This window comes from uncultured Bacteroides sp., from assembly GCF_910585845.1.
Lineage (GTDB): Bacteria > Bacteroidota > Bacteroidia > Bacteroidales > Bacteroidaceae > Bacteroides.
Genome location: NZ_CAJUHF010000006.1, coordinates 1 through 57,671, shown reverse-complemented (window position 1 = coordinate 57,671; position 57,671 = coordinate 1). Strand labels below are relative to the sequence as shown.

50 protein-coding genes, 1 tRNA gene and 5 pseudogenes (1 of these 56 running past the window's edge) are annotated in these 57,671 nt (G+C 45.1%); 40 read left to right on the top strand and 16 right to left on the bottom strand.

Annotated features, from left to right (window positions below; genetic code table 11):
- Positions 1 to 179, top strand: the 3' end of a protein-coding gene (locus QZ323_RS03235; protein WP_294632722.1) for a glycoside hydrolase family 2 TIM barrel-domain containing protein. It extends 2,242 nt beyond the left edge of the window; 179 of the gene's 2,421 nt are visible here — the last part of the coding sequence; its start codon lies beyond the left edge, outside the window; the stop codon is at positions 177 to 179.
- A gap of 233 nt (positions 180 to 412) precedes the next feature.
- Here the strand turns inward: QZ323_RS03235 and QZ323_RS03230 are convergent, their stop codons facing one another.
- From QZ323_RS03230 to aroQ, 7 genes are all read right to left on the bottom strand, one after another.
- Complete coding sequence (locus tag QZ323_RS03230) at positions 413 to 1,216, bottom strand: LytTR family DNA-binding domain-containing protein (protein WP_294632720.1); 804 nt, start codon at positions 1,214 to 1,216, stop codon at positions 413 to 415.
- A 3-nt stretch (positions 1,217 to 1,219) separates the two neighbouring features.
- Positions 1,220 to 2,008, bottom strand: a complete 789-nt coding sequence (locus QZ323_RS03225; protein ID WP_294632719.1) for a DUF5668 domain-containing protein — start codon at positions 2,006 to 2,008, stop codon at positions 1,220 to 1,222.
- A 238-nt stretch (positions 2,009 to 2,246) separates the two neighbouring features.
- On the bottom strand, positions 2,247 to 3,479 hold the full coding sequence (locus QZ323_RS03220; RefSeq protein ID WP_294632717.1) for an FtsX-like permease family protein: 1,233 nt from the start codon (positions 3,477 to 3,479) through the stop codon (positions 2,247 to 2,249).
- A complete protein-coding gene (rbfA, locus tag QZ323_RS03215; RefSeq protein WP_294632716.1) occupies positions 3,476 to 3,808 on the bottom strand; it encodes a 30S ribosome-binding factor RbfA in 333 nt (110 codons plus the stop codon). The genes QZ323_RS03220 and rbfA overlap by 4 nt, the downstream gene beginning before the upstream one ends.
- A 140-nt stretch (positions 3,809 to 3,948) precedes the next feature.
- Complete coding sequence (locus QZ323_RS03210; protein ID WP_294632715.1) at positions 3,949 to 4,578, bottom strand: class I SAM-dependent methyltransferase; 630 nt, start codon at positions 4,576 to 4,578, stop codon at positions 3,949 to 3,951.
- A 91-nt stretch (positions 4,579 to 4,669) separates the two neighbouring features.
- Positions 4,670 to 6,127 (bottom strand): pyruvate kinase, encoded by a 1,458-nt coding sequence (gene pyk, locus QZ323_RS03205; RefSeq protein ID WP_294632713.1) that lies wholly within the window; start codon positions 6,125 to 6,127, stop codon positions 4,670 to 4,672.
- 20 nt (positions 6,128 to 6,147) lie between these two features.
- Complete coding sequence (aroQ, locus tag QZ323_RS03200; RefSeq protein WP_294632711.1) at positions 6,148 to 6,573, bottom strand: type II 3-dehydroquinate dehydratase; 426 nt, start codon at positions 6,571 to 6,573, stop codon at positions 6,148 to 6,150.
- A gap of 99 nt (positions 6,574 to 6,672) precedes the next feature.
- Here aroQ and xerD point away from each other — a divergent pair, with 99 nt between their 5' ends.
- From xerD to QZ323_RS03175, 5 genes and pseudogenes are all read left to right on the top strand, one after another.
- Positions 6,673 to 7,623, top strand: a complete 951-nt coding sequence (gene xerD / locus QZ323_RS03195) for a site-specific tyrosine recombinase XerD (protein ID WP_294632710.1) — start codon at positions 6,673 to 6,675, stop codon at positions 7,621 to 7,623.
- Positions 7,624 to 7,761: 138 nt separating this feature from the next.
- Positions 7,762 to 9,453 carry a tetratricopeptide repeat protein gene (locus tag QZ323_RS03190; RefSeq protein ID WP_294632708.1) on the top strand — a complete coding sequence of 564 codons (1,692 nt, stop codon included), beginning with the start codon at positions 7,762 to 7,764 and terminating at the stop codon, positions 9,451 to 9,453.
- Positions 9,454 to 9,705: 252 nt separating this feature from the next.
- On the top strand, positions 9,706 to 10,782 hold the full coding sequence (locus QZ323_RS03185; RefSeq protein ID WP_294632706.1) for a TlpA disulfide reductase family protein: 1,077 nt from the start codon (positions 9,706 to 9,708) through the stop codon (positions 10,780 to 10,782).
- 231 nt (positions 10,783 to 11,013) lie between these two features.
- Positions 11,014 to 12,552, top strand: a complete 1,539-nt coding sequence (locus QZ323_RS03180) for a YifB family Mg chelatase-like AAA ATPase (protein WP_294632704.1) — start codon at positions 11,014 to 11,016, stop codon at positions 12,550 to 12,552.
- Positions 12,553 to 13,398: 846 nt separating this feature from the next.
- Positions 13,399 to 15,035: pseudogene (locus QZ323_RS03175) on the top strand (SusC/RagA family TonB-linked outer membrane protein); the annotation flags it as partial.
- A gap of 375 nt (positions 15,036 to 15,410) precedes the next feature.
- Here the strand turns inward: QZ323_RS03175 and QZ323_RS03170 are convergent.
- The 3 genes and pseudogenes from QZ323_RS03170 to QZ323_RS03160 form a co-directional block, all read right to left on the bottom strand.
- Positions 15,411 to 15,887 (bottom strand): annotated as a pseudogene (locus tag QZ323_RS03170) (two-component regulator propeller domain-containing protein); the annotation flags it as partial.
- Between the two features lie 2 nt (positions 15,888 to 15,889).
- Complete coding sequence (locus QZ323_RS03165; protein WP_294632702.1) at positions 15,890 to 17,956, bottom strand: acetate--CoA ligase; 2,067 nt, start codon at positions 17,954 to 17,956, stop codon at positions 15,890 to 15,892.
- Between the two features lie 157 nt (positions 17,957 to 18,113).
- Complete coding sequence (locus QZ323_RS03160; protein WP_294632701.1) at positions 18,114 to 18,815, bottom strand: HAD family hydrolase; 702 nt, start codon at positions 18,813 to 18,815, stop codon at positions 18,114 to 18,116.
- A 420-nt stretch (positions 18,816 to 19,235) separates the two neighbouring features.
- On the opposite strand from QZ323_RS03160, the gene QZ323_RS03155 reads away from it, so the two are divergent.
- The 10 genes from QZ323_RS03155 to QZ323_RS03110 all read left to right on the top strand — a co-directional run bounded on the left by QZ323_RS03155 (position 19,236) and on the right by QZ323_RS03110 (position 29,637).
- Positions 19,236 to 20,831: a tetratricopeptide repeat protein gene (locus tag QZ323_RS03155; protein WP_294632699.1), complete on the top strand. Its 1,596-nt coding sequence runs from the start codon at positions 19,236 to 19,238 to the stop codon at positions 20,829 to 20,831.
- Between the two features lie 131 nt (positions 20,832 to 20,962).
- Positions 20,963 to 21,328: a DUF3244 domain-containing protein gene (locus QZ323_RS03150; RefSeq protein ID WP_294632697.1), complete on the top strand. Its 366-nt coding sequence runs from the start codon at positions 20,963 to 20,965 to the stop codon at positions 21,326 to 21,328.
- A gap of 82 nt (positions 21,329 to 21,410) precedes the next feature.
- Complete coding sequence (locus QZ323_RS03145; protein ID WP_294632695.1) at positions 21,411 to 23,171, top strand: O-antigen ligase family protein; 1,761 nt, start codon at positions 21,411 to 21,413, stop codon at positions 23,169 to 23,171.
- A gap of 99 nt (positions 23,172 to 23,270) precedes the next feature.
- Entirely contained in the window at positions 23,271 to 24,734 is a 1,464-nt protein-coding gene (locus tag QZ323_RS03140) for a hypothetical protein (RefSeq protein WP_294632693.1), read from the top strand.
- A 4-nt stretch (positions 24,735 to 24,738) separates the two neighbouring features.
- Positions 24,739 to 25,194 carry a hypothetical protein gene (locus QZ323_RS03135; protein WP_294632691.1) on the top strand — a complete coding sequence of 152 codons (456 nt, stop codon included), beginning with the start codon at positions 24,739 to 24,741 and terminating at the stop codon, positions 25,192 to 25,194.
- A gap of 112 nt (positions 25,195 to 25,306) precedes the next feature.
- Positions 25,307 to 25,771: a hypothetical protein gene (locus QZ323_RS03130; RefSeq protein ID WP_294632689.1), complete on the top strand. Its 465-nt coding sequence runs from the start codon at positions 25,307 to 25,309 to the stop codon at positions 25,769 to 25,771.
- A gap of 74 nt (positions 25,772 to 25,845) precedes the next feature.
- On the top strand, positions 25,846 to 26,301 hold the full coding sequence (locus QZ323_RS03125; RefSeq protein WP_294632690.1) for a hypothetical protein: 456 nt from the start codon (positions 25,846 to 25,848) through the stop codon (positions 26,299 to 26,301).
- 110 nt (positions 26,302 to 26,411) lie between these two features.
- Entirely contained in the window at positions 26,412 to 26,876 is a 465-nt protein-coding gene (locus QZ323_RS03120; RefSeq protein ID WP_294632689.1) for a hypothetical protein, read from the top strand.
- A gap of 73 nt (positions 26,877 to 26,949) precedes the next feature.
- A complete protein-coding gene (locus QZ323_RS03115) occupies positions 26,950 to 27,459 on the top strand; it encodes a hypothetical protein (RefSeq protein WP_294632688.1) in 510 nt (169 codons plus the stop codon).
- An 81-nt stretch (positions 27,460 to 27,540) separates the two neighbouring features.
- Complete coding sequence (locus QZ323_RS03110; RefSeq protein WP_294632687.1) at positions 27,541 to 29,637, top strand: hypothetical protein; 2,097 nt, start codon at positions 27,541 to 27,543, stop codon at positions 29,635 to 29,637.
- A gap of 162 nt (positions 29,638 to 29,799) precedes the next feature.
- Here the strand turns inward: QZ323_RS03110 and QZ323_RS03105 are convergent, their stop codons facing one another.
- The gene (locus tag QZ323_RS03105; RefSeq protein ID WP_294632686.1) at positions 29,800 to 31,314 is read right to left on the bottom strand and encodes an SLC13 family permease; all 1,515 of its coding nucleotides are present in this window, start codon (positions 31,312 to 31,314) and stop codon (positions 29,800 to 29,802) included.
- Between the two features lie 1,022 nt (positions 31,315 to 32,336).
- Between QZ323_RS03105 and metG the strand changes: the two genes are divergently transcribed.
- The 3 genes from metG to QZ323_RS03090 all read left to right on the top strand — a co-directional run bounded on the left by metG (position 32,337) and on the right by QZ323_RS03090 (position 37,056).
- On the top strand, positions 32,337 to 34,376 hold the full coding sequence (gene metG / locus QZ323_RS03100) for a methionine--tRNA ligase (RefSeq protein WP_294632685.1): 2,040 nt from the start codon (positions 32,337 to 32,339) through the stop codon (positions 34,374 to 34,376).
- Positions 34,377 to 34,537: 161 nt separating this feature from the next.
- On the top strand, positions 34,538 to 36,013 hold the full coding sequence (locus tag QZ323_RS03095; RefSeq protein WP_294632683.1) for a lipopolysaccharide biosynthesis protein: 1,476 nt from the start codon (positions 34,538 to 34,540) through the stop codon (positions 36,011 to 36,013).
- Between the two features lie 32 nt (positions 36,014 to 36,045).
- Positions 36,046 to 37,056, top strand: coding sequence for a glycosyltransferase (locus QZ323_RS03090; protein WP_294632681.1), 1,011 nt, complete (start codon positions 36,046 to 36,048; stop codon positions 37,054 to 37,056).
- 2 nt (positions 37,057 to 37,058) lie between these two features.
- Here QZ323_RS03090 and QZ323_RS03085 read toward each other — a convergent pair whose 3' ends face one another.
- The 4 genes from QZ323_RS03085 to QZ323_RS03070 form a co-directional block, all read right to left on the bottom strand.
- On the bottom strand, positions 37,059 to 37,556 hold the full coding sequence (locus QZ323_RS03085) for an HAD-IIIA family hydrolase (RefSeq protein WP_294632680.1): 498 nt from the start codon (positions 37,554 to 37,556) through the stop codon (positions 37,059 to 37,061).
- A 66-nt stretch (positions 37,557 to 37,622) separates the two neighbouring features.
- Positions 37,623 to 38,666, bottom strand: coding sequence for an N-acetylneuraminate synthase family protein (locus QZ323_RS03080; protein ID WP_294632678.1), 1,044 nt, complete (start codon positions 38,664 to 38,666; stop codon positions 37,623 to 37,625).
- Positions 38,667 to 38,752: 86 nt separating this feature from the next.
- The gene (locus QZ323_RS03075) at positions 38,753 to 39,505 is read right to left on the bottom strand and encodes an NTP transferase domain-containing protein (RefSeq protein WP_294632677.1); all 753 of its coding nucleotides are present in this window, start codon (positions 39,503 to 39,505) and stop codon (positions 38,753 to 38,755) included.
- Positions 39,502 to 40,353 (bottom strand): hypothetical protein, encoded by an 852-nt coding sequence (locus tag QZ323_RS03070; RefSeq protein ID WP_294632675.1) that lies wholly within the window; start codon positions 40,351 to 40,353, stop codon positions 39,502 to 39,504. The genes QZ323_RS03075 and QZ323_RS03070 overlap by 4 nt, the downstream gene beginning before the upstream one ends.
- A 156-nt stretch (positions 40,354 to 40,509) precedes the next feature.
- On the opposite strand from QZ323_RS03070, the gene QZ323_RS03065 reads away from it, so the two are divergent.
- Genes QZ323_RS03065 through QZ323_RS03055 form a run of 3 tightly spaced genes read left to right on the top strand, consistent with a single transcriptional unit; the run spans position 40,510 to position 43,086 of the window.
- On the top strand, positions 40,510 to 41,082 hold the full coding sequence (locus QZ323_RS03065) for an ORF6N domain-containing protein (RefSeq protein ID WP_294632673.1): 573 nt from the start codon (positions 40,510 to 40,512) through the stop codon (positions 41,080 to 41,082).
- Entirely contained in the window at positions 41,082 to 42,347 is a 1,266-nt protein-coding gene (locus tag QZ323_RS03060) for a glycosyltransferase family 4 protein (protein ID WP_294632671.1), read from the top strand. Before QZ323_RS03065 ends, QZ323_RS03060 begins: the two co-directional genes overlap by 1 nt.
- On the top strand, positions 42,340 to 43,086 hold the full coding sequence (locus QZ323_RS03055) for a glycosyltransferase family 2 protein (RefSeq protein WP_294632669.1): 747 nt from the start codon (positions 42,340 to 42,342) through the stop codon (positions 43,084 to 43,086). The genes QZ323_RS03060 and QZ323_RS03055 overlap by 8 nt, the downstream gene beginning before the upstream one ends.
- A gap of 14 nt (positions 43,087 to 43,100) precedes the next feature.
- Here the strand turns inward: QZ323_RS03055 and QZ323_RS03050 are convergent, their stop codons facing one another.
- Positions 43,101 to 43,814 carry an NAD-dependent deacylase gene (locus QZ323_RS03050; RefSeq protein ID WP_294632667.1) on the bottom strand — a complete coding sequence of 238 codons (714 nt, stop codon included), beginning with the start codon at positions 43,812 to 43,814 and terminating at the stop codon, positions 43,101 to 43,103.
- A 437-nt stretch (positions 43,815 to 44,251) separates the two neighbouring features.
- On the opposite strand from QZ323_RS03050, the gene QZ323_RS03045 reads away from it, so the two are divergent.
- From QZ323_RS03045 to QZ323_RS02960, 18 genes and pseudogenes are all read left to right on the top strand, one after another.
- A complete protein-coding gene (locus QZ323_RS03045) occupies positions 44,252 to 44,848 on the top strand; it encodes an FKBP-type peptidyl-prolyl cis-trans isomerase (protein WP_294632666.1) in 597 nt (198 codons plus the stop codon).
- A gap of 20 nt (positions 44,849 to 44,868) precedes the next feature.
- Entirely contained in the window at positions 44,869 to 45,735 is an 867-nt protein-coding gene (locus QZ323_RS03040; protein WP_294632665.1) for an FKBP-type peptidyl-prolyl cis-trans isomerase, read from the top strand.
- Between the two features lie 280 nt (positions 45,736 to 46,015).
- On the top strand, positions 46,016 to 46,480 hold the full coding sequence (locus QZ323_RS03035) for an Lrp/AsnC ligand binding domain-containing protein (protein ID WP_007211685.1): 465 nt from the start codon (positions 46,016 to 46,018) through the stop codon (positions 46,478 to 46,480).
- A 13-nt stretch (positions 46,481 to 46,493) separates the two neighbouring features.
- Positions 46,494 to 46,805: a DUF4491 family protein gene (locus QZ323_RS03030; RefSeq protein ID WP_294632663.1), complete on the top strand. Its 312-nt coding sequence runs from the start codon at positions 46,494 to 46,496 to the stop codon at positions 46,803 to 46,805.
- A 124-nt stretch (positions 46,806 to 46,929) separates the two neighbouring features.
- Positions 46,930 to 47,003: transfer RNA gene (locus QZ323_RS03025), tRNA-Ile, on the top strand.
- Positions 47,004 to 47,613: 610 nt separating this feature from the next.
- The gene (locus QZ323_RS03020; RefSeq protein WP_294632662.1) at positions 47,614 to 49,107 is read left to right on the top strand and encodes a phage integrase SAM-like domain-containing protein; all 1,494 of its coding nucleotides are present in this window, start codon (positions 47,614 to 47,616) and stop codon (positions 49,105 to 49,107) included.
- 12 nt (positions 49,108 to 49,119) lie between these two features.
- Entirely contained in the window at positions 49,120 to 50,364 is a 1,245-nt protein-coding gene (locus QZ323_RS03015) for a DUF6043 family protein (protein ID WP_289753694.1), read from the top strand.
- Between the two features lie 179 nt (positions 50,365 to 50,543).
- On the top strand, positions 50,544 to 50,861 hold the full coding sequence (locus QZ323_RS03010) for a DUF3853 family protein (protein ID WP_294632660.1): 318 nt from the start codon (positions 50,544 to 50,546) through the stop codon (positions 50,859 to 50,861).
- A gap of 4 nt (positions 50,862 to 50,865) precedes the next feature.
- Positions 50,866 to 52,251 carry a virulence-associated E family protein gene (locus QZ323_RS03005; RefSeq protein WP_294632658.1) on the top strand — a complete coding sequence of 462 codons (1,386 nt, stop codon included), beginning with the start codon at positions 50,866 to 50,868 and terminating at the stop codon, positions 52,249 to 52,251.
- Positions 52,252 to 52,384: 133 nt separating this feature from the next.
- Complete coding sequence (locus QZ323_RS03000; protein ID WP_294632656.1) at positions 52,385 to 52,732, top strand: hypothetical protein; 348 nt, start codon at positions 52,385 to 52,387, stop codon at positions 52,730 to 52,732.
- A gap of 50 nt (positions 52,733 to 52,782) precedes the next feature.
- Positions 52,783 to 53,370, top strand: a complete 588-nt coding sequence (locus tag QZ323_RS02995; RefSeq protein ID WP_294632655.1) for a hypothetical protein — start codon at positions 52,783 to 52,785, stop codon at positions 53,368 to 53,370.
- A gap of 158 nt (positions 53,371 to 53,528) precedes the next feature.
- Positions 53,529 to 53,927, top strand: a complete 399-nt coding sequence (locus QZ323_RS02990; RefSeq protein ID WP_289222698.1) for a hypothetical protein — start codon at positions 53,529 to 53,531, stop codon at positions 53,925 to 53,927.
- Positions 53,928 to 53,942: 15 nt separating this feature from the next.
- Positions 53,943 to 54,326: pseudogene (locus tag QZ323_RS02985) on the top strand (relaxase); the annotation flags it as partial.
- Between the two features lie 186 nt (positions 54,327 to 54,512).
- Positions 54,513 to 55,349: pseudogene (locus QZ323_RS02980) on the top strand (relaxase/mobilization nuclease domain-containing protein); the annotation flags it as partial.
- A gap of 24 nt (positions 55,350 to 55,373) precedes the next feature.
- On the top strand, positions 55,374 to 55,916 hold the full coding sequence (locus QZ323_RS02975; protein WP_289753680.1) for a hypothetical protein: 543 nt from the start codon (positions 55,374 to 55,376) through the stop codon (positions 55,914 to 55,916).
- Between the two features lie 224 nt (positions 55,917 to 56,140).
- On the top strand, positions 56,141 to 56,746 hold the full coding sequence (locus QZ323_RS02970; protein ID WP_289753678.1) for a master DNA invertase Mpi family serine-type recombinase: 606 nt from the start codon (positions 56,141 to 56,143) through the stop codon (positions 56,744 to 56,746).
- A gap of 2 nt (positions 56,747 to 56,748) precedes the next feature.
- A pseudogene (locus tag QZ323_RS02965) lies at positions 56,749 to 57,015 on the top strand (hypothetical protein); the annotation flags it as partial.
- Between the two features lie 237 nt (positions 57,016 to 57,252).
- Positions 57,253 to 57,648 (top strand): hypothetical protein, encoded by a 396-nt coding sequence (locus QZ323_RS02960; RefSeq protein ID WP_294632652.1) that lies wholly within the window; start codon positions 57,253 to 57,255, stop codon positions 57,646 to 57,648.
- Positions 57,649 to 57,671 lie beyond the last annotated feature (23 nt).

Genomic DNA, 57,671 nt, shown 5'->3' with positions numbered 1-57,671 from the left:
TGGTGGCAGTAAGCAGCGGTGACCACAACTCCGATGAACTCAATGTGACCAACAAGCGCAAGCTTTATAAAGGTTCTGTGCTCGCCATCTTGCGTGCAGGCGACCAACCTTCTGCCGTCACCGTTACGGCAACCGCCGAAGGACTGAAACCTGCCAAGCTGAAACTGAGTACGAAATAAAGGGTAAACCGCCTCCGGTTTATCTCCGGTTTCCTGCGGTATAAGTTCAGATAAAAACCGTCTCGTGAGACGGATATATTTGTCCCGTGAGGCAAATAAATCCATCCCATGAGACGATTTTTTTTATCTCATGAGATGGATTTTTTCGTCTCACGGGATGATTTCTTTCATTTCACAGGACGATTTCTTTCATCCCGTAGGATGGATAGACCGACTTCACAGGGCCTCCTTATTCATATCCCCAATCTCTCTTTCAACAGCTTGTATCCCGTCAGGCTGACCCGCAGCTTCACCCCGTTCTTCAATAGCACCTGATAAGTCTCTTTGCCGAACAGTTCGACCCGCGAAATCTGTGTCACGTTTACAATCGTGGAGCGATGTATCCGCACGAAGTTGCCGGCGGGCAGATGCGTTTCGAGGTATTTCATGGTCTGCTCCTTGACGTACTCTCCGTCGGGGGTGACTAAGGTGGTATAGTCTCCGCACGCCTGAATATACAGAAGCTCGTCCACTTTGATGATATGTATTCTTGAGCCGTCTTTCACGGTGATCCGGTCGATGACCTCTTCTTGTTGCTCCGGCACTGCCGTTGGAGGCTGCGGCGTGGTGACTGCTTCTTCCCGGTTGGCAGTCTCCTTCATCACCAGCAAGTGGTACCACAGAATGACTGCCGTCCATGCCGGCACACCGAACAGGAGCCGGAAGGGTAGGGTAAAGGCAAAATCAATATAAGGTATACCCACTATCTTCACCATAATGTCGCAAACCATGAAGTTGCCCGCAATCCAGAGCACCACGCCCGATACGGCTGTGATGACATTGGTCTGCAACAGCGATACGTAACCTACCACAAACCATACCAAGTATGCCAATGCGGCAAACCACCCGACCGTCGCGATTCCGTCTACCAGTGCCGGAAGCCAGTCAGCTCCTGCATATCCCCACGCCAGTGCCGCCTGGATAATAGCCAGAGTCAGTGCCAACACAAACGTCGGAAACCAACGGTAAGGATAATCTATTATTGGATGCGCTTTCATACGTCAGTCTTTTATCTCGATGCCGCCAAAGGAGACGTTTCCACGGATGATTAGAGTACTCTTTTGGTCGATATTCGCTCCCTGCCAACGCCTGTCTACGCACTCGCCGGCAAAGGCGTTGCACTGGATGATCACCTTCCAGTCGGAAGGGATGTACAGCTCTATGCCGCCGCAGGTGCAGTCGATGTCGATGTAGGTCTCGCCCGGTGCAAGGTTCGTGTGGCGCAGGTCGATAACGGTTCCGCCGAATGAAGCCCGGATGCGAGCTCCTTTGAATAGTTCGTCCAGCACGACATGGCGTATAGAACCGAAAGCGTTGTCAGAGCGTAAATATCCGTCTTCCGATTGGCATTGCTGCCCGTTGTTTTCCGTATTCGGGTGCATGCGGCTATCTCTTTCTTTCTCTTTCCCTAGGCCGCAGGTTCTCATTTCGATTTCTATCCAGCGTTTTCTGTGGTGTGTTTTGACAAGGCACAAGATGCCTGCTGTGACGAGTATGGCGGGCCAGATAATGCCATGTAGGTTTTCCGGTAACCACGATAACCTGTCGAGCAGGAAGTAGGTGCCTATCAGAATGAGCAGGCTCCCGCCTACGTAACGTCGGTGCATCATCTTACCGATGCCTATCAGGATAAGTAGGCTGTGCCAAGAGACTATGGTGTCGAACGTTTCGTAACTGATCCACTCCATGTTGCGTGCCAGAAGCAATAGGCCGGAAAGGATGAGCAGTGAGGCGATGAAATACTTGCCCGATGGTTTTGCGTGAGACAGGGCGTTTGTTCTCTTTTCCATTGTTCTTATTGTTTAGAGGGTTATTGAATGTTATTCTACTGTGATCGGCGTCTGTTCCGTTGTTATCGGTTGACAGTTCAAAGGTAGGCGTATTATCTGGCGTGGCATAGCCCTTGCAGGTGATTCACGGTAGAAAACCCGATGAATCCCGACTATGAATCGGTGAATCTGGCGGTGTGGGAGGAGCTGTTTAACGCACCAAGCAGGCAGAGGACGGACACCATCGGCAGGCAGGATGTCACTTTTTCAGTAACCTTCGTGTCAGATAGCGCACCGGATACCACACCGAAAGGAAACCGACGGCAATGACCGTGATAAACACCACAACCACGTCCGAGGCATGTACGCTGACCGGATAGGCGTCGACAATGAAACTACCGTTGCCCCCGCCCAGTGAGATAATGCCGAAACGTTGCTGTAGATAGCAAAGCAACAGCCCGCAGGCAATTCCCGCAAACGCCCCGAACAGCGAAATCAAGCGCCCCTCGAACAGGAAGATACGGGCTATCAGGCGGTTGTCGGCACCCAAATTGCGCAATGTTTCCACGTCCTCGCGCTTGTCGAGGATGAGCATGGACAGAGAGCCTATTACATTGAAGCAGGCAATCGTCAGGATGAATGTCAGGAAAAGGTAGGAGATGAATTTCTCTATTTCCATGATGCGGAACACGTCCTCCTGTTGCTCATAACGGTTCTGTACCGTGAAGTCGTCTCCCAATATGCGGGAAATCTTTTTCTGCACGGCAGGCAGGTCGGCATCCGGTTTCAGCTTCAATTCGATGGCGGAGACCTCCGTGCCGTAGTTGAAGAGGTTGCGGGCAAAGTCGAGTGAGGTCAGGATGTAGCGTGCGTCATACTTCTGCTGGTTCACGACAAACACCACGCCAGGAGAGAACAGATAGTCGCGGTTGAAGGAAGAGGAAGGATTTGCCATGTTCACCCGCACATTGCGCTTGGGGGCATAGACCTGTAGCGGGTCGACAAACTGAAGCCCGGTGCCCAACTCGGATATTAGTTCCACCCCCAAGATGCCATAGTCCACGATAGAATCGTGCAGGATAAACTCTCCCGCGCCGTAAAGCAGGCTGTCAATGGAAGTTAGTTGCCGGAAGTTGTCTTCCACTCCCTTGATGACCGCCATAGCCTGGCGGTCTTTATACTGCACCATCGCATTCTCCTCCAGCGTCTCTGTCCAGACGGCAATCTCGGGCAAGGCGCGCACTTCTTGGATAGACGTTGTGCCCGGTTCGAACACCTTGCCTTCGCGTGCCATAATCTTCAGCTCTGGGTCGAAGGCAGTGAAGAAGCCTGCCACCATGTCTTGGAAGCCATTGAATACGGAGAGAGTACACACCAGCGCCAGCGTAGCCAATGCCACTCCGCACACCGAGATGCCGGAGATGATATTGATGGTATTATGCTTCTTCTTCGAGAAGAGATAGCGGCGGGCTATGTAGAAGGGAAGGTTCACTTCAGCAATTCATCTATTTTCTCAAGGTAATCCAGAGAGTCGTCCACGAAGAATTTCAGTTCGGGGATGATGCGCAGTTGGTGGCGTACACGGGTTCCCAGTTCGTAGCGGACGGATTTGATGTTCTCGTTGATGTTCTTGGTTATTTCCTTAGCCTTCTCCGAGGGGAAAACACTGAGGTAGGCGCGCGCCACGCTCAAGTCGGGACTGATGCGCACGGCGCTGACTGAAACCAACACGCCCGGCATGGACTTCGTCTGTAACAAGAAGATTTCGCTCAGTTCCTTCTGGAGCAAACGACATATTTTATTTTGTCTGGTAGTTTCCATATGATGTATTTCTTTAAATCTGAGACAAAATTACTGAAAATCTCCGGAAAAGCCGAACAAAAAGAAATAAAAGTCTACACAGAGCTTGCCGATGGGGCGCAGGCAATGGTAGGGAGGGGGACGATTGAGAGGAACAGCAGTTATTTCTTGCGGATAATCGTCAGTCCGTCGCGCAAGGGAAGAATCACCTTCTCCACTCGTTCATCTTGTGCGATGAGGTCATTGAAAGCCTTGATGCCTATGGTCTGCAAGTCCGTGCGATGCGGTTGCTCTTCGAGCACATGCCCGTCCCACAGCGTATTGTCGGCAATGATGTAGCCTCCATTGGAGAGGCGGGACAGCACCATCTCATAATAGGCTATATACTTGCGCTTGTCGCCGTCGATGAAGGCAAGATCGAAAGTAACGTCGAGTTGCGGAACCATTTCCAATGCATCTCCTATATAGAACTTGATCTTGTCTGCGTATGCGGAGCCTTCTAACCACGGGCGCGTAAAGTCTTCCTGCTCGTCATTGATTTCAAACGTATACAACATTCCGTCTTCGGGCAATCCCTCTGCCATGCATAGGGCGGAATAGCCGCTGTAGGTGCCTATCTCGAGGACGTGGTGGGGACGTATCATCCTGACGAACATTTTCAGCATACGTCCTTGCAGATGACCTGATGCCATGCGCGGATATAGTAACTTGAGATGCGTGTCCCGGTACAGGGCTTTCAGGTATTCGCCCTCATCGTCAATGTGCTGTAGAATATATTCGTCGATTGTCATAGGAAGTGGATGATGGGAAATGGGAAATGGAAAATGGAGAATGGAGAATGAAAATTCATTTTCCATTTTCCCCTTTCCATTCTCCTCTTATTTAAAGGTATCTGTTCTTATTGGGCAACACGCTCTCTTCGGCATACTTCAATGCGTCTCCTACGTTGTTGATTTCGAGGAATGAGGTCTGTGTGCCTGCTTTACCGCTACTTAAGTAGCCCACCATGTCGGTTTCGGACAAACGACCTTCTTTCACAAGTCGTCGCAGGGCGGCAAAATAGTATTCCTGTCCGTTGGCAAGTTCGGGCATGTAGATGGCCTCTACACCGTATGACAGTGCCAAATGGCGCATCGTTTTCTCCTTGTAGCAGATGGCGAGCACGGGAAATTTGCCACGGAAAGCAGCCAGATTGCGTGCCGTGCGCCCGCTGTAACTGTCGGTAATGATGGCACGCATCTTCAGTTTAGAAGTTGCCTTTACGGCTTGTTTGGCAAGGAAGGCGGTCACATCATTACTGTTTTCGTCCAGCGGAATGCGGATGTCGTTGTCGGGCAACTTGTCTCTCTCGGCTTGTGCGGCAATTTTGGTCATTGTAGCCACGGCATCCAGTGGATATTTGCCATATGCCGTTTCGCCGCTCAGCATCAGGGCATCTGTCCGGTAATAGATGGCATTGGCGATGTCCGTCACTTCTGCACGGGTAGGACGTGGGTTTGTAATCATGGTGTGCAGCATCTGCGTAGCCACGATCACCGGCTTCTTGGCAAGGATACACTTGCGAATCAACACGCGCTGGATGCCCGGTATGCGCTCTTGCGCCACTTCGATACCCAGGTCGCCGCGTGCCACCATGACACCGTCCGCCACTTCCAGAATCTCGTCGATGTTGTCCACACCCTCCTGGTTCTCTATTTTGGCGATGATACGGATGTCGCTGTTGTGTGCATCCAATATTTCCTTTATGTCGAGTACATCTTGCTTGTTACGCACGAACGAGTGGGCAATAAAGTCGATATCTTTCTCGATAGCATAGAGGATATTGTTACGGTCCTTCTCCGTCAGCGAAGGCAGATTAATGCGTACGCCGGGGACATTGACACTCTTGCGGCTTCCTAATGTCGCTTCGTTCTGTACCTCGCATACCAAATATTCTGGAGTCTTGTCTACTACTATCATCTCCAGATCGCCATCATCGATAAGTATATGGACACCCACCGATACATCGTGCACGAAATTCGGATAAGAAACAGAAATGCATTCACGAGTAGTGTGAAGGTCTGGGTTACCAACCACCTTCAACCGATCTCCCGTCTTATACGCTATAGGTTCGTCGCTGATGGTCGTACGGACTTCCGGTCCTTTGGTGTCCATCAGGATGGCAATGCGGTTGGACACTGTGCGCACATTGTTGATCAGTCTCTCAAGGCCCTCATATGCGGTGTGTGCTGTGTTCATACGAACCACGTTCATACCGGCTTCGAACAAGCTTTTTATAAAATCAACTTCACAACGCTGGTCAGAGATGGTTGCAACAATCTTCGTTTGCTTTAATAACATAGGCTTTATTAAATTATGAATTATAATGTTTCGTGAATCAACGCTTCGAGTGCCAGACGGTAAGAGTTCAGTCCGAAACCGCAAATCACTCCCTTGCAGGCACAGGCTATCATCGATACATGGCGGAAAGCCTCACGGGCATGCACATTGGAGATGTGTACTTCGATGACCGGAGCAGTGACTGAACGGATAGCGTCCTGTAAAGCAATGGAAGTATGGGTGTAAGCACCTGCATTTAAGATGATACCATCCACCTCGAAGCCGCTCTGTTGAATCCTGTCTATCAGCTCTCCCTCAATGTTTGACTGAAAATAGTCGATCTGTACATTGGCATACTTTTTACGGAGTTCGGCAAGGTAATCCTCAAAAGTAATACTGCCGTAAATGGAAGGTTCACGCTTGCCCAACAAATTAATATTGGGGCCATTAATTATTTGTATCCTCATAACACAATTTTTTATACCTTTGTCCCGGAAGTGACAATTCCGCATTCCAATTTATAGAACGGTACCGTCCTTTTTTGCGGTGCAAAGGTAAAAAAAGAAATGGAATTAGAAGAAAAAACAAGGGATAAGGAAAAAAAAGCCCTGATAATCAGGAAGTACCAGCAATATCTGAAGCTGGAAAAAGCTTTTTCCGGCAATACGATCGAGGCTTACCTGACTGACCTTGATAAGTTGTTGCGCTTTCTCGAAGAGGAACATATTGATATTCTTGAGGTTTGTCTGGACGATCTGAGGCGTTTTGCCGCCGGATTACACGACATCGGTATACATCCCCGCTCACAGTCGCGCATCATTTCCGGAATCAAATCATTCTTTCACTTCCTTACCTTGGCAGACTATCGGGAAGACAATCCCAGCGAATTGCTCGAAAGTCCCAAAATAGGATTCAAGATACCGGAAGTACTTACTGTAGAAGAGATAGATACCATCATCTCTGCTGTGGATTTGGGTAAAAAAGAGGGGCAGCGTAACCGGGCTATTTTGGAAACTCTCTACAGCTGCGGGCTGCGCGTGTCGGAACTATGCAACCTGAAACTGTCGGAACTCTATTTCGACGAAGGTTTTATTAAGGTAGAAGGAAAGGGTAGCAAACAACGCTTGGTTCCCATCTCGCCCCGTGCCATCAAAGAAATCAAATACTGGCTGATAGACCGTAACCAAGGGAAGATAAAAAGAGGATTCGAAGATTACGTCTTCCTAGCTCGCTGGGGGAACAACATTTCTCGCATCATGGTTTTCCACATGATTAAGGAGCTGGCAGAAGCGGCGGGCATCACCAAAAACATCAGTCCCCACACCTTTCGCCACTCTTTTGCCACGCACCTGCTGGAAGGTGGAGCCAACCTGAGGGCAATCCAGTGCATGTTGGGGCATGAATCCATTGCAACTACGGAGATATATACGCATATTGACCGCAATATGCTGCGCAGCGAAATCATTGAGCACCATCCTCGGAATATCAAGTTCCGAAAAGAACGCGAATTTCATTAAATTATAATAAATTTAGCCACTCATTTCATAATTTGACAAGAGATTTAATATCTTTGCAAGGCATTACCTTAGTGTTAATAGGCACTGGGAAGAACCAAATAGACTAATTTCAATTACAAACATTAAATTTTACCTAAGATGACTAAGAAATTGTATTTGCCTTTGTTAATGGCATTAATTGTTGCTCTTTCATCATGTGGCAACAAAATGGGTGAGTTATCCTCTGATTACTTCACCGTAACTCCGCAAGTATTGGAGGCTGTGGGCGGTAAGGTACCGGCTACTATCAACGGTAAGTTCCCTGAAAAGTACTTCAACAAGAAAGCTGTAGTAGAAGTAACTCCGGTGCTGAAATGGAACGGCGGAGAAGCTAAAGGACAACCTGCTACATTCCAGGGTGAAAAAGTAGAAGGTAACGATCAGACCATTTCCTACAAGATGGGTGGAAACTATACGATGAAAACTTCTTTCGACTATGTTCCCGAAATGGCAAAATCAGAACTCTATCTGGAGTTTAAGGCTACTGTAGGCAGCAAGACGATTACTATCCCTGCCGTAAAGGTTGCCGATGGTGTGATCTCTACGTCTGAGTTTATCGAACAGACTTTGAGTAGCGCTACTCCTGCTAATGGTGACGATGCTTTCCAACGCATTATCAAAGAAAAACACGATGCTAACATCATGTTCTTGATTCAACAAGCTAATGTTCGTGCCAGTGAATTGAAGACTGCAAAGGCATTCAATGAAGAGGTGAAGAACGTGGATGAGGCTGTGAATAAGAAGATCAGCAACATCGTTGTTTCTGCATACGCATCTCCCGATGGTGGTGTTAGCTTGAACTCTAAGTTGGCAGAAAACCGTCAGGACAACACTGCTAAGGTGATCAACCAGAATCTGAAGAAGGCAAAAGTAGACGCTGCTATTGATACGAAATACACTGCTCAGGACTGGGAAGGTTTCCAAGAACTGGTTTCCAAGTCAAACATCCAAGATAAGGAACTGATCCTTCGCGTTCTGTCTATGTACTCTGATCCTGAACAAAGAGAACAGGAAATCAAGAACATTTCTTCTGTATACAAGACTCTGGCTGACGAGATTCTGCCGCAACTGCGTCGTTCTCGTCTGACATTGAACTATGAGATCATTGGTAAGTCTGACGAAGAGATCGCTAATCTGGCAAACACTGACGCTAAGCAGTTGGATATCGAAGAATTGCTGTATGCTGCAACATTGACTAACGATTTGGCTAAGAAAGAAGCTATCTATACGAAGGCTACTCAAATCTATCCGAACGATTACCGTGCATACAATAACTTAGGTAAGTTGGCTTATCAGGCTGGTAACCTTGACAAGGCTGAAAGCTTCTTTAAGAAGGCTTCTTCTCTGAACAACGCCGCTGAGGTGAACATGAACTTGGGTCTGATTGCCCTGAACAAGGGTGACAAGGCTGCTGCCGAGTCTTATCTGGGTAAAGCTTCTGGTGCTAAAGAACTGAACGAGGCATTGGGTAACTTGTATGTTGCTCAAGGTCAGTATGACAAAGCTGTCAACGCATTTGGTAGCACAAAGACTAACAGTGCTGCTTTGGCACAGATCTTGGCTAAGGATTACAACAAGGCTAAGAACACACTGGCAAGCGTAGAGAAGCCGGATGCATATACTGAATATCTGACTGCTGTGCTGGGTGCAAGAACTAACAATGCTTCTATGGTAACCAGCAGTTTGAAGAGTGCTGTTGCTAAAGATCCGTCATTGGCAAAGAAAGCTGCTTCTGATTTGGAATTCGCTAAGTATTTTACGAATTCTGATTTCATGAGCATCATTCAATAATATGAAAGTTAAATATAAATTTTAATTTTCTCAAACGAATAACGGTTAGACTTCTTATGGATTTGTTCTTGTATATATGTGCGCATGTACATGTATGTTGAGAAAATAAATCTCCGTAAAGTCTATTGTTATAAACTGGAATTTTTTCCATTTTTTTTTTGGAAAGGGAATGCCTGACGTTGTGAAATGTTGGGCATTTTTTTTTGTTTTATCTGTAAAAACCGTACTTTCGCAAAAAAAGTTTTTGTAACAATGAAGAAAGTCTGTTTGTTATGCTTGTTATTAATCGGTTTGTTCGCTTGCGGAGGAGGGAAAAGCGAGTTTGTTAGTCTCAGTGGAGAGATTAAAGGGCTGGGAAACGATACGCTCTACTTGTATGGAATGGATCGAATGTATGACCGCGTGGATACGCTGGTCGTCAAGGAGGATAAATTCTCTGCTACGCTTGCTGTCGACACGTTGGTGTCTGTCGTCCTGTTGTTCAGTGATGGTACGGAATATCCACTCTTTTTGGACAAGGGAAACCGGATACGGATTGCAGGTTCTGATGCCGCCCTGTCCGCATTGCAGGTGGATGGGAATGCAGCTAATGTGGAACTGACTGCTTTCAATCAGGAACTGAAGACACTGGAAGTGCCTTCTGCCAAGGAGTTGGAAGAGCGGGCGGAAGGTTTTATCAAGAGCCATCCCGCTTCGTTGGCAGGCGTCTATTTGTTGGACAAATACTTTGTCCAAACCCTGAAACCCGATTTGAAACATATCAAGACACTGGCAGAAGGCATGATCGGAGAACTGAAAGACCGTCCGTATATGCGGGAACTGTTAAGTCGGATAGATGAAGAGGAGAAGGCGGAAATTGGGAAAACGGCGCCTTTCTTCCGTCTGCGTAATGCCAAGGGGAAGGAGATCACCCGTTCTTCTCTGAAAGACCAATATTTGTTGGTACACTTTTGGGCTTCGTGGGATAGTATAAGTCGAAGAGAGAATGCGATGTTCCGCCGTATCTACAAGAAAGAACAGAAAAACAAGGATTTTACACTGCTTGGCATATCACTTGATTGGGAGAAAGATCGATGGAAAGAAGCTATCAAGGCCGATACGTTGAAATGGGAACAGGTTTGCGACTTTGCCGGGTGGAATGGAGAAGTTGTCAAACAGTTTGCCATACGAAAACTTCCTGCCAACCTGCTTCTTAGTCCCAACGGAAAGATAGAAGGGAAAGACTTGGATGAAAAAGCTATCGAGCGAAAACTGAAAGATATACGCGAAGAGAATGAAAAGAAAGAAGCTGCAAAGAAGGTCACGGCAAGGAATAGGAACAGGCGATAGGGATTTTCTACTACGTGTTTCTTATGCTTTGTTCATCAAGGAACGTACTTTTGTTTCTCAAAGTTCATTTTTTTGTTTCTCAGGGCTTATTCCCTTATCTTTCAAAGCTTGTTCTTTTGTTTTTGAGGATTTATCTTCTGTTTTTTCAGGGTATATTCTCCCGTTCTTGGTGTTTCATCCTTTATATTTTATGATCATTAATACCTCATTTCTAATACCTATATTAATCAGATGCTAATCAAAGTTTTCGGAGCGGCTGTACAAGGCATTGACGCAACCCTCATCACCATTGAAGTAAACAGTTCTAAAGGTTGCATGTTCTATCTTGTGGGGCTGCCTGATTCTGCTGTCAAGGAGAGTCATCAACGCATTATTTCCGCATTGCAAGTTAACGGTTATCGGATACCGACCAGCAATATTGTTATCAATATGGCACCTGCCGACATACGGAAGGAAGGTTCTGCCTACGATTTGCCCCTTGCCATCGGAATGCTTGCCGCCGGCGAAGTGATCAGTTCCGAAAAATTGAATCGTTATCTGATGATGGGCGAGCTGAGTCTGGACGGTAGTCTGCAACCTATAAAGGGTGCTCTTCCCATAGCCATCAAAGCTCGCGAACTGGGTTTTGAGGGAATCATCGTTCCCCAGCAGAATGCGCGTGAAGCGGCTGTTGTCAATAAAATCAGTGTGTATGGAGTGGAGAACATCAAGGAGGTCATTGAGTTCTTCAATGACAAGCGAGAACTTACTCCTACTATTGTCAACACTCGCGAAGAATTCTATGCCCGTCAAAGCCACTTTGACTTGGATTTTGCTGACGTAAAGGGGCAGGAGAACGTGAAGCGTGCGCTGGAGGTTGCCTCGGCAGGCGGACACAATATTCTTCTTATCGGTGCACCAGGCAGCGGAAAGTCTATGCTTGCCAAACGGCTTCCTTCCATTCTTCCTCCTTTGTCTTTGGGCGAAAGCTTGGAGACGACCAAGATACATTCTGTTGCAGGAAAGTTACAGGCAGATGCGGGACTTATTTCACGACGTCCTTTCCGCGATCCACACCACACGATCTCTACTGTCGCCATGACAGGCGGGGGAAACTATCCGCAACCGGGTGAGATCAGCCTTGCGCATAATGGCATCTTGTTTCTAGATGAGTTGCCGGAATTCAACCGCAACGTGTTAGAGGTACTCCGTCAACCGTTGGAAGACCGTAAGATTACGATTTCCCGTGTGAAGAGCAATGTGGAATATCCTGCCAGTTTCATGTTGGTGGCTTCGATGAATCCATGTCCCTGCGGTTACTATAACCATCCTACTAAAGCCTGTGTATGTACTCCTGGGCAGGTACAGAAATACCTGAACCGCATATCCGGTCCTCTGCTCGACCGCATCGACTTGCAGATAGAGGTGGTGCCTGTCCCCTTTGAGAAGATATCCGATGCACGGGCGGGGGAATCCAGTGCCGTGATACGCGAGCGCGTGATACGTGCGAGGCAGATACAGGAAAATCGCTATGCCGACCTGCCTGGTGTCTACTGCAATGCGCAGATGAACAGCCGATTGCTCGCACGCTATGCCCGTCCCGACGACAAAGGGCTGGTTCTGCTGAAGAACGCGATGAACCGCCTCAACCTCTCTGCCCGTGCCTACGACCGCATACTGAAAGTGGCGCGCACGATAGCTGACCTTGATGCCTGCGAATGGATACAGCCTTCACACCTTGCGGAAGCCATCGGATATCGGAATCTGGACCGGGAGGACTGGGCAGGGTAGCCTGCTATGGTCAGAGAGAAACATCCTGCGATTGTTTCTCATTAGTTTATCAGCTTGCAAGACACTTGTTGGTGGAATTAAAAGCCTGTTTAGATATTGTTCAGTCTTCTTTTGGAAATTCTTTTTGAGGATGTTTCCCTGTTTTATAAGGTGCATAGCGGGCTATGTGATGAATAGAAAGATGGAAACAGACCGAGAAGACCCCCCAAAGAAACTGAATAAAAGACTTTTTGAAGGAGATTTAAACAGGCTCTAAATATTCAACTGATGTCTTTTTCAAGGATTGGCGTTGAAATGGAACCGGAATCTTAACACGCCGTCCGATAGTGTTATGGGATGTTGATCGGTCGTTTTATCCTTGCCTTATGTTTATATTGTTGGCTTCGCATGCTTACGCTAATCCTGTATCTTGCGACTTTGTATCTTGTGGTCTTGTAACACATAATCCTGTATCTTGTATCTTTGTAGCCCCTTATTAGTCATATAAGAACGTAATAGAGACAAAAAAACGTACCGTTCACTATTTTCCCCTTGTTTTGTATTATTTTCCTCTTTGTTCTCATATAGTCAACTTAACTTTGCAATAATTAAAAACCTAAAATACTGTGATGGCAAAAACATTTTCTCAACTTGTTTCTAAGTCTATGCCAGTCTGCAAGACTAGCATAGAGTCGCAATTCTCATTGTCTCCACCACTGCCGTACGGAGATTGTAACACTCCGTAATACACATTTAATATGTGTATAACATAGATGTAATAGGTAGATCCCATTTTTACCTCCGTAAAATAATAAGTGCTAATACATATAAACAATAAATCATTTTATGACTAAAAACTTTAAATTTATGCTGAATGAACATTTAAGAGGAAAGAGAACATTTGTACAGAGCATGCTCTTTGTCGTGTTCCTGCTGAACAGTACTTTGGCATTTGCCCAAAACAGGGTGACCGGTACTGTAACAGATAAGAGTGGTGAGCCGCTTATCGGTGTCAATGTATTTGAAGCCGGTACCACCAACGGCTGTATCACCGACATCGAAGGAAAATACTCCCTGAATGTAGAAAGAGGAAGAACTCTGATATTCTCTTTTATAGGCTATACCAAACAGGAAGTGAAAGTGACCCAAAGAATCATGAACGTAACAATGTCCGAGGACAACGAATTGCTGGATGAAGTTGTTGTTATTGGTTATGGAAGCATGACCCGTAAAGACGTTACCTCTTCCATCACTACTGTGAAAGCCGACGAATTGAATAAAGGTGTATTTTCCGATGCGGCCAGCATGCTGCAAGGCAAGGTGGCAGGTCTGACGGTGACAACATCCGGAGACCCCAACGGTACGCCCAGTATAACTCTGCGCGGTGCTTCTTCGTTGCGCTCGGGTGCCATGAGCCCTTATTATGTGATCGATGGTATCCCTGGTGTGGATATCTCAATGGTATCTCCCGACGATATTGAGAGCATCGACGTTTTGCGCGACGCTACGGCTACCGCTATCTACGGTTCAAAGGCAGCCAACGGTGTGATTATCGTCACTACCAAGAAAGGTAAGAATAATCAGGAGCGCGTCAACGTCAGCTATTCAGGCTATGTGGCATTTGATAATGCCCTGAAGACGCTGGATATGGCTTCTGCCGATGACATCCGTGGCTATGTGAAACAAAATAATATCAATTACATGTATGACGGTGGCAATAGTACCGATTGGCAGGATGAAGTCATGCAGACAGCATTGAGCCACAATCATAATCTGTCTATCAACGGTGGCGGTCAGAAAACCACCTATATGGCTTCGGTCAACATAACCAAACGCGAAGGCGTCGTAACTGGTTCGAAGATGGATCGTGCCAACTTCCGTTCATTGGTCAGTACCAAAGTGCTGAAGGATAGGCTGGAATTGAGTGCTGGTGTAAATAGTATGTTCGGCAAGCACGTCGGTGTACCTATGGGCGATGAAGGTGCATCCGTGCTTGATGCCATGAACTACTTCAACCCCACGTTGCCTATCCGTCAGACTGACGGTAACTGGTCGCATGGCGAAGGTTCCAGCAACTACAATCCCCTCTCTATGATCTACGAAGACAAGTCGCAGACCGAATGGAAGCGTAATCAGATTCTAGCTAAGGCTACGTTGAACATCATCGATGGTCTGACTTGGAATGCCAACTATTCGTATGATAACCACCAGAGAACCTATAGTGCCTACCATTCGCACAACACCCAAATCAATGACAAGTACGGCAATGTAACTCCCTCGATGAACGGTGTGGCTCAGCGTAGTACTTACTTCGGCCACAATCAAACCTTTGAGACCTATGTCAACTTTGACAAGACCTTCAACGATGTACACAAGTTGGGTCTGATGGCGGTTACTCTTGGGAAGAGAATACCAGCAACGACGGTTTCGGCGTATCGGTACACAACTTCCTGAACGATGACTTGGGCTGGAATAACCTGACTTACGCCGGTATGATCGACGGTCCGCAAAAGGTGGAGTTGGCTCAGCATGCCGGGACGATGGGTGGAATAGCGGTACCGTTTCAGGCTGCGTTCTGCATGGTTATACTTGAAAAGTCCGCGGTTGGAACCAATCCACAGCAAGTCGCCATCGGCTTGCAAGCAAGAGATGCGCCAGTCCTCGCTGAAGGAGACCAAACTATCGGAGAGCAGATGGGCTTTCAGACTGTTGCCGGATTGCTTCTCGATGCAGCACATCCGGTTGTCGATGCCGGCACAAACGGACCAACCGATGTCAAGAATGGCATGTACGGGAGAGGCGGAGTCGTTGTTCAGGCGATACCAAGTCTTCACTTTTCCCTTCTCGTCCAAGTCGATGCACCACAAGTCTTTGTTGCCTGCAATCCATATATTTCCTTGTCCGTCTTTGTAGATGGTACTGACGTATTCACCCATCAGTTGATGTAACGGGCTGTCGGCAGGAAGTGTCAATTCGACCAGAGAATAGGTGTCCAGATCTATGATGTCTATTCCGCCTTCGGAGGCAATCCACAGCCGCCGGAAGTTGTCTTCACAAATTTTGCGGACAAAGTCGTTCTTTAGCCGTATCGGTTCAGTCTGCGTACTGTAGTTCAGGGATTGATAGCCGTCGTAACGTCCTATCCCGCCGTGTGTACCTATCCACACATAGCCATCGGAGTCCTTGAAAATATCGCTGACAAAACTATAAGGGAGCCCTGCATTCTCCGTGATAAACTTAAAATTGTACTGGTTGAAGAAACGCTCTGTACCTTGGGGGAAGAGCGATAATGTCTGCACCAGAAAAATGGCAGATACCAGATTGCGGAAGAAACATTTGCCAACCCTCTTTCTCATTCTCATCCTTTCTTTTCTATCCGAATGCGTGCATCTACTGCGATTACCTGCTTCTCTGTGGCAAGTAGTGGATTGATGTCCATTTCCTTAATTTCCGTAGCAAAGCGCAACAAGGTAGAAAGGCGTACGATGATTTCCGCAAACTTATCTTCGTTCACCCCTTTCTGTCCGCGTGTCCCCTTGATAATCTTGTAGGCGCGGAGGGAATGAATCATAGAGTAAGCTTCACTGTAGGATAGCGGCGCCAAGCCGGAAGAGACGTCTTTAAGTACTTCCACAAAAATGCCGCCCAAACCGCAAAGCACCACATGACCGAACTTCTCTTCGTATTTGGCACCGATGAATAGTTCCGTACCTTTCAGCATAGGTTGTACCAGAATACCGGTTACCTCGGGTATCTGCATCATACGTTCAAACTCGAATGCTAGATGTTGCTCTCCTTTTATATTGAGTACTACGCCGCCGACGTCGGATTTATGAACAGGACCTACAACCTTTGCTACGACCGGGAAACCCGTGCGGCGGGCAAAAGCAAGTACTTCGTCTTTGTTTGCCGATACAAATTCGTCCACTACCGGAATACCGGCAGCGTGAAGCAGCGCCTGTACATAGTGCGGCTGGATGTATCCGTCTTCGGGAATGGAATCGATGATACGTCGGATGCGGGGTACATCCACACCGAAAAGCTCTATCTCGTTAGCGGCAGGTCGGGGGGCATTCATAATGCGGGAGAGTGCCGTGCCTAAAGTCACTTCATCGGCAAAGTTCACATGACCCTTGGCAAGGAAAGCGGATACTTCTGCTCCGGCAGTATTGATGGAAGGCAAGATGGGGAATATCGGCTTGCTGCATGTCTGCATTTTTTCGTGTAGCACATCGTACATATCGAACATGGTAACTAGTCCCGGTGTACCGAAGATAGCCATTACGGCATCTATGTTTTCAAACTTTTCTTCGCAATATTCCAGACAAAGCCGCAAGTGTTCAGGCGTTCCGGTAGCAAGGATATCAATCGGATTACCTACGGCAGCACCAGGGAAGAGCAGGCTTTTCAACTCGTCGGCAACCGAACCTTCCAACTTCGGGACATTCAGTCCGCCTTTGCTCAGTGCGTCGGTCAGCATCACGCCCGGTCCACCGGCATGGGTGATGATGGCGAAGTTCTTTCCTTTCAGTTCGGGTAGGGTAAAGACACAACCTACGGTTGTCAGTTCCTCTCGTGAGTAACAACGTACGATACCCGCCTTACGGAACAGAGCCTCTACCGCAGAATCGCTGCTGGCAATGGCACCTGTGTGCGAAGAAGCCGCACGGCTGCCACTCTCGCTGCTACCTGCCTTGATGGCGGCAATTCGGCACCCTTTCTTTATCAGGGAGGAGGCATGGAACAGTAGGCGATCGGGGTCGCTGATACTTTCGATATAGAGCAGTTTGATTTTGGAGTCTTCTTCCGGACGGAAGTTTTCATCCATATATTGCAGTACGTCTTCCACGCCTATCTGTTTGGCATTGCCCACAGACCATACGGAGTTAAACTGTAAACCTTTGGTCACGGCGCTCTCCAGAATGAAGACGGCCGTTGCACCGGAACTTGAGATAAGGTCTACGCCCTGTTCATGTAGTTGGGGAATAGGCTGGCTGAATACACTATGATGCCAGGTATTCATCAGACCAATACAGTTGGGACCAATCAGGGAAGCACCATACTTGTTCACTGTCTCCAGAATGCGATCTTCCAGTAAGGCTCCTTCGTGTGTCTCCTCACCAAATCCGGCGGACAGGATGATGAATGCCCGTACTTGCTTCTCTGCTGCAAGCACTTCTACGGTATCAGGACACAATTGGGCAGGAATGGCAAGTATGGCAAGTTCCGTTTCGGGAATATCTTTCACGTCGGCATACGCCGTTACGCCTTGCACTTCCGTCTCTTTCGGATTCACGGCGCGTAGTTCTCCGGTGTAACCACCGTTAATCAGATTACGCAGGATAGCGCCTCCCGGTTTGTGTACATTGTTGGATGCTCCTACCACTACGATGCTGGCAGGACGAAGCAATTGGTCTGTTATCATAGCTCATTAACTTTTAATTCATGATACGATGATACAAATATACACCTTTTATGCAATTCTACAACAGGGTGAGGGAAAAGAAAGGCGGGGATAAGAAGAATAATCAGACTTCTTCCGCCCTTGCCGGTTCCCAACCGAAGAACTATTCCGTGTTTCGTCAGAGCCATTCCAACAATTCTGCCGGACTACTCATCTGCTTCAGTCTGGGATGCGTAAACGTTTCCACTACCTCGTGTTTCCACATCACTTCAAAAGGAATATGTATGCCATATCCGCCAATTGCCAACACGGGTTGGATGTCGGATTTCAGTGAATTTCCGATCATCAGAAACTCCTCAGGTGCCACGTGCAGGACTTGTAGCAGGCGATTGTATTCTTTCTCCGTTTTATCGGACATGATTTCGATATGGTCGAAATAGGAAGTCAGTCCGGAACGTTTCAGTTTACGTTCCTGATCCAGCAGGTCACCTTTTGTTGCCACTACCAGTCGATAACTGTTTTGCGCTTTCAGTGCCTTCAGTCTTTTCAGTGTCTCTTCCACGTCGGGTAGCAGCTTGATGGGCATTTCGAGCAAAGACTTACCCAAAAGGATGATTTCTTGTATTTTCTCTGCCGTAATCCTTTGTTCACTAACTCGCAACGCCGTTTCAACCATTGAAATGGTAAATGCTTTGACCCCATAACCCAAGCATTCCAGATTGCCCATCTCCGTTTTAAACAGTTCTTCTGAAATCTCTTGCGCACTGCCGTAGTCGTTCAGTAGCTCCGTATATTTCTGCTCCACTTCCTGAAAGAAAGGCTCATTACTCCAAAGGGTGTCATCTGCATCGAAAGCGATGACTTTTATGTGGTGTTTCATCTTCTTATTACGTTGATTATTTTTTTCTTGCGCAAGATACGGAATATATTCTATACGGTAAAGTGAAAATACGGGCAAAAAACTTTGTATTTTCTTATGATTTAATCAGAAGTTTCCTATCTTTGTTGCGATTAGTAAAACAATTTATTAATGCTCTTTCCAAAAAGACCGATGCAGGAACGGCGAATAAATAACAATTTATATTTCGATTCACTCGCTGTAATGGTTGAATCCTGTCTCCTTTTTATGTATTTGTTATGTAAGATACATATTATAAACAGGTATAAAACATTGCTGACAATTTTCTGCTTGTTGCTTTGTTTGTTCTCTTGCGGAAGCAAACCATATCCTTATGCTTTACTTTCTGCCGATTCCTTAATGAATACTTGTCTGGACAGTGCTGTCATATTGTTGGAAAAAATGGAAGATGGTATATCGCAAGAATCCAAAGAGATACAGATGTTCTACTGGTTGCTGACCATAAAAGCCAAGGATAAGGCATATATTACGCATACTTCCGATAGCCTGATCCAAACCATAGTGCACTATTATGAGAAAAAGAAAGATGAAAAATATCTGCCGGAAGCATACTATTATGCCGGACGGGTATATCGGGATTTAGGAGATGCTCCGCAGGCGTTAGACTATTTCTTCAAAGCTGCCGAAATAGCAAAAGGGTGTACCGATTATAGACTGATCAGTAGAATTTATAGTCAGACAGGGACGTTGTTTCTGTATCAGGACACTTATAACGAGGCTTTAGACGTTTTCAGAAAAGCTTGTCAATATTGCTTTTTGGCCAAAGACAGTATAGGCGTAATCTATAGTTTAAGAGATATAGGACGTACTTTTACTACGCTTAATCGTGCAGACAGCTCAATCTACTATTATAAAAAGGCTTTTATCAAGGCGGAACAGATGCAGAATAAACCTTTGATGGGAATAGTCCTGAGTGAATTATCCGGTCTTTATCTTCAGTTGAATAGGTATCCGGAGGTCAGTGATGCCATTCAACGCTCCAATCAGTATATAAAGAATTTGGATTTGGCTCCTCACAACACGATATTGGCTGATTATTATTATCAGATGAATCAGTATGATTCTGCTGCTTTTTATTATACAAAGGCATTAAGTTCTGATGATTTCTATCAGAAGCAGAGCAGCTATAAGGGGTTAGGAAGTATAGCCCGCAGGAAGGGGCGTTATGAAGAGGCTGTGGATTATTTTGACAAATACCTCATATATACTGATTCTATTAAAGCGCATACCCATACGGAAACTGTCCGCAAAATGCAATCTCTGTATAATTATCAGTTAAGAGAGAAGAAGAATCGTGAACTACAACAAGAGAATGCGATGCAGAAACTTTGGCTTATGGCTTTAATTTCGGTCATCATGCTATTAATGGCTCTTTTCATCAGCTATCATCAATACAACAAGCGTAAAAAGCAGAAAAGACTGGCGCAACAGAGATTATTGGATGAATACAAAGAAAAACGATATCACGAAAGTATTCAGTACATCAGGCATAATGAAAGACAACTATGCCTATTGGAAGAAACCTTAAAACAGGCAGAGGATGAAAAGAATGAACTGTGGCAGCATCTGATTAATGCTCGAAAGGAGTTATTGGTATACACCAACAAGCAAGTTGAAGCCAAACAGAAAACATTGCAGATTTCTGAGATGGCTTTACAAGAATCCGAGATTTATAAGAAATTTCATTTGGCAAATCAAAATTCGAAAATACAACCGGAAGATTGGAATCTTCTTGCGGAAGAAATTGACAAGACATACAATGACTTCACATCACGGCTTTATGCATTATATCCATTCAGTGAAAGAGACATACGTATCTGTTTGCTTATCAAGATTAACTTGAGACCCAGCCAAATAGCTCCCCTTATTCCATGTGCCAAGCAGACCTTGACCTCTATTCGTAAGAGAATGTACGAAAGAGTTCATAATCAGTGTGGTACTCCCGAATCATGGGACGATTTCATTCGGAAATTCTAATACTTCTGTACGAATTTGTACAGTTCTGGGACAAAAGCTGTATAAGAATCGTACAAAACTCGTACAACTCCAAAGGCGCTTTTTGGAGAGAAGTTTGTTCCTTTGTAACCTAAATTTTAACAATTAATATTATGAAACATTTTAGAGTTACATTTCTTGTTTTAGTTATGTTCATGGTAACTGCCAAAGTTTTTGCTGAAGAAAAAAATATAGAGGTAAACAAAGCACATTGGCATCAAGATTTGCGTTCAGTATCTTACGTTCCGACAATTACGCATGACGACAATTTGTTCCATATCTATTCGGATATGGATATGGAGAATCTCCATATTGTAATAAAAGATGTGGCAGGAACGATTCTGTATTCCAGTATTGTTACTATATCAAGTGTCCAACCATATTCTTTCACTGTAGTGGACATGAGTGAGGGCGAATTTGTAATAGAATTAACTCATGGGAATAAATATCTTTATGGATATTTTGATATCTCATTATAGAACTGTCTGACGATATAACATTCGTGTTTTTTTAGAAGTAACATTGTTTTAGTCTAAATCAATAGAAATAACAAACACTTATATGTTTGCTATTGGACAATTGAACAAGATGGAAGCAGGGAAAAGAATGCAGGGTACAGAGGTGATTGTCTTGACAGGAGTTTGCCTTGTTATGATAGGAAATGTATTCTGTATTCCTGATGTGTTCGTTGATCGTTTTCGAACTCCTTCTGTCTTGCTGACGGGGATTATTATGGGTATTTGGGGGATTGTCTGGTGTCTGGCATCCCCTAAAAAGCCCTTTTACCTTTCGGATATAAAGTTTCTGATAGGGATACTGGTGTATATGTTTTATGAGATTATCAATGGGGCTGATGGGATATTCCTGTTAATGAATTTATGTTATTTCCTATTTCTATTCGACGGATTATGCAGATGTAAAAGAGTGAAGCCGGTGATTGGCGTAATCTGCCTTTTATTGGCTTGTTGTACTTCTTTGTTTGCCTTTTTGCAGTACCTGAATTGTATTCCATCTTATCATGCTGTATTCACGGTGACGGGACCATTTGATAATCCGGCGGGATTAGCCTGCCTTTTAGCAGTGTTGTTTCCGGTTACTTTACTATTTCTTGCTTCAAGGACGCTTATTATTAAGATTCTGTCTGTTGCGACAGGCATTTTTATAATTGGAATCATACTATTATCTGCTTCTCGCACGGCTTTACTATCTGTGTTTGTCGTTTTGGCTATATACAGTTGTTATAAGATGCTTCATTGGAAGCTCTCAATCCTTTTAGGCTGCATTTCATTACTGATTATCTACTTGTTATATAAGATAAATCCGGCTTCGGCAGATGGGCGAATACTGGTTTGGAATTGTTGCTTGATGATGATTACCGATAACATTTGGACTGGGATTGGAATAGGCAATTTTCAAAAGGATTATATGATGGCGCAAGCGGATTTCTTTAAGTTACATCCAGGCTCGAGTGATGCGATGCTGGCAGGTAATGTGCAACATCCTTTTAATGAATTTATAGGTTTGCTCGCTGAACAAGGAGTCATTGGCTTTGTGCTGGTTGCTTGTCTTTTGGGATATGTAATCAGGCAGGTATATCTGCATGCTGCTTCGGATAGAAAAATCATATTGTTGTTTTTGCTTTCGTTCGCAGTATGCTCCTCTTTCTCATATCCGTTTGATTATCCGATATTTCATATACTGTTGATAACTCTTGTTGCTGTAATGCTAAGTAATGACCCAAAGGTCGAAGTGAAGTTTCCAAAGTGGAGATTTCTTTTCCTGATTCTGCTGTTCTTTTTATTTCTCATTTCCGATTCGATAAGAAAAGGACATGATGAATTACGGTGGTATAATGCATGCTCGGCAGTGGAAGAAGGGGAAATCTCAAAGCAAGATGTCGAGCGATTCTCTTCCTTGTACAATAACTCTTATTTGAAGGATAATGGAGATTTCTTGTACAATTATGCTGTAATACTATATGAAGTTGCTGAATATAGCAAGTGCCTATCGGTTCTTGAGCGTTGCCAAAGTAGGATAAGGGATTATGATGTACAGTTACTAATAGGATACAACAATCTGGCATTAAAGGATTATTGTAGTGCGGAAAATGCCTATCAGACAGCTTCCCGCATGATACCTAATAGGTTATTGCCCCGATATGAATTGATGCGGTTATATAATTTGACGGGACAAACCTCAATGGCAGTGCGAATGGCACAGGAAATAGTAGAACAACCATTGAAGATAACTTCCCCGAAAGCTTTGCTTATGAAACAGGAGGCTATGGAATATATGTCAAACAATCTAAAAGAAAGGAGGTAAGTATGAGAAACGAATAAAAGATGAATAGGAAATTTTTATGGACTTGCTGATATGCAAGTCTGCACTTCTAAATTAAAAATAAATCTAATCAATTAAAAAATGAAATTAGCGAAATTAACGAAATCTTTTTTGAAATCCGTTGCATGCATCTTTGCCTTGGTTTCCATATCCTCTTGCCAGGAAGATATGGAAACGATGTATATGCAATCATCGGAGAACACAGTGCTCACTGAGCAATTGAATGCTGCAAAACGCTGGTACGAAATTCAAAAAACGAATGGGAAAACGCGTAGCGTGGACAGCCAAATGCAAATGTATAAAGAAGACCCCAGTTGGAAATACTTTGCGGTAAACCGTAGGAAGGACTTTACCGCAGTGGATATTGACCTGACAGACTGTATCTCTTTGGATTTTGTGCCACAAGATAACTATGAGGCTTTCCAAAGGACAGGAAACTGGGACTTTCGTCGTTCCTATACCCGCTTGGTATATACGTTTGACAAGAAGAACAATAAAGAGAAGGGCTTCTTGATGACCATTGTTCCCAGCAAATATTATGCGAAGACTTATAGCAAAAGAATCAGAAGAAATACGTATCTTCATCGCGATAAATATCTAAGTGGATATGTGCTCTTTCATCATTTGGATGGAACATTTGCGAACGGTTGGGAATACAAGCGGGGTAAAGTCATTAGAAAGGTGAATATGAAGATGCAGACTGGGGATTTGAACTCCGGACGTATCCTTATGCACACCTTGTCTGCCAATTATACGGTTACTCCAAAAGTATATAGTCCAACGCAAACTCGTTCCGATTCCGAAGGTGATGGAGATATAGATGGAGGATGGTTAGGTGAAGTAGTGATAACTCCGGATCCCGACCCGGATCCATATCCTGACTTGCCTACTTCTTGGGTAGATTGGCTTGACGATCCTGATCCCGAGCCGGATCCGGATGATGGATGGTATTGGGATGATGAAGATGATGGCTATGTGGGAAGTGAAGATAGTAATGTTGGTAATGATCCACATGCAGATTTTGATAAAACGGTTCAACATTTAACAACTGAATTGACGAAGAAGGGTATAGATATGTCCAAGTATGTGATAGTAAAAGGTAAAGAATGTAGTGCTAATGCACGAGTTTCAAAAGGTAAAATAGAGATATGTTCTGAATTTTATCGTTGGGGTGCTAATACTCAAGTGGCCATTGTTTGGCATGAGATTTATCACGTAGAACATGATAAACCTTGTAATAAGGATTTTATACGTTTAGCTGAACCAATAAACAGAACACCTCCTGCTGAAATAAGAGATATAATTATGAGTGAGATAGATCATAGTTATGGCCCTTCTTATGTAGAACAAGAATATATAGGGTATACTACTTTTTACGTTGCTTTTGATCCTGTTTATATTCAAAATGAAATAAATACTTATACTGCGGAAATAAAAGAGTTTTCTGATAAAAATTTGGATACCGAATATGCTAATCACAGATATATTGAACTGTGGCAAGCTCAACAAAAATTAGATATAGCTAATACTTATTATAAAAAATAATATTATGAAACATGTATGTACTTTTATATGGTTTGCGTTAGTATTCCCTATTTGTATTGTAGCTCAAGATAAACCATTAGATTTTCAAATACAATACAATAAAGAAACTAAGAATTTGGCATTTACCATAACTAATAAAGCAAAGGCTGAAATTTATTTTATGAATGATAGAGGTAATAAACAAGGTAGTCTTTTTTGGCTGAAGGCTTATGATGTGGATAATAAATGTATTTTCAATATTGATTTCATCTATTGTCAAGAAGGAAAAGAATGTAGTAAAGTTTTTGTTATCCAGCCAGGTGAGACTATTGTTTGTAGTTATCCTTCTTTAGTTGAAGAATACATAAAAAGATATCATTCGTCTACTAAGAAAATAGAGATAGATGCTTTATTGCTATATGGTATAAAAGGAGGGAAAAAGCTTGTTTTTGATATAGTTAAAGCAAGCTTCGACTATTAAGTTTGTTATTTCTAAAAAAAACGGACTGATAAGATGTTTCATTTAAGGTCTGATTGATATCAATAACTATGATATGTTTTATCTTATCAGTCCTTTCTTAAAATCTATTTGTATGAGAACTTTTATTTTTACGATTTTCATCCTTTGCAGTACTTTAGTACTTGGACAAGATTTTGAATATGAATATCGGATAAATTTTGTTGAAGTTACGGCCAAGGGAGAAACATTTTCTAAGACAGGTAAAAAGCAAACTGAACACATAGGTTTTAGTCTTGATAGTGATTATTGGGTATCTACTATATTGTGTAAACATAGAACCTATCTTACGGAAGAGCAACTTGAGATTTTGAAAGAAAGTCGTCCAAATTTGGTAGCTAAAATGATTATTACTTATAAAGGTGATATCGAGTCTGTAACTTTCCTTATTAGAAATGAATTTTTTAGTTCCATACCAGAAGATGTAATTCGAAAGTTGTATAACGATTATCGCAATACCAAAATAGATGTAAGCAAAGGACATTTTGATCCTCCTTTGGATGAGAATACTTATGCTTTGATTCATTTTCCCTTGAGATAGGAAATGTAGGCCGGAAGATGTGCCCATACTCATGCTGGGCATATCTTTTAATTTTGTTATAAACAATAGTCCCCATGAAACATGTATGTATTTTTATTTGGTTGGTTTTAATGTTTCCTATTTGTATTGTTGCACAAGATAAACCATTGGATCTTCAAATACAATACAATAAAGAAACAAGAAAATTGGTACTTACCCTAACTAATAAAGCAAAGTCTGAAATTTATTTTATAAATGACCGTGGTAACCTACAAGGTAGTCTTTTTTGGTTGAAAGCGTACGATGCGGATAACCAATGTACTTTCAATCTTGATTTTATCTATCATCAAGATGGAGAAGAACTAAAGAAAACATTTATTATACAACCAGGTGAGACTATCGTTTGTAGTTATTCCTCTTTAGTAAAGAGATATATTGAAGAGGAGCATCCGTCTACTAAGAAGATAGAGATAGATGCTTGGTTGGTGTATGGAGTAAAAGAACAAAAACGTCTTACTTTTGATGACGTTAAAGCAAGCTTTGACTATTAGTTCGCATCTTTCTTAAAGAAGGACTGATAAGATGTTTCATTTAAGGTCTGATTGATATCAATAACTATGATATGTTTTATCTTATCAGTCCTTTCTTAAAATCTATTTGTATGAGAACTTTTATTTTTACGATTTTCATCCTTTGCAGTACTTTAGTACTTGGACAAGATTTTGAATATGAATATCGGATAAATTTTGTTGAAGTTACGGCCAAGGGAGAAACATTTTCTAAGACAGGTAAAAAGCAAACTGAACACATAGGTTTTAGTCTTGATAGTGATTATTGGGTATCTACTATATTGTGTAAACATAGAACCTATCTTACGGAAGAGCAACTTGAGATTTTGAAAGAAAGTCGTCCAAATTTGGTAGCTAAAATGATTATTACTTATAAAGGTGATATCGAGTCTGTAACTTTCCTTATTAGAAATGAATTTTTTAGTTCCATACCAGAAGATGTAATTCGAAAGTTGTATAACGATTATCGCAATACCAAAATAGATGTAAGCAAAGGACATTTTGATCCTCCTTTGGATGAGAATACTTATGCTTTGATTCATTTTCCCTTGAGATAGGAAATGTAGGCCGGAAGATGTGCCCATACTCATGCTGGGCATATCTTTTAATTTTGTTATAAACAATAGTCCCATGAAACATGTATGTATTTTTATTTGGTTTGCTTTAATGTTTCCTATTTGTATTGTGGCTCAAGATAAACCATTGGATCTTCAAATACAATATAATAAGGAAACTAAGAATTTGGTATTTACCGTAACCAATAAAGCAAAGGCTGAAATTTATTTTATGAATGATAGAGGTAATAAACAAGATAGTCTTTTTTGGTTAAAGGCTTACGATGCAAATAACGAATGTACCTTTTGGCTTGATTTTGTTTATTGTCATGCTGGAGAAAAAATTAGGAAAGTATTTGTTATGCAACCAGGTGAGACTATAATTTTTAGTTATCCTTCTTTATTAGAAAGATATATTGAAGCGAATCATCCATCTACTAAAAAAATAGAGATAGACGCTTGTCTGGTATATGGAACCACCGATCCCGTAAAACTTATTTATGATAGGGCTACAGTAAGCTTTGATTATTGGTTTGCACATCTCTTAAAAGAAAGGACAGATAAGATGTTTCATTTTAAGGCTTAATAGATATCAAAATCAGTAGCTATGATATGTTTTGTCTTATCAGTTCTTTCTTAAAATCATATTTATATTATTAAACGACACATGAAAAGAGGACAAAAGTTATTCTATGTACTTATCGTTTTGTTATGTCACGCTTGTTCGTCTGATTATCCTGAAGATGTTCAAGAAGCGTTGAAGTTGGCACGGCGCAATGTTGTGGAACTGGAGAGAGTCTTGAACTATTACAAAACGGATTCTCTAAAGTATAAAGCAGCTTGTTTCTTGATAGCCAATATGCCTTATCATGGAAGCAGGGAAGAAGTATCATTGTCTAATGAATACGTTGATTATTTCACTACGACCGATTCACTCTTTAATTTGTATTTTGGAGGAATGACGGCCAAGCAAATAAAGACACGTGCATTTAAGATTCCCGACTCCATTCGGAACCGTTTGTCCTCAATCTATAACGAATTTCCTCAGCCTGTTTATTCCAAAGGGAAGAAGGATATTGAAACAGTCTCTGCTGATTTCCTGATAGATAATATAGAAACAGCTTTCAGCCTATGGCGTTCATCCCCGTTACTGAAGGATATGTCATTTGATGAATTTAAAGAATCTGTCTTACCTTACCGCGCAACGGATGAGCCTTTACTATATAAGAAATCGGAACTCCGGGAAAGATTTCATTCCATATTAAGTATGGAGGGGACGGATAAAATCACTGTCCCTATCGAACGCTACAAAATGTATATCCTAAAACAGCAGCGTATCAGTTATTATACAGAGCGGAAAAACAATCTGGAGTTATATGACTTGTTCCTGCCTTCTACGGAATTTAACTGCCACAATCAGGTTACCTGGACTGCCAACTTGTTCAGAGCATGCGGGATTCCTGTCTGCTATGAATTTACTCCGCAATGGCCTGATAGGGAAAACCGTCATTTTTGGAACGCATCGCCCGACTCTACCGGAATATACATTCCCTATTCTACGCCTCAGAATAATTTGAAGGAAGACTGGGATGAACATCTGAAATATGCGGGAAAAGTGTATAGAAGAACTTTTGGCATTAATAAGCAAGCGCCTTATTTCTTGAAAGCTCCCAAAGAGGTTGTTCCTGAGATTCTTTCTCTGCCTACTTTGCAGGATGAGACCTACCGTTATCATCAAACGGTTTCTCTTGAGTTGCCTTTCACTGCATCAACTCATAATCGTTTGGCGTACTTATCGTATATTACCCGGAGTGGTATAGTGCCTGTCGCATGGGGAGAAATAAACTCATGCGCCGAGAAGGCTGTGTTCCATCAAGTACCTCTTTCCATGACTTTCATTCTTTCCTATTATGAAGGTGATAGTTTGAAGACTGTGGGTGAGCCGTTCAGGTTGGTTTCATTGAAATACATAGAAGACACACCTCAACCCCTCACTGCCCGTGAAAACGCATCGGCTTTGTCATTGAGTTGGAATGGGGCAGATTTGCTTTGTGCAGAAGACAAAGATGTGGAAAATGGTATTTCTTATAGAGAGTATCGATGTGATACGACAAGGTATATGGATATGCTTTTGTATCGTAAATACCCTTTGAAACCGCATTTGCTTAAATTGCACAAGCAACTTAAGGGTGCTTATGTTCTTGCACGCAATAAGCTTCATGATCATTATGATACCATTGCCGTTTTGTCGGAAACGCCTAAGCCTGACTGGCAAACTGTTACGGTCAAAAACACTAAACGGTATCGTTATTTTATCCTTGCCACTGCAAACAGGCGTCCTCTGAATATCGCTGAGATAGAATTTTGGGGGTATGACACTTCATCCCCACAGGGTACGGATGATATGCAGAAACTGGAGATGAAAGCCGCTGAAACGTACTGGAACGCGATAGATGAAGATGCAGAAACTTTTATCAGTGCGCCAACAATGGAATTTGAACTTGAGTGCCCCGCCGTGATAAAGGAGATGAAATTCATTCCACGTACGGCCAATAATATGATAGTAGCAGGTAATCTCTATTCGCTTTGTTATTTCCAGGACGGAATTTGGAAAGAATTTGAACGGAAAAAGGCTAAAGACGGCTCTCTTTCTTTCAAGAATGTACCTGCCGGCGGGGTGTACATTCTTAAGAATTTGGATTACGGGAAAGAGGAATTACCTTTTCTATATGAAGGAGGAAAGCAAATCTGGATTTCACAATAACCCTCCGAGCTTGTGTTGATGGATTTTTCCTGTGTATTATTAAAAAAAAGTAATCTGCAAGTTTTCGCATCTTTATAGTCGAAAACTTGCAGATTCTACCAATTGTTCATCCCCTTACTATTTTCATTCAGGCATAGGCAGGGGAGGATTTTTTAATACTTTCTATAACAGTCCGTTCGAGCCCAGTATGATCAACATGGTATATCCCAGTATAAGTCCGATGATACCCATGATGATTCCCACCTTTTCCATCTCTTTCTGTTTGATCATGCCCGTTGCATGTGCCAGTGCATTCGGCGGTGTACTGATAGGTAATATCATTGCCAGTGACGAACCGATGGCCACACCTATCAGCAGTGTCTCCACGCCTCCCAGCGACATGAGGTTCTCACGCATACTGCTTCCGGCAATGGCAAGGATAGGAACGAGCAGAGCCGCTGTAGCTGTGTGTGAAATGAAGTTTGCCATAGCGTAACATATCAGTCCGGAACCTACGATCATCAATACAGGTGGCCAAGTGTTGAACGGAATAGCCTCGATCATGTGTTTGGCCAGTCCGGTCTCCTGCAAGGCGACACCCAATGCAAAGCCGCCGGCAACCATCCAAAGCACACTCCAGCTGATTTCTTCCAAGTCTCTCTTGGTGATTACTCCCGTCACGCAGAACACTGCCACCGGAATCATAGCCACTACATTGGAGTTGACTCCCGTAAACTTGTCGAACATCCACAGCAACACCGTCACCGCAAACGTAATGTACACCACGATGGAACGCCAGTCCTTCTTTGCCTCACCGTCGATCTGTAGCTCAATGGTCTTCTGTTTGAAGGGGAACAGGCGCAACAGGATGAACCAAGCGATGAATAACACAATCAAGGTATAGGGAAGCATGAATCCCATCCACTCTCCGAAACCGATGTTCAGGTTCAATCCTTCGGGATCATTCAGGTATTTCAGGGCGATGGCATTGGGCGGTGTTCCGATAGGAGTACCCATACCGCCTATGTTGGCAGCTACAGGGATGGCCATTGCCAGACCTACCTTGCCTTTCCCGTCTGCCGGAAGCGCTTTCAGCACCGGGGTGAGGAAAGTGAGCATCATAGCCGCCGTTGCCGTATTGCTGAGGAACATGGAAAAGGCTGCCGTAACAAGGATGAATCCCAACAGTACATAGCGCGACTGTGTGCCGAAAGGTTTCAGCATGACGCGTGCTAACAGTACGTCAAGATTACTTTTGGTAGCGGCAATTGCCAGAATGAATCCACCGATGAACAGCATGATGATGGGGTCGGCAAAACAGTGCATGATAGATTTGTACTTCACTGTTTGTCCCAGTTCTTCGGCAGATATTCCTTGGGTGAACAACCACAGACTACTGTCGGAGGTAGTGAGCAGAAGCAGCACTACAATCAGCACCGAAGTGGTCCATGCGGGTATCGCCTCGAAAACCCACATCAGTGTGGCAAATACGAAAATGGAAATCAGTCTCTGTTCGATTATCGTCAGTCCTTCTATTCCGAACGTCTCTATCGGAAGCATCCACAGGGTGAGTGAGACAACGATGGCTATAGCCAGTTTAACACATCGGGCTACCGTGCGGTTCTCTGCCAGTCGTTTGGCCTTCTTTAAATCATGGTAAGCCTCCACTAAGTGGAAACCTCTAAAAATTTTATACATGGTATTTAATTGTGATTAAGATGATTTTTTTAAAATTTCCGCGAAATTACGGAAAAATATTCGGTTTCCATACCTATAATCTGAAAAAGAGGTGCGAATTGTCTTTATCCTTTGGGAAAAACTATGTAGGTATGAATCATGGGTGTGAATCATCCGTGCGTCTTGTCTTCTCTGTTATTTTTTTGTGTGTGTTCATTCTTCACATCCTTCACCTGTTATTCTTTTCTCTTACTTACAGATGTTTATGGTGAAACATCTTTTTGCCTTTGCCGTCCAGTTGTATATAGTGTTTCTTTTAAAAATTCTATTATAGTGGTTCTTTATACGTATAAAACACTAATCTATCCAGTTTATACTTATGACAGAAAGCTTTAGTGTTTTGAGTGAAAACAAGCGGTGTTTTGAGTGAAAACAAGTGGTGTTTTGAGTGAAAACAAGTGGTGTTTTGAGTGAAAACAAGTGGTGTTTTGAGTGATATTTGTCTTGCAAAACGACTGATTTCGTCTCGTGGGCTGAATAAAACTGTCTCGTGAGCTGAATAGAATCGTCTCATGAGCAGACGAAAATCATCTCATGGGATGGTTTTATCCGTCTCACGAGGCAAAATCATTCGTTTCTAACTCCAATACAAGGCACTCGGAGCGTCTGAAGTTCACGTTTACGCCGCTAAACCTTAGCTTTGGCATGCTTAACCTAAGGTTAACAAGAAAAGCAGATGGGTGTAGGTAAAATTGCCTACACCTTCGCCTACACCCTGCCTACATCAATATAAATGTTTGATATTCATTGATGTACGAGTAAAAGTGTAGGTGTGTAGGTAAAATGTGCGCAAAACTACATAATATACGCGCACGCGAGAGAAAAGCTGGGATGCAGTACAGGAAGACAAAAGGATTTATGTCGGGACAGCATTTGGAACGCGAATATTTCATAGCCTTCTCTTTTTCTTTGAGTAGAAAACCGCTATCTTTGCACATCAAAATGTACTCATAACAAAAAGACATAGAAGAAGATATATCACAATGGAAAAGAAATTCAAACGCACCACCGTGACGTCGGCATTGCCCTACGCCAACGGACCGGTTCATATCGGACACCTGGCAGGAGTGTATGTACCCGCCGATATCTACGTCCGCTATCTGAGACTGAAAAAGGAAGATGTAATCTTTATCGGAGGCTCGGACGAGCATGGAGTACCCATCACGATACGCGCCAAGAAGGAAGGCGTGACGCCGCAGGATGTCGTAGACCGTTATCACACGCTCATCAAGGATTCTTTCAAAGAGTTCGGTATCTCGTTCGATGTCTACAGCCGCACCTCGTCGAAGACGCACCATGACACGGCTTCCGACTTCTTCCGCAAACTCTACGACAAAGGTGAGTTCATCGAGAAGACCAGCATGCAATATTACGACGAGGAAGCCAAGACTTTCCTTGCCGACCGATATATCACAGGCGAATGTCCCCACTGCCATGCCGAAGGCGCTTACGGCGATCAATGCGAGAAGTGCGGCACCAGCCTCAGCCCTACGGACCTGATTAACCCGAAGAGCGCCATCAGCGGAAGCAAACCCGTGATGCGCGAAACGAAACACTGGTATCTGCCCCTCGACAAGCACGAAAGCTGGCTCCGCCAGTGGATTCTGGAAGACCACAAAGAGTGGCGCCCCAACGTCTACGGCCAGTGCAAAAGCTGGCTCGACATGGGCTTGCAACCCCGTGCCGTAAGCCGCGACCTCGACTGGGGTATTCCCGTGCCCGTGGAAGGTGCCGACGGAAAAGTGCTGTACGTATGGTTCGACGCCCCCATCGGTTACATCAGCAACACGAAAGAACTGCTGCCCGACTCTTGGGAGAAGTGGTGGAAAGACCCTGAAACACGCCTTGTACACTTCATCGGAAAAGACAATATCGTGTTCCATTGCATCGTCTTCCCCGCCATGCTGAAGGCTGAAGGAAGCTATATCCTGCCGGATAACGTGCCGAGCAACGAGTTCCTGAACCTGGAAGGTGACAAGATTTCCACCTCACGCAACTGGGCGGTATGGTTGCACGAGTACCTCGCCGACTTCCCTGGAAAGCAGGATGTGCTGCGCTACGTGCTCACCGCCAATGCTCCGGAGACGAAAGACAACGACTTCACTTGGAAAGATTTCCAAGCACGCAACAACAATGAGCTGGTTGCCGTCTACGGTAACTTCGTGAACCGCGCCTTGCAACTCACCAAGAAGTACTTCGACGGTGTAGTGCCTGCCGCCGGCGAGCTGACGGACTATGACCGCGAGACCCTGAAAGAGTTCTCCGACGTGAAGGCGGAAGTGGAGAAACTGCTCGACGTCTTCAAGTTCCGCGACGCGCAGAAAGAGGCGATGAACCTTGCCCGCATCGGAAACAAGTACCTCGCAGATACCGAGCCCTGGAAGCTTGCCAAGACGGACATGGACCGTGTAGCAACCATCCTGAACATCTCCCTGCAACTGGTTGCCAACCTTGCCATTGCCTTCGAACCGTTCCTGCCGTTCAGCAGCGGGCGTCTGCGCAACATGCTGAATATGTCGACCTTCGACTGGGCGACTTTGGGAAGTACCGACCTGCTGCCTGCCGGACACCAACTGGGTACACCCGAACTGCTTTTCGAGAAGATCGAGGACAGCGTGATCGAAGCACAAGTGCAGAAGTTGCTCGATACGAAGAAAGCCAACGAGGAAGCCAATTACAAAGCAAATCCCATCCGTCCGAACATCGAGTTTGACGACTTCATGAAGCTGGATATCCGTGTCGGTACCGTGCTGGAATGCCAGAAGGTGCCCAAAGCCGACAAACTGTTGCAATTCAAGATTGCCGACGGACTGGAGAACCGTACCATCGTAAGCGGCATCGCGCAGCATTACAAACCGGAAGAGTTGGTCGGAAAGCAGGTATGCTTCATCGCTAACCTCGCACCGCGCAAACTGAAAGGAATCGTCAGCGAAGGCATGATCCTTTCCGCCGAAAACTTCGACGGTTCACTTTCTGTGGTGACGACCATGAAGGAGGTGAAGCCGGGTAGTGAAGTGAAATAAAATAAATTTAAATGCGGCTGCCCCCGAAAGTTGGGCAGCTGCATCATTTTATTATATTAAACATAGACGAAATATTTCCTCTCACAACATCAAAGAGGAAATGCTTTTACTTATCCAAAGTGAAAGAAGCGCTTTGGAGACAACCTCTTTTAAGCAGATAAATGGGAGCATCGCTAAAAGAAAAAACAGCCAAAGGATTATTGTGGGGCGGTATAGGCAATGGTGCCATGCAATTGCTGAACCTTGTCTTCGGGATATTCCTCGCCCGCCTGCTGGACAGTACCGATTACGGTATGGTGGCTGTGCTGACTATCTTTTCCGCCATGGCCGGAGTCTTCTCGGAAAGTGGCTTCATTCTTGCCATTGTCAACAAGAAAGCGGTGAAGCACGAAGATTATAACGCTGTGTTCTGGTTCAGTATCGGTGTCGGTACATCGCTCTATCTGCTGCTTTCCGCCTGCGCACCCCTCATAGCCGACTTCTATGACACTCCGGAGCTGACGAGGTTGGCGCGCTTCCAGTTCCTTGGGTTCCTTATCGGAAGTTTCGGCACTGCCCACACGGCATACTTCTTCCGTAATCTTATGGTGAAAGAGCGCAGCCAGATACAGATTGTCGCCATCCTCGTTTCGGGAATAGCAGGCGTCGCTTGCGCCTACCACGGTTGGAGGTATTGGGGAATTGCCCTGCAAACAATCCTCTATATCGGCGCCAATGTCGTACTGCTTTGGATACGTTCGCCTTGGCATCCCACGCTGTCGTTCGACATGCGCCCGTTGCGGGCGTTGCTACCCTTCAGCAGCAAGCTGCTCCTGACCTCGCTGTTCACACACTTCAACAACAACATCTTCTCCGCCCTCTTGGGGCGTCTCTATACCATCGAACAGACGGGATACTATTCACAAGGAAGCAAATGGACCACTATGGGCTATTCCACCATCTCTGGGATGATAAACAGTGTCGGACAACCCATCTTCAGGGAAGTGACGGAAGACCGGCAACGTCTGCAAAACGTATTCCGCAAGCTGATGCGCTTCACTGCCTTCGTCTCTTTCCCTGCCATGCTGGGACTGGGCATCGTCTCGCACGAGCTGATCATGATCAGCGTCACGGACAAGTGGCTGGACAGTGTGCCTGTCATGCAGATTCTATGCGTGTGGGGAGCGTTCATGCCGATAGCCACCCTCTACTCCAATCTGATGAACAGCCTCGGACGGCCGAACATCTATATGTGGAACACCATCGCACTGGGCATCTTCCAGCTGCTGTGCGTATTGTGCAGTCATCCCTATGGGTTGAATGTCATGCTGATAGTCTACACTACGGTCAATATGCTTTGGCTACTGGTGTGGCACTACTTTGCCCACAAGCATATCGGGATTCACCTGCTCGATACGTTGAAGGATATTGTGCCTTACCTGTTCATCGCTGCAGCTGTCATGGCGTTCACTTATTGGGTCGCGGGGTATATTGCTAATGTCTATCTTTCGCTGTTAGTGAAAGTGGCTCTTGCCGCTTCGCTCTACCTCCTTCTGATGTGGGGCCTGAAGTCCGTCGTGTTTAGGGAAAGCTTGCACTACCTGCTGAAGCGGAAACCCTATCCTGAAGATACGACCGCCGGCGCGGACCGCCGATGAAGGAAAGCAAATCTTCTTAATACAATTCGAAAATGATGAAACCGGAAGAAACGATAAAGGTCAGCGTACTGATGCTGACCTACAACCAAGAACGATACATCGATGAGGCTATACGCAGCGTCATGCTGCAAGAGACGGATTTCAGATTCGAACTCGTCATAGGCAATGATGCCAGCACGGACCGTACGGATGCCATCTGCCGGAAGTGGCGCGATACCCATCCGCAACAGATCAGGCTGTTCAGCCGCGAACGGAACTTAGGATTGATAGAGAACTTTCTGCAAACCTATGCGAATTGCCGCGGAAAGTACGTCGCCATCTGCGAAGGAGATGACTTCTGGATAGACCGGCATAAGTTGCAGATACAAGCTGACTTCCTCGACACGCATCCCAGCTGTTCCACCTGCTTCCACCGGGTAATCAACTACTTCGAGGATAACGGGACAAAGAGCCTCAGTAACGGCGGAGGACAGAAGTCGGATACCTGCCTGATCGACTTGGCGCGTAGTAACTACATCACCAATGTCTCCGCCGTCTTCCGCAAAGGGCTGTTCGGTGACTTTCCCGACTGGTTTGCTCAGGTAAGCACCTACGACTATGCCCTGCATATGCTTAATGCGCAATACGGGGATATACACTACATCAACCGTCCGATGGCAGTCTACCGGCAACACGGCAAGGCGATATGGAGTATGACAGGAATGGACCGGAAACTGGACACCGCCCTGACCGTACGCGAACTGCTGATCGCTCACTTCGAACAGGTGCAGCGCACGGAGGTTTGCGATGCCTTGCGCAATGCCCACACGCAGATTTGCCTGAACCTGATCCGTTACTACAGGCAGGTGTCGGCTGCAGAGAGTAAGATCCGGGACGCAGAAGAAAGACTGCTCCGGTACCGTCCCGAATGGAGCAGGCAGGAGTTGGCTGCCAAGGAAATTCCACTGAAACCCACAGCCCGTGAGCGGGTCATGAGGGTACTGAAAAAAGTGCGCGGCATGGTTTCCCTGTTCATTCCCCTGCCACGCATCAAAGAGAGATAAACCTACATGAACTTCTGGAGTACCGTCTCCAGCATGCCGTTGTCCGCCAGCAGCTTCTCTACGAACTCGCGGAATGCGCCGAAGCCGCCGTGGGCTGTTGTCACGTAGTCTACTTCGCGCTTCACGTAGTCGGGCGTGTTGCAGGGAGAAGCGCTGAAGCCGACCGCACGCAGCAGGCGGATGTCGTTCAGGTCGTCGCCGATGAAGGCGACATCTGCCAGCGTGATGCCCATTTCCTCGCAGACCTCTTTGGCTTTCGTCAGTTTGTCGCCGACGTGCAGGTAGCAACGGTTGATTTTCAGTTTGTCCGCCCGTTTCTGTACGAGGGCGGAGTTCTCGCCTGTCATGATGGCTACGGGAATGCCCAGTTCGCGGAGGAAGATGACGCCCCAGCCGTCTTTTACGGAGAAGAGCTTCATGACGTCACCTTCGGCGGTGTAATACATTCCGCCGTCTGTCCAAACACCATCAATATCTGTAATAACTAACTTGGGTAACATAAATCTTATTTAGGGTTTATGGGATAAAAACGAAATGAGAATAAAATGAGAATGAAAAAGGGTGCCTCACGATTCAATCAACGCAGGATATACAATCTCATTGCGCGGAATCTCCTTCAGCACCTTATGTCCTATGACCTTGTCGCGCTCCGCCCACTTGAAGCCGTCGCCGGGACTGAGCAGATGGAGGTCCTCCTCTGCGATGACCTCGCCAGGATGCAGCGTGCGGCGGGTAGCGATGGAGCGTTCCAGCTTCACCTTTGCCGAAGCCACGGAAGCGTCGATGTACAACTCTTCTTTCCCCAACCAACGTTCAGCTATCCGGATGTCGCGTATCATGCGGTTCACCCCGTCCGGTCCCAAAGAGCCTTGCTGGTCAGTTCCCTTCATGCGGCGGTCGATGGTGACATGCTTCTCTATCATTTCGGCACCCATTCCTACGGCAACAATAGGGGCGGCGATGCCGATGGTGTGGTCGGAGAAACCGATAGTGTACTGGCCATAATGCTGTTTCAGGTAGCTGATAGTCTTCAGATTGAGATTATCGGGATGGGTAGGGTATTGGGATACGCAGTGCAGGATGGAAATATCATTATGATAGCGGGTGATCACTTCCAAGGCATCATCCAGTTCCTTCCTACCCGCCATGCCGGTGGACAGGATGATGGGTATCCGTGTCTCCGCCATCACTTCCAGCAAGGGGAGGTTAGTGAGGTCGCGGCTTGCCACTTTCAGGCGGTCGGGCGTGAAAAGTTTCAGCAGAGAGAGGCAGCCTTTTGAACAGAGCGTTTCTACAAAATCAAGCCCTAAAGATTTGGCGTGCTTATAGACTTCAAAGTGTTCCTCGTCCGTCAGCTCCAGAAAAGCGCGGTGCTCGCCGTAGGTGCGTCCGAAAGAATGGGGAGAATCGTAAGAACGATTCATCTGGGAGTCTGTCAGTTCCTCATTCAAATCACGTTTGGTCATTTTCACGGCATCCATCGGACGAAGTTCTATATCGAACACTTCCTCACGGACGGGGCGGGATACCAGGTCTACAATCAATTTGGCTATATCAACGGAACCGTTATGGTTCTGACCGATTTCTCCGATAATATATGTACTGTTCATTCGGTTATCTTAGGTTTATTACTGTCTTCAGATCGGTTTCCCCTGCCTTTTTCTGGGACGGGAAGCGGGTGCGTCATGCCTTTATGTCATTTCTCATTCTTCGCAATGTTCTCCAGCATCTTGGCGCGGTATTCGGGATGCGCCTTCACCAGTTGGAGAAGGGCGTGAATGCTACGGTCGGTCTTCTCGTAGAAGGTGGCATACAGCTCTTGCAGCAAGGTGAAGTCTTCTGGGGTGTCGAGCGTGAAGCGGAGGTCGAAGCGGCCTTCCAGTTCGTCGGGCAGCGGCAGCAGGCGTACGTTGAAAGCTTCGGGATGCGTATAGAGATAGATGGTGACATGCTCCACATAGAGTTTCTCTTGCGTGGCGATGGCAGCATGGCGCAGGGCGTCCGTAGTGGTCAGTTCGGCATACAGCCCCAGGTGGGACTTGATGGTGGGGCGTCCGTCGGCAAAGCCGTAGGCGATGTAGTCGGCGGGTGCGAAGGTGTGCTCCGCGAAGAACGTGTTGAACGTCTCAGGGCGCAGGAAAGGATTGTCCGAACAGACACGGATGAAGCGGTCGATATCGAAGGCTTCGGCAGCACGGATAAAGCGGTCGAGCACGTTGTCCTCATCGCCGCGGAAGCAGAGAATCCCTGCCTGGTGTGCCACTTCGGCAAGCACGTCATCCTGCGGGCGTGCGGTCGTGGCAAGCACGATGCACTTGTCCGGACAGGCCTGCCGGATGTTGGCTATCAGAATGTCGATGATGCGCTGTTCGCCGTAGAAGGGGAGCAGAATCTTGTTGTGCAGCCGGGTAGAGCCGGTGCGTGCCTGAATGATTATTCCATCTTTCATATTTTCATCCGTTTAAAAGCGTCGATGTACGAGCCGGGGGTGACGTTGATGACCTCCTTGCCCAGGCGGCGGGCGTAGGCCTCGAGCACGAAATAGGATTTGAAAGCTACGTACATGTGATAAAGTATCGTGTAGAGCCGTGCACTGTTCAGGTTCTCCTGTTTCACGGTGTCGGCATGCGATTTGTTCTGGTCGTAGAAATGTTTCTGATGCATCAGCACCACATTGTCGTCAGTCACGTGGATTTCCGGCAGCCAAGAGTGATCGGCACCTGCCAGGTAAACCTTCTTGAACGGCAGGCGAAGTCCTACGGCAATGGACGGAATCAGCACGTTGTGCGGGCGGGGAACACCCCATCCCCGGCGGAATACCCAGTTGCAGAAGCCTTGGAAGCCTTCGATCGGAGTGGTATTGTAGATGTGGAGTTTGATGTGCGGATTGCCGGCAAGGAGCGGTTGCCAATCCTTGTTCTTCAAGGCGCGGGCGGGGACGAAGAAATTCATGTCCCACGTTGTCTTCTCAGCCATCGTCTTAAACAGTTGTACACGCTTCTCGGGAACTATCCAGAACAGCGGGTCGGCGATCAGGTAGATTTCGGGGCGCAGGCGCTCGAACATGGGTGAGGTGACGCAGAAGTTCACTGCCAGTAGGGTCTTCCCTTTGACGAAAGCCGCGGCTTCCTCTATCGTGCGGTTCAGCGAAGGACCGTTGGCAAGTATCAGCAACTCGTCCGGATTGCTGAAAGAAGAGGGCAAGCGGGTGTTCCACTTGGATTGCAGCAGGATTTTCACCACACTCAAGAATGTCTGCCACAACAACTCCAGTCCTTTTAATCCTTTTTCTCCCATACCATCATTAGCTTTTAAGTATCGTCTATCTGGCTCGCAAAGATAGCCACTTTAAACGAAACCCGTGAGAAACCCGTGAAAAAAACAATCTTTTATACACAACAAACACGCAAAAAACGTACTTTTGCCGAAAATATTCAAGCTCCTCCGAGGATTATGGAACAACTAATTATTCAAAATAAAATATATGAGGTGAGAGGTACCCGGGTCATGCTGGACAAAGACTTGGCGGAACTCTACCAAGTAGAAGTAAAAGTATTGAATCAGGCGGTAAAAAGAAATATCAAAAGATTCCCGCCTGATTTTATGTTCCAACTAAATAAAGAAGAATGGGATAACTTGAAGTCACAATTTGTGACTTCAAGTTGGGGCGGTATCCGCAAACTGCCTTTCGCCTTCACCGAACAGGGGCTTGCCATGTTGTCCGGCATCTTGAACAGCGACATAGCCATCTATGTGAACATCGCCATCATGCGGGCTTTCGTTGCCATCCGCCAAGGTCTGCCCGCTGTAAATACCCACCAGGAACTGGAAGAACTGAAAAATCGGGTAAAAGCACTGGAAAAACTGAGCGAGGAGACGCTTTCCGCTATCAACGACCTGTCCGAAGACAACCGTAAAGAACTGGACGACGTCTATATGGCTCTGTCCCAATTGGCCCGAAAGAAAGAGATACAGCAATCCCCAATAGGTTACAAGACTATTCAAGAAAGGAGGGAAAAAGAATAATGAGAGTAGTTATCATCAGTACGTCAGAACGCATCGGCGGTGCCGCCGTGGCAGCAAGCCGGTTAATGGAATCGCTCAAGAACAGCGGTATCAAAGTAAAGATGCTGGTGCGCGACAAGCAGACCGAACAGATCACCGTGGTGGCTCTCAAGAAGAATTGGAGCCTGGTGTGGAAATTCGTATGGGAACGTATCGTCATTTGGCAAGCCAACCACTTCAAGAAGAGTAATCTTTTTGCCGTTGATATAGCCAATGCCGGCTGTGATATCACCTATCTGCCAGAGTTTCAGCAAGCTGACGTCATCCACCTCCATTGGATAAATCAAGGCATGCTCTCCCTGAAGAATATCGAGAAGATTCTGGCATCGGGCAAACCCGTCGTGTGGACCATGCACGACATGTGGCCCTGCACCGGCATCTGTCATCATGCGCGTCAGTGCACCCGCTACGAGCAAGAGTGCCATCACTGTCCTTTCCTCTACGGAGGGGGCGGAAAGCGTGACCTTTCGCACCGCATCTTTCTCAAGAAGAAGAAGCTCTATCAAGGTCGGCATATCACGTTTGTGGCGTGCAGCCGCTGGCTCGAAAGCCTGGCGCGGAAAAGCGAACTGCTCAGCGGGCATACCGTGATGAACATCCCCAACCCCATCAATACCAACCTCTTCAAGCCTCATGATGCCGCCGAGGCACGCCGGAAATGCAACCTTCCGCAGGAGGGTAAACTCATTCTGTTCGGGTCGGTGAAGATAACGGACAAGCGGAAAGGCATCGACTACATGATCGAGGCGTGTAAACTGCTGGCGGAGAAACACCCTGAGCTGAAAGACGAACTGGGAGTCGTTGTCTTCGGCAATCAGTCCGAACAGATGGAACCCCTGCTTCCCTTCAAGGTCTATCCGCTCAACTTCGTCAGCAACGAGCATCAGTTGGTGGACATCTACAATGCTGTCGACCTCTTTGTGACCCCTTCGCTCGAAGAAAACCTGCCCAACACCATCATGGAAGCCATGTCCTGCGGAACTCCCTGCGTAGGCTTCAACGTGGGCGGCATACCGGAAATGATAGACCACCTGCACAACGGTTATGTGGCACAATACAAATCGGTCGAAGATTTCGCCAACGGCATCCACTGGATACTGACCGAGCCCGAATACGACACCCTTGCCGAACAAGCACACCGGAAAGCCGTCGGAAGCTATTCCGAACGCGCCATTGCCAAAAGATATATTGATGTGTACAACAAAATAACCGGAAGAAATGCATAACCGTCCCACACCGAAGTTCAGCGTCATCACCGTGACTTACAATGCCGAGGCTGTATTGGAAGACACAATACAAAGTGTCATCTCGCAGACCTATCACCACGTGGAGTATATCATCGTAGACGGCGCGTCCAAAGACCAGACCCTTGCCATTGCCGAAAGATACCGCGACCACATCACTCGAATCGTCAGCGAACCGGACAAGGGACTCTACGATGCCATGAACAAGGGCATCGGGCTGGCTACAGGCGACTATCTTTGTTTCCTCAATGCCGGCGACAGTTTTCACGAAGACGACACGTTGCAGCAGATGGTACACACTCTTTCCGGCAACGAACTGCCGGACGTGATGTACGGTGAAACCGCCTTGGTGGATAAAGAAGGACATTTTCGGCGGATGCGCCGCCTCTCAGCTCCCGAAGTGTTGACGTGGAAGAGTTTCAAGCAAGGCATGCTCGTCTGCCATCAGGCGTTTTTTGCCAAACGCACGCTCGTCATGCCTTATCATATGAACTACCGCTTCTCCGCCGACTTCGACTGGTGCATCCGCATCATGAAAAAAGCGCGGACGCTGCATAACACGCATCTCACGCTTATCGACTATTTGGAGGAGGGCATGACCACACAAAACCATAAGGCGTCGCTGCGCGAACGCTTCCGCATCATGGTGCATCACTACGGGCTGCTGAGCACCGTGGCGCATCATGCGTGGTTTGTGTTGCGGGCAGTACTGAAGAAATAGCTTCCCGCTTCCTGTCAGTTTCCCGCCTTTGGTGTAAGAATCGTCTGCCGTAATTCTTCTATCCCTTCCGAGGCCCCTTTCTGAATGACATGTATCTGCCTTGCAGAGTGGGTGTCAACAGGTTTCGGATCAATCAGGTAGACTTCCGCCGAACGGGGCACATAGTTCAGAAGCCCTGCCGCCGGATATACGTTCAGCGAAGTGCCGATGATGACGAAGATATCTGCTTTTTCCACATAATCGATGGCCGTCTCTATCTCCGGTACCGCTTCGCCAAACCAGACGATAAACGGCCGCAACTGACTGCCGTCACCCGCCTTGTCGCCCATCTTCACTTCATACTCTTCCGGCTCCAGCTCCTTTATGTAACGGGGATTGTAAGGGTCGCGGCTGGAACATACCTTCGTCAGCTCCCCATGCAGATGGATGACGTGCGTGCTTCCGGCGCGCTCGTGCAGGTTGTCCACATTCTGTGTGATCACTGTCACCTTGAATTTCTTCTCCAGTTCGGCAAGTCCTATGTGTCCTGCGTTTGGTAGCACATCAAGCAATTGCTTGCGACGCTCATTATAAAAGTTGATCACCAACTCCGGATCTCTCACGTAACCCTCGATGCTGGCAACCTGCATCACCGGATACTTGTCCCACAGCCCGCCCGCATCGCGAAACGTACTGATTCCACTCTCGGCACTCATTCCTGCACCGGACAAAATGACTAAGTTCTTCATAACCGATCTCCTTTTTACATTAACTTAATTTCTTTCTTGCTTTGGTGAAACAATTCGGTCCTATCTGGTCCGTACCCGCTCCATACCAAGTCCATACCCGCTCCAAGGTTCCTCCAAACTATAGGACACGGAGAAACTACGGAGAAACAGCGTTTCTGATAAGGAACTGATGCGACGAAAATATCGGTAATGCGAGAAACATCAATCCTCGAGGAATCTCTCTTTCTACCTTTAAGATTCTGGAAAAGTCGTCCGAGACCCGAATTGCACCGTTAGTTTCTTACAAAAGTACGTAAGATTGCCGAAATAGCCATAGATATAAGAAAATTTAAATCTAAAAAGCATAAATCATTCGAATAAAAGACTTACTTTTGCGACTTGTAATTTTGCAATTGACTGAAAGAGAAATCACTTTCAGTATCAACCCGAAAAAACGTATGGATAAATTTAGTTACGCTATCGGCCTTGGAATAGGTCAAAATTTATTGAGCATGGGTGCCAAAGGCATCGAAGTAGATGACTTTGCACAAGCAGTCAAAGATGTATTGGAAGGAAACAAAACCGCCATTTCGCATGCCGAAGCGCGCGACATCGTGAACAAATACTTTGCCGAACTGGAAGAAAAAATGAATGCCGCCAACATCGAAGAGGGTAAACGTTTCTTGGAAGAAAACAAGAAGCGCCCGAACGTTATCACCTTGCCCAGCGGCTTGCAATATGAAGTTATCAATGAAGGGCGTATAGGAAAGTATGCGACAGCCTCCGACCAGGTGAAATGCCACTACGAAGGTACACTGATTGATGGAACCCTGTTCGACAGCTCCATCAAACGCGGACAACCCGCAGTGTTCGGCGTAAGCCAAGTGATTCCCGGTTGGGTGGAAGCTCTGCAACTGATGCCCGAAGGCGCCAAATGGAAACTTTACATCCCTTCTGACCTCGCTTACGGCGCACAAGGTGCAGGCGAAATGATTCCGCCCCACAGTACACTGGTATTCGAAGTAGAATTGCTCGAAATATTATCTCAAAAATAAAAATAAACAGTAAAAGCAAAATGAAAAAAGTAACATTTATTATGGCTCTTGCAGTAGGTGCAGGCTTGGTTTCCTGTACTGCACAAAGCCCGAAAGCAAACCTGAAAACAGATGTTGACTCATTGTCATATGCTATCGGTATGGCTCGTACCGAAGGTCTGACTCAGTATCTGATGCAACAAGGCGTTGACACAACCCAGATGGCTGAGTTCATCAAAGGTTTCAACGAAGGTGCAACTAAAATCGATAAGAAAGATGCTGCTTACATGACCGGTATGCAGATCGGCCAAATGGTAAGCAAGCAATGGGTAGAAGGCTTCAACCAGCAGATTTTCGGTAACGACTCAACTCAGAGCCTGAGCCGCGAAAACATGTTGGCAGGCTTCATTGCAGGTGTCATGGGCAAAAACAACGTGATGGACAAAGCTGCTGCAGAGGTTTACATGCGCGAGAGCATGGAGGCTATCAAAGAAAAAGCCTTGGCCGTGAAATATGCCGATAACAAAGCTGAAGGCGAGAAATTCCTTGCTGAGAACAAGACTAAAGAAGGCGTTGTAACCACTCCGAGCGGTCTGCAATATAAAATCATCACCGAAGGTAAAGGTGAAATCCCTGCCGATACCTGCAAAGTGAAAGTGAACTATAAAGGTACATTGATCGACGGTACCGAGTTCGACAGCTCATATAAACGCAACGAACCGACTACCTTCCGCGCCAATCAGGTGATCAAAGGTTGGACAGAAGCCCTCACTATGATGCCTGTTGGTTCTAAGTGGGAACTTTATATTCCGCAAGAACTGGCATATGGCAGCAGAGAGACAGGCGGTCAGATCAAACCGTTCTCAACGCTGATCTTCGAAGTAGAGCTCGTAAGCATCGAGAAATAACAATCGGAGCATTGAAAAGCAACAATTAGAACTTCGAAAAGTAACAATTGGGGCATTGAAAAGTAACAATTGGAACTCCGAAAAATAACAGTCGGTAGAAGGTCATCCTTACCTTCCGCATAAACTTGGTGGACGAACAGATGTGAACAAAAACATCTGCTTCGTCCGCTTTTTTTTGACTTATTCCTTATTTTTTCCTCCTTTTGTATAGAGAAATTAAAATAAAGCTCTATATTTGCTTACTATTTGATAAGAATAAAAACATACACTTATTGATATTATGGAAAAAATAGACAATCTTGACCGTCAAATTCTGGAGATTATTTCCCAGAATGCTCGTATTCCCTTCAAGGATGTAGCTGCTGAGTGTGGTGTATCACGCGCTGCCATTCATCAACGTGTGCAGCGTTTGATTGACTTAGGCGTAATTGTTGGTTCTGGCTATCATGTGAATCCGAAATCTTTGGGCTATAGAACCTGTACGTATGTAGGAATCAAGTTAGAGAAAGGTTCCATGTACAAATCGGTAGTTGCCGAAATGGAGAAAATCCCCGAAATAGTAGAATGTCACTTTACCACGGGTCCCTACACCATGCTGACGAAAGTATATGCGCGTGACAATGAGCACTTGATGGACTTGCTGAACAATAAGATGCAGGAGATTCCGGGTGTAACGGCTACGGAAACATTGATCTCTTTGGAGCAGAGCATCAAGAAGGAGATACCTATTTGTCCAGAGAAGTAATTCAGTGTGGTTTATGGAGTTTCTGAATGACTATCATCTTTCGGGCCTATTCATCGGCATTTGTACATTCCTCATTATCGGTTTGTTTCACCCTGTTGTTGTGAAGGCTGAGTACTATTGGGGTACCAAATGCTGGTGGTTCTTTCTTTTGTTGGGTATCATTGGTGTTGTGGCTTCCCTTTGTGTGGAGAATATTCTGGTCGCTTCCCTTTTAGGTGTTTTCGCTTTCTCTTCGTTTTGGACTATCAAAGAGGTCTTTGAACAAGAGGAGCGAGTCAGAAAGGGTTGGTTCCCGAAAAATCCCCGGCGCACATATAAGTTTTAAAAGCGGAAAATAGAGAAGTAAATGGCATCTTTTTACGAAGATACCGATATGTTTTAACTAAAAAGTTTGTATATATCAACAGAATATATTACTTTTGTACCCGCTATCCGAGAAGGATAACACCGGACTTGTAGCTCAGTTGGTTAGAGCAACAGACTCATAATCTGGAGGTCCCTGGTTCAAGCCCAGGCTGGTCCACTTTCAAAATCAAGGAGTTACGAATTTCGCAACTCCTTTTTTCTTGCCCTTGCGTAAACAATGCGTAAACAAACTGTTTGAGTTGGCCGTGTTTTACACATAGAATTTCTATGATGCTCCATGCAATCCTGTAGCATTTTTACCCGAAGTTTTGTTAGTGTGACGACACTTTACGATTAAATGAACTCAAATATACTCCATTTGTATATTGATTTACAGAATAATATTGTAACTTTGCAAATGCAATGCATTTATGGCGAGCCATGACCAAGAGGTGCTCTTTCCTTATAAGGAAAAGTGAGTTTGTCTAACCTTCGTGGGAGGGTCATCCCATTCCGGTGAATCGAAGCGTAGAGGGAGTATTAGTCGGAGAATACTCTATTTCAAACAATATGTGAGAGTTGCTTCAGGGGTTGAGACCGATTAGCAGAAGCCCGGTTACCAGTCAGCGACAGAAGACAACGAGATTGCACCGCTGCATATAACGACAATGTTTTTATCCGTCAAAGGATAGGGACTCTGTGGTTATATGTAGCGTTTTGTATATGTATGCCTCACATTGCAAATCGGCTGTATTCAGAGGTTATGTTGAACATAAACAATGAATGCAATGGAAAAATTGACAAAGTCTTTGCCCCTTTTCAAAGAGCGAAACTGTTCTGTCTCTATCGTGTTGGATTCGCGTACCCGCAGAAAGAATGCGTGTGAGTTTCCATTATCTCTTCGTTTTACGATAGACCGCAAGTTCTTCTACTTTACAGTTGGAAGTTCTTTTACTGAGAAAAAGTTCTCGGACATCTGCAATGCGACGAAATGTAAAAGCGAGAACTACAGGTTACAAAAAGAATGGAAAGACACTATCGTTCCCAAGTACAAAGAAATCCTGATGAACCTGAACAAAGGCGGCATCCTGACATTTGAGATGGTACGTCAATGTATCATGGGTGAAGAAGTGGTGCTATCCAAAGAGGACACAACCAAATCACAATCCTTTATTAGTATATGGGAGCAAGTCATTCACGAGTTGCGTACAGAAGATGGAGGAGTACGTTTCACCACCGCAGAAAGTTATGAGTGTTCTCTCAAATCATTCAGAAAGATTCTTGGAGAAAATGCAATTAAGGGCTTCTGCATCTGTGCGGCAGAACTTCAGAAGTGGAAGGATGGTATGCACAATGGAGTTAAAGACGAAAATGGTGCGATTGTCGGTAAAATCAGCGACACTACGGCCGGTATCTACTTGCGCTGTTGCCGTGCCGTATGGAACAGGTGTGTACATGAAGGCTACCTCAAAGATGTTCCTTATCCCTTTTCTAACAAGAAAGAGAAAGGCTTGGTAAGCATTCCCAAGAGTGCAAAGCGCAAGCAGAGCTTCTTGAACGTAAATCAGATGACGGAACTATACAACCTTTTCGTATCAAAGAAGTATCCTGAACATTGGTCGGAAGAATATGTGCAACGTGCGCATTATTCATTGGGATTATTTCTTGCCCAATATCTTTGCAACGGTTTCAATATGGCTGATGCTGGCCGCTTGACCTATAATAGTTATTATTATCAGACAAATGGCAAAGCTTTCCGCTTCAATCGAAAGAAAACATCCCGACGGAGTGCTGACGGCTCAGAGGTAATAGTCCCTATCATCCCTCCTTTACGATATATCTTGGATGAGATAGCTGCACCTCCGATTCGGGACGGTTTTGTGTTCCCCGATATATTAAAAGGAGCGGAAACGGAAGAGTTACGCCGCAAATACACCATGCAAGAGAACTCAAACGTGAAAGACCGCGTCATTAAGATTTGCCATGAGGCATTGAATTGGGATAAGTCCATCTGTCCGTCCGGCACATGGTGCCGACACTCGTTTGCTACTAATCTGCATAATGCCGGAGTGGATATGGATTATATCTCTGAAAGCATGGGGCATTCAACTTCTGCTCATGCCATTACTCAAATCTACATTGAGCATTATCCTCTCGATATACAGATGCAAAACAATTCAAAACTGCTAAACTTGGAGAATTCTTCTGAAAGGAATGCTCTGTTAGCGAAACTGGCAAGCATGTCCACAGAAGAACTGCTTAAATTATTCAGACAACCTTAATCCGTAATGCTGATGATAAATTTCATAGAAAGGATAAAATCCTATTCCAAAAGGAAGGATGCGGCTGATATGGCTATCCGTGCATGGAAATCAGCCCATGAAGAAGTGTATGCCGACTTTTGTAAGCGCATGGATGCTGTGGCAAAAGGTGATGTATCTGTCCTGATGGACATGTATCTGATGATGCAGAAATGCACACCTCCCGAAGCCTTGATGATGTATGATTGGCTTTCTAATTTGGCAAATGGTAAAGACATACAAAATATAACCAATCAACAATGGGCTGGTCAATATACCGAGACCATAGCCCAATGTATCACCAACAAGCGTTTGTGGATAGGTGTCAGTATCAAAATGGGGACAATAGAACTGCTTACATCGCCAAAGTCCGGGCTGCTGATGGTTCATTCTGAAACACCTATTGAAATATGGAATCGTCTGCCGCAGGAGTTAAGGTCCTACTTGATTGGGCAATTAGATATGTTCATGAAAAACAGCAAAGGATGTTATCTGTTGAGCAAACTGGAAAGAAAAATGGTTTATCAGTTCCTGACCTATATCTCTCAAATTGTTTTCCTCTCTCATGCAGTATTCATTGGTGTGTTCATGGCTAACCTGTATGACCGTGTAATGGAAAAGAAAGAAGACTTGGCTTATTGTATGTATTATTTCGTGGTATTTGACCACGGTCTTTCACGTATGGCCAAATTACTTAACCGTCTGCTGAACAGTGAAGAGGTTGACCATGGCGATATGCTTCTTGTAAAGTTATGCGTTACCCTGCTTGTCAATGGAAGTATAGAGATGGGTACAGAAACCAAAGCAGACTGGGAAGATACCATAGAAGGCTGTACCACGGAAATCTGGAAAGAGGTGATGTTTGCCCTACGAAAAGTAAAAGGCAGGCGAGGCAATAGAAAGGTGATACAATCATTGGATGATATTCTTTTGGACGACAAGGAACGTATCAAGCAGGGTATCCTTTTGTTTCTTGAAGAAAATACAGAGGACATAAGTCTTGCCTATTTGTTGAAATCATTGGTAAAGTCTGGCAAGATAAAAGCGTCCACAAGATACATGACATTCCACCGTACCATAGAACAGTTCTCTCAACGACATTACGGGCACGATATACCACAGAAGCGATACGGGGAAATCAAGGAACTTACTTTGAACTCACCCCAAAGAGGAAGCAGTTACACCAAAGCAAAACGGATAATAGACCGATGGACGGACTATTTTGCCAATAACGGGTAGTTGGGAAATCAAGCTATCCGTATTTACTTTGCAAACAACTGTTGTAATACGGTCGGTTAAAATAAGGTATAAATAAACCGACCAACACACAGAGTTTCATACACTACCTTTGCTTGTGAAATCGGTTTCACAGAGTTGAGCCGAGGCTTAAAGTATTTAATCATCAAACAAGTAAAGGTATGGAAGAAAAACTCAATCTTAACCAACTACTCCAAAAGCCCATCGCCATGATGACGGGTGAGGAGCTTTGTTTTCTCATCACTAAAAGTGTGGAGAGTACAGAAGCGGCCACTCCCCAAGTGGCATCCAAAGGCAACTACTATGGCATAGAGGGTATCGCCCGTGTATTCGGTTGTAGCGTACCCACCGCCAACCGCATTAAGAAGAACGGCATCATAGACAAAGCCATCACGCAGATAGGACGAAAAATCGTAGTGGATGCAGACCTTGCATTGGCTTTGGCAAAGGAATCTGGTGGCATCCATATCAAAGAATAGCGGTATGGAAGAGAATTGGAAAAAGAATCTGGCAACAGACAGTTACGGGAATCCGGTTCGTTCCATCAGTAATCTCCGGCTTATTTTCACACTGGATGAGAATCTTAGTCAGATAAGGTACGATACCTTCTGTCAGGACGATGTGTGTTTCTGCCCTTTGTTCCGCAATGTCAATGGTAACAAAATTGATGAAGAATCAGCAGGAAAGATACAGGACTATCTGGAAAGAACATACAGAATACGCCTGACGCAGAACAAAGTATTTGAGATACTGAAGACCACTTCTTCTGAACGGAGTTTCAATCCTGTACAGGAATTCATCACACAAGAGACATGGGACGGACAACCTCGCATAGCCACAACCATCATAGATTATCTTGGAGCCGAGGACAATCCGCTTGTCAGAGAACAGACAAAACTTTGGTTTGTGGCGGCTGTAACTAGAGTATTCAATCCAGGTTGCAAGTTTGACAACGTATTGACCTTGCCCGGTCCCCAAGGTATCGGTAAGAGCACCTTCTTCAAAGCTATTAGCGGTAAGTGGTTCAACGACTCATTTTCTTTCGCCAGTGGTGACAAGGAGAAAGTGGAGACCATAACCAATGGCTGGATTATTGAAATCAGTGAGTTGAATGGTTTGAAACGAGCGAACGATGCAGAGGCAGCCAAGGCTTTTCTAAGCCGTTGCAGTGATTATATGCGTCCGGCTTATGGGCATAAGGTGGTGGAGTTCATGCGACATAATGTTTTTGCGGCTACCACCAATGAGGCAAACTTCCTGCAAGGAGACAATGGAAATCGCCGATGGTGGATTATCTCGGTCAAAGGCAATGGGTATGTGTCGGATTGGCTGGATAAACTACAGTGTTCCGTTCCTCAGCTTTGGGCAGAGGCATACGCCTATTATCGACAAGGAATGAAACTCTACTTGTCACCGGACATGGAGAATAAGGCCAACGAGGTGCAGATGCAACATTCCAACATTCTTGTCGACCCAATTATGGAGGACATAGAAATGTATCTGGAGCGTGAGGTTCCCATGCAGTATGCAAATTGGATGATTCCGACACGACTGGCTTATCAGAAAGGAGCCTACTTAGAACCAAATTCCACAATGACCTCACTCAATATGGTTTGTGCCCGACAGATAATAGAGGAACTGCCCAATGATTTGGTCAGACGAAATCCGTCCAAATACACTTCGCAATACATCAACCGCTTGATGTCCATGATTCCAAATTGGAAACGGAGTGAACAGGAGAAGGTCAAGGGGCTGCATCCAGCCTACTGCGATAAGACGGGACGGACGAAATCCCCATGGGTGAGGGTGGACACTCCAAGTGAAGAGTCCTGCGCAACACTGCCAAGTGAACTGGAATTACCATTCTAATTTTAAATAAGGGAAAAGAAAAAACTTATGTCCCCTTGTCCCTTTTGCCCTCGAAAAAGAATAAAAATAGGAAGTAAGCAAAATAGAAAGTTATAAAAAACGCTTGGGACACGGGACAATATAAACCAACAATATGAGGAAAGAAGAACTTATCAAACAGCTACAAGAACGTGACCCTTTGCTGGCAAATGTGGTCAGCCACATGGTTACGTATGTTCAAGACTGTTACCCTTCCACCTTTCCAAGTAAGGAACAGACCGAGGCGGTGAACAATTACCTGCGAAGTGTCCATGCCGATGGAGACGGAAGTATGTCAGAACGGAATTGTGAGCACCGGCGTATCGCGTCACAGAACATTACCATTGCCGCCATCCGTGTATTGGACAGCCAACAATTGGACAGGCTGCAAAACGTACTTGACCACATCGCATACGACAAGGAGTATTATATGCCAGAAAGAGGTTACGGTATGCATTGCTGACTTTCTCTTTTGGCTGCACCATTTATAAATCATCTCAAATTATACAGACGATGAAAACAGATTATTGTATAGTACTTTCGTCAGAGCAACTTGCGTATCTGGCAGGAAGCAAATACGGCATTGACCGTATGAAGATATTGCACCGACTTATTGAAGCGGCTGTGTTGGAAGAAACAGATTATGCCATAAAAGGATTTTCCACAACTTTACAAGTGGGGCAAGCCATCCTTTCGGAAGTGGATTTATCCTGCAAGTTAGGCTATGACAAAAAGACCATATCCCGTGTACTTGATAAGATGAACCAGTTGGGAATTGTCGCATCCACGCAGAGTAACCGAACAAGCGTTCACACCCTGAAATGTATATCGGCATGGATGGAAAATGGCAACAGAATAGACAATCCTTTCTATGTCCGAATAAAAGACCGGCAAGAAGAAGGAGAGGATGATTGCAGGCAAACAGAAGCAATGAATGAGGGGTGCGTTTCCGATTCAGATTTTTCCTTCGCAGGCAAAATGCCAGTTATATCAGATAATGGAGAAATTCCTTCTTCCCTTATTTCTGTTTCTTCACAGTCTGCGGCAGAGGAAGAATCCAACGAGGATATTTCTGCGGATAGCCCAACATCATCATATTAGAAATGGCGGTGGAGCCTATGTTTTCGTGTGGGGTCTTGCAAGAAGTTCCTATGTCGCACAAATTCGCTGCACTCATCCGTACCTTATAGGCATATTTCGGCAGTCGCAAGCTCCCACCGGGCTGTCCAATTTTAGAAAGAAGTTTCACTCATAACACAATGAAGAAGAAAAAGAATATCAGCAATGAAGTTGACGAAGAAAATGACAAGAAAGTTATGAGGCGTACCTTGCGACTTGAAGCCAGAGTAACGGAGCAGGAATACACCCAAGCGAAAGAACTTGCCAAAACCTGCGGTTTGTCCATGAGCAACTATGTGCGCCGCACTGCTTTAGGGCAGCATCCACGGCAACGGTTGTCTGAGCGTGAGGTAGAAGCCTTGTGCAGCCTGACGGATGCAAGAGGCGACCTCATCCGTATTGCGGCTGCCGTGAAATCCATCCAAGCGGATAAACGAGCCATGTATTTCAGTGACACACGCTTTGTGGAACAATGGATGATGACAGCCACGCAACTAATCAACCGCTGGAGCCAGATAGAGAATTATCTTACCGAATAAATTTCCTTACTCGTTATGATAGCAAAAGCCAGTACCATACCGCATGGCGCAAATGCCATAAGATATTCCGTCAATAAAGACAGAGCGGATGTAGTCAAAGCCAACCTGTTGCCCGATGATATTTCACCGGAAGCAATGTACGGTCGGATGATGCTCGTGCAGAAGATGTTTGCCGAGAAAATCAACAAGGGCAGACCTCTTGGCAGAAATGTGATAAGAATTGAAATTTCCCCTGCCGAAAACGAAAGCCGTGGTTGGTCTATGAATGACTGGGAACGTTTAGCAGATGAGTTCATCCGTGAGTTTGATTCCATAGACCTTTCTGGCAAGACTAAACGGATATCCTCAAAGCAAACCAATCTCAAAGGTTCGCAATACATAGCCGCCCTGCATCGTGAGGTTCTTCGTCACTTTTGGGGCAGTTCATGTGTTAAAGCTAGTAAATTTATTGCCTAACAAGGTAATGCTTGTCCTATTGAACATGTGTCTTTTGATAGCTTTAATTTTATTCCCTTAAATAAGCTGGTATAGTCTATAGATAAAGGTGTTTAGTATATTTTACTGCCCCAAAAGTGACGAAGAACCCATCGTGATTCCAAAAGTGGCATTCTCCACCTGCACATTGATGCCAACCGTGTGGATATGAATGGAAAAATAAATGATAGCCATAAGATTGGTGAGAGGGCAGTCATGGCTGCGAATATCATCAACGAAAAACGAGGATGGGTACAGTCCAAAGAAATCGGCATACGGCACAGGCAGGAAATCTCAAACTGTTGTATGGAGATACTTCGCGCGATGGACAAATTCAGTTGGCGACAATACAAAATGGAACTGACAAAACGGGGTTACAAAGTGCACATACAAGAAAATGATAAGGGAAAGGTTTATGGTTATTCCATCAAACGGGGGAATTCCAATTATAAATCATCCGTGTTGGGTATCGGGAGAAATCTGACTCCATCAAAGATAGAGGCTACTTGGGCAAAACTGCATCAGCAGGAAAGGAAATCCGAGCCAACAAAATCTATTCCTCAACAAACACAGACAGCCAACGCTGATTCTGTTGTACAACCCAAGATGGCTCCACAGCCTGTTATAAGGTACTATGATATAGCGACAGACGAATATCACAGCTACCATGTGGAGATACCCGAAGCCGCTGACAATATCATCCGGCAAGATTGTTCTTTGGATGAAGCTCATCCGTTGGCTAAGATTGAAGAGATACAACATACGGCTCTTTTACTCTTTGCCGGGTATTTGGATGCTGCCACAAGTATGGCTGCTTCAAGTGGTGGTGGCGGTTCTGACACTGGTGGCTGGGGACGAGATAAGGACGAGGATGAACTTGAATGGGCACGCCGCTGCGCAAGAATGGCAAACAGCATGTGCAAACGCAAAAAAGGACTTCACAGATAATCTACCTTTTATAAATATAAGAAAATGGGTATAGGAAAATCAAGGGGCACTTCACCTATAAATGTCAACGACATGCTGGAGAAAGTTGAAATCAACCAGCAAATTGAGTCAGAAAAACAAGAAATTGATAAACTTCTCATAGAAATAAGAGAAGCAAAGGAAACGCTGATAAAGTTCAATGAGGATTTGGAGAAAGCTATCGCTGCCGAATGTCGCATTGAGGGTGCACTCAAAGCGGCAGCTGGCAGTTGTGAGAATATAGTCAGTGGCATCTGTAATGCAATTGTGAAAGCTGAACGGGACACGAAATTCAAGACAACAATTACCCCAGAGCAACTTACAAAGCTTAGGCAACTTATAGACCATTCTATTGAAAGTTGGATTTCGGTATTGGCAAATCACCGCGCCGAACAAGCAAAACTTATTGCCGAGCATGAATCTAATATGCGCAAAATCATCAGACGGAATGAGGGCGTTTGGTTTTCCGACTTCTGGATGAAAGTTTTGGTGATATTCTTGGTTGTTTATACGGTGGGATTGGGACTGGTCGTATATTGTGCTACATGAAAATCACGTACAATGTAGTATAAATGGGACGGCATTTCCGTCCCATTATTGTCTATTTTTGATGGCTTTTATGTTTGTCTGCAAATTTCCAGCAAGTTAAATCACAAATTAACAGGAAGAAATCTCGCACCTCTACTATAATAATAGGGGCTAATTTCATTAGCTGAATATCCGTCTTATTCAATGAGACAATTTCAAATTATATAACTAAATAAATAACAAAAATGATTTACGGATACATTCGAGTAAGTAGCGACAAACAGACAGTAGAGAACCAACGCTTTGAGATAAACAATTTCTGCGAGCGAGAAAAAATTAAAATTGATGGTTGGATTGAGGAAACCATCAGTGGAACTAAGGCATACGACAAGCGTCAGTTAGGTAAATTGCTCAACAAGGTACAAGAAAACGATCTCATCATCTGTGCTGAACTTTCACGACTGGGACGTAACCTCTTTATGATAATGGAGATACTTAATATCTGCATGACAAAAGAGTGCCGCGTATGGACTATCAAGGATAACTACCGTTTAGGCGATGATATTCAGAGCAAAGTGTTGGCGTTTGCGTTTGGTCTGTCAGCAGAGATAGAACGTAATCTCATAAGCCAACGCACAAAGGAAGCGTTAGCGAGAAAGAAAGCAGAGGGTGTTGTACTTGGTCGCCCGAAAGGGAAAAAGAATGCCCCTGAAAAATACAAGCTATCTGGCAAGGAAACTTTAATCAAAGAGTTGTTGGTTGTTGGTGTATCGAAGCGTCAGATTGCTAAAATCTGTAAGGTTGACCGTAACACGCTTGCACGTTTCATCAATGAAAAAATGGCAGAATAAAACTGAGCGTTTTTGTGCAGCAACAGGGCGTGGAGTGTAATTTTGCAGGTAGTGACAGTTGGGTTATTTTGTCTCCAATAGAACAGAGCATCAAACGGAAGATTGAGGCGGTTGGTACTCCTCTCAAAGACTGGGATATTAACATCTATCGTGGAGTGCTCACAGGTTACAACGATGCTTTCATTATCTCTACTGAAAAAAGAGATGAAATTCTTGCCAGTTGCAAATGTGAAGAAGAGCGTAAGAAAACTGCGGAGTTAATACGACCATATAAGCGCAGTTCCTCAGGTTGTACGGTGTGTCCCCTTGGTCTGCTCTTTTCTCGATTTTATCCCAATATTGGTCTAAATGCGCTTTTATCGTAGGATATTCATTCACATCAATTCGTGGCAGTTTGCCTTTGATTCCATTGTGAGTATTGATAATCCACAAGTCAGCCCACTCATACCCATACCTCTTGATGTCCCTGCCACGAAGAATCGGAGGATTTTAATAAGCCGAAAATAGTGTGGGGAGAAATCTCAGATAGAAGTAAATTTGCATATGAAAGTATAGGCACTTTTGTACCAGAAGCTACAACATTCTTAATGGCAGGAAAGCACCTTCCTTATTTGCTCTGCATCCTTAATTCTCCAATGTCAGAATGGTTCTTTTCAAAAGTAGGAACTACAACTGGAGTGGGTACAGTAAGATGGAAAAAGTTCACAATTCAAGAACTAATAATACCAATCGTTTCACCAGTAGATGAACAATTCTTTGAAGAACAAGTTCAAAATTATATTGATCATTCTATAGATACACAATCTTTTACGTCATCGGTAAATAAGCGGATTTACAGTATAGTTGGACTTAGTGATGAAGAAATATCATTTGCTGAAAATTACTATCCAACAATGTTGTAAATAAACGTAAATATGGAGGATTT

Excerpts from the sequence above, each read along its gene's own strand:
- QZ323_RS03230 (WP_294632720.1), bottom strand. The coding sequence starts at position 1,216 with ATGAAAGCGCATCCAATAATAGATTATCCTTACCGTTGGTTTCCGACG.
- QZ323_RS03225 (WP_294632719.1), bottom strand. The coding sequence starts at position 2,008 with ATGGAAAAGAGAACAAACGCCCTGTCTCACGCAAAACCATCGGGCAAG.
- rbfA (WP_294632716.1), bottom strand. The coding sequence starts at position 3,808 with ATGGAAACTACCAGACAAAATAAAATATGTCGTTTGCTCCAGAAGGAA.
- QZ323_RS03210 (WP_294632715.1), bottom strand. The coding sequence starts at position 4,578 with ATGACAATCGACGAATATATTCTACAGCACATTGACGATGAGGGCGAA.
- pyk (WP_294632713.1), bottom strand. The coding sequence starts at position 6,127 with ATGTTATTAAAGCAAACGAAGATTGTTGCAACCATCTCTGACCAGCGT.
- aroQ (WP_294632711.1), bottom strand. The coding sequence starts at position 6,573 with ATGAGGATACAAATAATTAATGGCCCCAATATTAATTTGTTGGGCAAG.
- xerD (WP_294632710.1), top strand. The coding sequence starts at position 6,673 with ATGGAATTAGAAGAAAAAACAAGGGATAAGGAAAAAAAAGCCCTGATA.
- QZ323_RS03190 (WP_294632708.1), top strand. The coding sequence starts at position 7,762 with ATGACTAAGAAATTGTATTTGCCTTTGTTAATGGCATTAATTGTTGCT.
- QZ323_RS03185 (WP_294632706.1), top strand. The coding sequence starts at position 9,706 with ATGAAGAAAGTCTGTTTGTTATGCTTGTTATTAATCGGTTTGTTCGCT.
- QZ323_RS03180 (WP_294632704.1), top strand. The coding sequence starts at position 11,014 with ATGCTAATCAAAGTTTTCGGAGCGGCTGTACAAGGCATTGACGCAACC.
- QZ323_RS03165 (WP_294632702.1), bottom strand. The coding sequence starts at position 17,956 with ATGATAACAGACCAATTGCTTCGTCCTGCCAGCATCGTAGTGGTAGGA.
- QZ323_RS03160 (WP_294632701.1), bottom strand. The coding sequence starts at position 18,815 with ATGAAACACCACATAAAAGTCATCGCTTTCGATGCAGATGACACCCTT.
- QZ323_RS03155 (WP_294632699.1), top strand. The coding sequence starts at position 19,236 with ATGGAAGATGGTATATCGCAAGAATCCAAAGAGATACAGATGTTCTAC.
- QZ323_RS03150 (WP_294632697.1), top strand. The coding sequence starts at position 20,963 with ATGAAACATTTTAGAGTTACATTTCTTGTTTTAGTTATGTTCATGGTA.
- QZ323_RS03145 (WP_294632695.1), top strand. The coding sequence starts at position 21,411 with ATGTTTGCTATTGGACAATTGAACAAGATGGAAGCAGGGAAAAGAATG.
- QZ323_RS03140 (WP_294632693.1), top strand. The coding sequence starts at position 23,271 with ATGAAATTAGCGAAATTAACGAAATCTTTTTTGAAATCCGTTGCATGC.
- QZ323_RS03135 (WP_294632691.1), top strand. The coding sequence starts at position 24,739 with ATGAAACATGTATGTACTTTTATATGGTTTGCGTTAGTATTCCCTATT.
- QZ323_RS03130 (WP_294632689.1), top strand. The coding sequence starts at position 25,307 with ATGAGAACTTTTATTTTTACGATTTTCATCCTTTGCAGTACTTTAGTA.
- QZ323_RS03125 (WP_294632690.1), top strand. The coding sequence starts at position 25,846 with ATGAAACATGTATGTATTTTTATTTGGTTGGTTTTAATGTTTCCTATT.
- QZ323_RS03120 (WP_294632689.1), top strand. The coding sequence starts at position 26,412 with ATGAGAACTTTTATTTTTACGATTTTCATCCTTTGCAGTACTTTAGTA.
- QZ323_RS03115 (WP_294632688.1), top strand. The coding sequence starts at position 26,950 with ATGAAACATGTATGTATTTTTATTTGGTTTGCTTTAATGTTTCCTATT.
- QZ323_RS03110 (WP_294632687.1), top strand. The coding sequence starts at position 27,541 with ATGAAAAGAGGACAAAAGTTATTCTATGTACTTATCGTTTTGTTATGT.
- QZ323_RS03105 (WP_294632686.1), bottom strand. The coding sequence starts at position 31,314 with ATGTATAAAATTTTTAGAGGTTTCCACTTAGTGGAGGCTTACCATGAT.
- metG (WP_294632685.1), top strand. The coding sequence starts at position 32,337 with ATGGAAAAGAAATTCAAACGCACCACCGTGACGTCGGCATTGCCCTAC.
- QZ323_RS03095 (WP_294632683.1), top strand. The coding sequence starts at position 34,538 with ATGGGAGCATCGCTAAAAGAAAAAACAGCCAAAGGATTATTGTGGGGC.
- QZ323_RS03090 (WP_294632681.1), top strand. The coding sequence starts at position 36,046 with ATGATGAAACCGGAAGAAACGATAAAGGTCAGCGTACTGATGCTGACC.
- QZ323_RS03085 (WP_294632680.1), bottom strand. The coding sequence starts at position 37,556 with ATGTTACCCAAGTTAGTTATTACAGATATTGATGGTGTTTGGACAGAC.
- QZ323_RS03080 (WP_294632678.1), bottom strand. The coding sequence starts at position 38,666 with ATGAACAGTACATATATTATCGGAGAAATCGGTCAGAACCATAACGGT.
- QZ323_RS03075 (WP_294632677.1), bottom strand. The coding sequence starts at position 39,505 with ATGAAAGATGGAATAATCATTCAGGCACGCACCGGCTCTACCCGGCTG.
- QZ323_RS03070 (WP_294632675.1), bottom strand. The coding sequence starts at position 40,353 with ATGGGAGAAAAAGGATTAAAAGGACTGGAGTTGTTGTGGCAGACATTC.
- QZ323_RS03065 (WP_294632673.1), top strand. The coding sequence starts at position 40,510 with ATGGAACAACTAATTATTCAAAATAAAATATATGAGGTGAGAGGTACC.
- QZ323_RS03060 (WP_294632671.1), top strand. The coding sequence starts at position 41,082 with ATGAGAGTAGTTATCATCAGTACGTCAGAACGCATCGGCGGTGCCGCC.
- QZ323_RS03055 (WP_294632669.1), top strand. The coding sequence starts at position 42,340 with ATGCATAACCGTCCCACACCGAAGTTCAGCGTCATCACCGTGACTTAC.
- QZ323_RS03050 (WP_294632667.1), bottom strand. The coding sequence starts at position 43,814 with ATGAAGAACTTAGTCATTTTGTCCGGTGCAGGAATGAGTGCCGAGAGT.
- QZ323_RS03045 (WP_294632666.1), top strand. The coding sequence starts at position 44,252 with ATGGATAAATTTAGTTACGCTATCGGCCTTGGAATAGGTCAAAATTTA.
- QZ323_RS03040 (WP_294632665.1), top strand. The coding sequence starts at position 44,869 with ATGAAAAAAGTAACATTTATTATGGCTCTTGCAGTAGGTGCAGGCTTG.
- QZ323_RS03035 (WP_007211685.1), top strand. The coding sequence starts at position 46,016 with ATGGAAAAAATAGACAATCTTGACCGTCAAATTCTGGAGATTATTTCC.
- QZ323_RS03030 (WP_294632663.1), top strand. The coding sequence starts at position 46,494 with ATGGAGTTTCTGAATGACTATCATCTTTCGGGCCTATTCATCGGCATT.
- QZ323_RS03020 (WP_294632662.1), top strand. The coding sequence starts at position 47,614 with ATGGAAAAATTGACAAAGTCTTTGCCCCTTTTCAAAGAGCGAAACTGT.
- QZ323_RS03015 (WP_289753694.1), top strand. The coding sequence starts at position 49,120 with ATGATAAATTTCATAGAAAGGATAAAATCCTATTCCAAAAGGAAGGAT.
- QZ323_RS03010 (WP_294632660.1), top strand. The coding sequence starts at position 50,544 with ATGGAAGAAAAACTCAATCTTAACCAACTACTCCAAAAGCCCATCGCC.
- QZ323_RS03005 (WP_294632658.1), top strand. The coding sequence starts at position 50,866 with ATGGAAGAGAATTGGAAAAAGAATCTGGCAACAGACAGTTACGGGAAT.
- QZ323_RS03000 (WP_294632656.1), top strand. The coding sequence starts at position 52,385 with ATGAGGAAAGAAGAACTTATCAAACAGCTACAAGAACGTGACCCTTTG.
- QZ323_RS02995 (WP_294632655.1), top strand. The coding sequence starts at position 52,783 with ATGAAAACAGATTATTGTATAGTACTTTCGTCAGAGCAACTTGCGTAT.
- QZ323_RS02990 (WP_289222698.1), top strand. The coding sequence starts at position 53,529 with ATGAAGAAGAAAAAGAATATCAGCAATGAAGTTGACGAAGAAAATGAC.
- QZ323_RS02975 (WP_289753680.1), top strand. The coding sequence starts at position 55,374 with ATGGGTATAGGAAAATCAAGGGGCACTTCACCTATAAATGTCAACGAC.
- QZ323_RS02970 (WP_289753678.1), top strand. The coding sequence starts at position 56,141 with ATGATTTACGGATACATTCGAGTAAGTAGCGACAAACAGACAGTAGAG.